Origin of the sequence: Actinokineospora pegani (genome assembly GCF_009745975.1) — a bacterium.
GTDB lineage: Bacteria > Actinomycetota > Actinomycetes > Mycobacteriales > Pseudonocardiaceae > Actinokineospora > Actinokineospora pegani.
This window is the reverse complement of sequence record NZ_WHOL01000098.1, coordinates 230,564-272,566: the sequence shown is the minus strand read 5'-3', so window position 1 is coordinate 272,566 and position 42,003 is coordinate 230,564. Positions and strand designations below refer to the sequence as shown.

Annotated in this window: 41 protein-coding genes (1 of these 41 running past the window's edge); 20 read left to right on the top strand and 21 right to left on the bottom strand. The window is 73.0% G+C overall.

The window, feature by feature from the left end; translation table 11 throughout:
• Positions 1-414: 414 nt before the first annotated feature.
• Positions 415-1,209 carry a histidinol-phosphatase gene (hisN, locus tag GCL84_RS18560; RefSeq protein WP_156756744.1) on the bottom strand — a complete coding sequence of 265 codons (795 nt, stop codon included), beginning with the start codon at positions 1,207-1,209 and terminating at the stop codon, positions 415-417.
• An 18-nt stretch (positions 1,210-1,227) separates the two neighbouring features.
• Between hisN and GCL84_RS18555 the strand changes: the two genes are divergently transcribed.
• Together GCL84_RS18555 and GCL84_RS18550 are read left to right on the top strand one after the other, a co-directional pair.
• Complete coding sequence (locus GCL84_RS18555; protein WP_156756775.1) at positions 1,228-1,896, top strand: response regulator transcription factor; 669 nt, start codon at positions 1,228-1,230, stop codon at positions 1,894-1,896.
• 6 nt (positions 1,897-1,902) lie between these two features.
• Positions 1,903-3,195 (top strand): sensor histidine kinase, encoded by a 1,293-nt coding sequence (locus tag GCL84_RS18550; protein WP_156756743.1) that lies wholly within the window; start codon positions 1,903-1,905, stop codon positions 3,193-3,195.
• Position 3,196: 1 nt separating this feature from the next.
• On the opposite strand, the gene GCL84_RS18545 is transcribed toward GCL84_RS18550, so the two are convergent.
• The 3 genes from GCL84_RS18545 to GCL84_RS18535 are packed head-to-tail and all read right to left on the bottom strand — an operon-like array spanning position 3,197 to position 6,214.
• On the bottom strand, positions 3,197-3,694 hold the full coding sequence (locus GCL84_RS18545; protein ID WP_156756742.1) for a GtrA family protein: 498 nt from the start codon (positions 3,692-3,694) through the stop codon (positions 3,197-3,199).
• A gap of 25 nt (positions 3,695-3,719) precedes the next feature.
• Positions 3,720-4,262 carry a GtrA family protein gene (locus tag GCL84_RS18540; protein WP_156756741.1) on the bottom strand — a complete coding sequence of 181 codons (543 nt, stop codon included), beginning with the start codon at positions 4,260-4,262 and terminating at the stop codon, positions 3,720-3,722.
• Between the two features lie 47 nt (positions 4,263-4,309).
• On the bottom strand, positions 4,310-6,214 hold the full coding sequence (locus GCL84_RS18535; RefSeq protein WP_235926411.1) for a sigma-70 family RNA polymerase sigma factor: 1,905 nt from the start codon (positions 6,212-6,214) through the stop codon (positions 4,310-4,312).
• A 142-nt stretch (positions 6,215-6,356) separates the two neighbouring features.
• Between GCL84_RS18535 and GCL84_RS18530 the strand changes: the two genes are divergently transcribed.
• From GCL84_RS18530 to purE, 4 genes are all read left to right on the top strand, one after another.
• Positions 6,357-7,133 (top strand): GGDEF domain-containing protein, encoded by a 777-nt coding sequence (locus GCL84_RS18530; RefSeq protein ID WP_235926403.1) that lies wholly within the window; start codon positions 6,357-6,359, stop codon positions 7,131-7,133.
• Positions 7,134-7,504: 371 nt separating this feature from the next.
• A complete protein-coding gene (locus tag GCL84_RS18525) occupies positions 7,505-8,707 on the top strand; it encodes a glycosyltransferase 87 family protein (RefSeq protein WP_235926402.1) in 1,203 nt (400 codons plus the stop codon).
• 12 nt (positions 8,708-8,719) lie between these two features.
• Positions 8,720-9,904 (top strand): 5-(carboxyamino)imidazole ribonucleotide synthase, encoded by a 1,185-nt coding sequence (locus GCL84_RS18520; RefSeq protein WP_156756738.1) that lies wholly within the window; start codon positions 8,720-8,722, stop codon positions 9,902-9,904.
• Between the two features lie 9 nt (positions 9,905-9,913).
• Positions 9,914-10,429 (top strand): 5-(carboxyamino)imidazole ribonucleotide mutase, encoded by a 516-nt coding sequence (gene purE, locus GCL84_RS18515; protein ID WP_156756737.1) that lies wholly within the window; start codon positions 9,914-9,916, stop codon positions 10,427-10,429.
• 200 nt (positions 10,430-10,629) lie between these two features.
• On the opposite strand, the gene GCL84_RS18510 is transcribed toward purE, so the two are convergent.
• On the bottom strand, positions 10,630-12,345 hold the full coding sequence (locus GCL84_RS18510) for an acyl-CoA dehydrogenase family protein (RefSeq protein ID WP_156756736.1): 1,716 nt from the start codon (positions 12,343-12,345) through the stop codon (positions 10,630-10,632).
• Positions 12,346-12,505: 160 nt separating this feature from the next.
• Here GCL84_RS18510 and GCL84_RS18505 point away from each other — a divergent pair, with 160 nt between their 5' ends.
• The 3 genes from GCL84_RS18505 (at position 12,506) to GCL84_RS18495 (ending at position 16,483) form a co-directional block, all read left to right on the top strand.
• Positions 12,506-13,669, top strand: a complete 1,164-nt coding sequence (locus GCL84_RS18505) for an acyl-CoA dehydrogenase family protein (RefSeq protein ID WP_156756735.1) — start codon at positions 12,506-12,508, stop codon at positions 13,667-13,669.
• Between the two features lie 168 nt (positions 13,670-13,837).
• Positions 13,838-14,380, top strand: a complete 543-nt coding sequence (locus tag GCL84_RS18500) for a DinB family protein (protein ID WP_156756734.1) — start codon at positions 13,838-13,840, stop codon at positions 14,378-14,380.
• A 54-nt stretch (positions 14,381-14,434) separates the two neighbouring features.
• Positions 14,435-16,483: a molybdopterin-dependent oxidoreductase gene (locus GCL84_RS18495; protein ID WP_156756733.1), complete on the top strand. Its 2,049-nt coding sequence runs from the start codon at positions 14,435-14,437 to the stop codon at positions 16,481-16,483.
• On the opposite strand, the gene GCL84_RS18490 is transcribed toward GCL84_RS18495, so the two are convergent.
• The 4 genes from GCL84_RS18490 to GCL84_RS18475 all read right to left on the bottom strand — a co-directional run bounded on the left by GCL84_RS18490 (position 16,467) and on the right by GCL84_RS18475 (position 21,067).
• On the bottom strand, positions 16,467-17,288 hold the full coding sequence (locus GCL84_RS18490; RefSeq protein WP_156756732.1) for an SDR family NAD(P)-dependent oxidoreductase: 822 nt from the start codon (positions 17,286-17,288) through the stop codon (positions 16,467-16,469). The genes GCL84_RS18495 and GCL84_RS18490 overlap by 17 nt on opposite strands.
• A gap of 85 nt (positions 17,289-17,373) precedes the next feature.
• Entirely contained in the window at positions 17,374-18,045 is a 672-nt protein-coding gene (locus GCL84_RS18485; protein ID WP_156756731.1) for a TIGR03089 family protein, read from the bottom strand.
• Between the two features lie 18 nt (positions 18,046-18,063).
• Positions 18,064-19,353 (bottom strand): LCP family protein, encoded by a 1,290-nt coding sequence (locus tag GCL84_RS18480; RefSeq protein ID WP_235926401.1) that lies wholly within the window; start codon positions 19,351-19,353, stop codon positions 18,064-18,066.
• Between the two features lie 100 nt (positions 19,354-19,453).
• Positions 19,454-21,067 (bottom strand): LCP family protein, encoded by a 1,614-nt coding sequence (locus GCL84_RS18475; protein WP_197523339.1) that lies wholly within the window; start codon positions 21,065-21,067, stop codon positions 19,454-19,456.
• Positions 21,068-21,266: 199 nt separating this feature from the next.
• On the opposite strand from GCL84_RS18475, the gene rfbB reads away from it, so the two are divergent.
• The gene (gene rfbB, locus GCL84_RS18470; protein WP_156756730.1) at positions 21,267-22,256 is read left to right on the top strand and encodes a dTDP-glucose 4,6-dehydratase; all 990 of its coding nucleotides are present in this window, start codon (positions 21,267-21,269) and stop codon (positions 22,254-22,256) included.
• 3 nt (positions 22,257-22,259) lie between these two features.
• Positions 22,260-23,168 (top strand): dTDP-4-dehydrorhamnose reductase, encoded by a 909-nt coding sequence (gene rfbD / locus GCL84_RS18465; protein ID WP_156756729.1) that lies wholly within the window; start codon positions 22,260-22,262, stop codon positions 23,166-23,168.
• Here the strand turns inward: rfbD and GCL84_RS18460 are convergent.
• Complete coding sequence (locus GCL84_RS18460; protein ID WP_235926399.1) at positions 23,153-24,061, bottom strand: glycosyltransferase family 2 protein; 909 nt, start codon at positions 24,059-24,061, stop codon at positions 23,153-23,155. The genes rfbD and GCL84_RS18460 overlap by 16 nt on opposite strands.
• A gap of 60 nt (positions 24,062-24,121) precedes the next feature.
• Here GCL84_RS18460 and GCL84_RS18455 point away from each other — a divergent pair, with 60 nt between their 5' ends.
• From GCL84_RS18455 to GCL84_RS18445, 3 genes are all read left to right on the top strand, one after another.
• Positions 24,122-25,249, top strand: coding sequence for a glycosyltransferase family 4 protein (locus GCL84_RS18455; protein WP_156756728.1), 1,128 nt, complete (start codon positions 24,122-24,124; stop codon positions 25,247-25,249).
• Positions 25,250-25,681: 432 nt separating this feature from the next.
• A complete protein-coding gene (locus tag GCL84_RS18450; RefSeq protein ID WP_156756770.1) occupies positions 25,682-26,824 on the top strand; it encodes a glycosyltransferase family 4 protein in 1,143 nt (380 codons plus the stop codon).
• Positions 26,825-26,898: 74 nt separating this feature from the next.
• Entirely contained in the window at positions 26,899-27,765 is an 867-nt protein-coding gene (locus GCL84_RS18445) for a glycosyltransferase family 2 protein (protein ID WP_156756727.1), read from the top strand.
• A 75-nt stretch (positions 27,766-27,840) separates the two neighbouring features.
• Here the strand turns inward: GCL84_RS18445 and GCL84_RS18440 are convergent, their stop codons facing one another.
• From GCL84_RS18440 to GCL84_RS18425, 4 genes are read right to left on the bottom strand one after another with little or no spacing between them, the layout of a single operon-like run.
• The gene (locus GCL84_RS18440) at positions 27,841-28,704 is read right to left on the bottom strand and encodes a hypothetical protein (RefSeq protein ID WP_156756726.1); all 864 of its coding nucleotides are present in this window, start codon (positions 28,702-28,704) and stop codon (positions 27,841-27,843) included.
• Positions 28,701-29,027: a type VII secretion target gene (locus GCL84_RS18435; RefSeq protein ID WP_156756725.1), complete on the bottom strand. Its 327-nt coding sequence runs from the start codon at positions 29,025-29,027 to the stop codon at positions 28,701-28,703. Before GCL84_RS18435 ends, GCL84_RS18440 begins: the two co-directional genes overlap by 4 nt.
• Before the next feature lie 19 nt (positions 29,028-29,046).
• On the bottom strand, positions 29,047-29,472 hold the full coding sequence (locus GCL84_RS18430) for a YbaB/EbfC family nucleoid-associated protein (protein ID WP_156756724.1): 426 nt from the start codon (positions 29,470-29,472) through the stop codon (positions 29,047-29,049).
• Positions 29,473-29,506: 34 nt separating this feature from the next.
• Complete coding sequence (locus GCL84_RS18425) at positions 29,507-29,974, bottom strand: DUF6346 domain-containing protein (RefSeq protein WP_156756723.1); 468 nt, start codon at positions 29,972-29,974, stop codon at positions 29,507-29,509.
• An 87-nt stretch (positions 29,975-30,061) separates the two neighbouring features.
• Here GCL84_RS18425 and GCL84_RS18420 point away from each other — a divergent pair, with 87 nt between their 5' ends.
• Together GCL84_RS18420 and GCL84_RS18415 are read left to right on the top strand one after the other, a co-directional pair.
• On the top strand, positions 30,062-32,581 hold the full coding sequence (locus GCL84_RS18420) for a glycosyltransferase (protein WP_407924407.1): 2,520 nt from the start codon (positions 30,062-30,064) through the stop codon (positions 32,579-32,581).
• On the top strand, positions 32,574-33,653 hold the full coding sequence (locus GCL84_RS18415) for a glycosyltransferase family 4 protein (RefSeq protein WP_156756722.1): 1,080 nt from the start codon (positions 32,574-32,576) through the stop codon (positions 33,651-33,653). The genes GCL84_RS18420 and GCL84_RS18415 overlap by 8 nt, the downstream gene beginning before the upstream one ends.
• 148 nt (positions 33,654-33,801) lie before the next feature.
• On the opposite strand, the gene GCL84_RS18410 is transcribed toward GCL84_RS18415, so the two are convergent.
• Both GCL84_RS18410 and GCL84_RS18405 read right to left on the bottom strand, forming a co-directional pair.
• The gene (locus tag GCL84_RS18410; protein WP_156756721.1) at positions 33,802-34,188 is read right to left on the bottom strand and encodes a hypothetical protein; all 387 of its coding nucleotides are present in this window, start codon (positions 34,186-34,188) and stop codon (positions 33,802-33,804) included.
• Between the two features lie 100 nt (positions 34,189-34,288).
• Complete coding sequence (locus GCL84_RS18405) at positions 34,289-35,395, bottom strand: mannose-1-phosphate guanylyltransferase (protein ID WP_156756720.1); 1,107 nt, start codon at positions 35,393-35,395, stop codon at positions 34,289-34,291.
• Positions 35,396-35,476: 81 nt separating this feature from the next.
• Between GCL84_RS18405 and GCL84_RS18400 the strand changes: the two genes are divergently transcribed.
• On the top strand, positions 35,477-36,376 hold the full coding sequence (locus tag GCL84_RS18400; protein ID WP_156756719.1) for a DNA-3-methyladenine glycosylase family protein: 900 nt from the start codon (positions 35,477-35,479) through the stop codon (positions 36,374-36,376).
• A 55-nt stretch (positions 36,377-36,431) separates the two neighbouring features.
• Positions 36,432-37,280 (top strand): hypothetical protein, encoded by an 849-nt coding sequence (locus tag GCL84_RS18395; protein WP_156756718.1) that lies wholly within the window; start codon positions 36,432-36,434, stop codon positions 37,278-37,280.
• Positions 37,281-37,285: 5 nt separating this feature from the next.
• On the opposite strand, the gene GCL84_RS18390 is transcribed toward GCL84_RS18395, so the two are convergent.
• The 5 genes from GCL84_RS18390 to GCL84_RS18370 are packed head-to-tail and all read right to left on the bottom strand — an operon-like array spanning position 37,286 to position 41,293.
• The gene (locus GCL84_RS18390) at positions 37,286-37,639 is read right to left on the bottom strand and encodes a GntR family transcriptional regulator (protein ID WP_156756717.1); all 354 of its coding nucleotides are present in this window, start codon (positions 37,637-37,639) and stop codon (positions 37,286-37,288) included.
• Positions 37,636-38,172, bottom strand: a complete 537-nt coding sequence (locus GCL84_RS18385; RefSeq protein WP_156756716.1) for an NUDIX hydrolase — start codon at positions 38,170-38,172, stop codon at positions 37,636-37,638. Before GCL84_RS18385 ends, GCL84_RS18390 begins: the two co-directional genes overlap by 4 nt.
• On the bottom strand, positions 38,169-39,497 hold the full coding sequence (locus GCL84_RS18380) for a coenzyme F420-0:L-glutamate ligase (RefSeq protein WP_156756715.1): 1,329 nt from the start codon (positions 39,495-39,497) through the stop codon (positions 38,169-38,171). The genes GCL84_RS18385 and GCL84_RS18380 overlap by 4 nt, the downstream gene beginning before the upstream one ends.
• Positions 39,494-40,495, bottom strand: coding sequence for a 2-phospho-L-lactate transferase (gene cofD, locus GCL84_RS18375; protein WP_156756714.1), 1,002 nt, complete (start codon positions 40,493-40,495; stop codon positions 39,494-39,496). The genes GCL84_RS18380 and cofD overlap by 4 nt, the downstream gene beginning before the upstream one ends.
• A 48-nt stretch (positions 40,496-40,543) precedes the next feature.
• The gene (locus GCL84_RS18370) at positions 40,544-41,293 is read right to left on the bottom strand and encodes a site-2 protease family protein (protein ID WP_156756713.1); all 750 of its coding nucleotides are present in this window, start codon (positions 41,291-41,293) and stop codon (positions 40,544-40,546) included.
• A 236-nt stretch (positions 41,294-41,529) separates the two neighbouring features.
• Between GCL84_RS18370 and GCL84_RS18365 the strand changes: the two genes are divergently transcribed.
• Together GCL84_RS18365 and GCL84_RS18360 are read left to right on the top strand one after the other, a co-directional pair.
• Positions 41,530-41,853: a WhiB family transcriptional regulator gene (locus GCL84_RS18365; RefSeq protein WP_156756712.1), complete on the top strand. Its 324-nt coding sequence runs from the start codon at positions 41,530-41,532 to the stop codon at positions 41,851-41,853.
• Between the two features lie 139 nt (positions 41,854-41,992).
• A protein-coding gene (locus tag GCL84_RS18360; protein WP_156756711.1) for a glycosyltransferase family 2 protein crosses the window boundary here: on the top strand, positions 41,993-42,003 show its 5' portion. The gene runs 3,361 nt beyond the window's last position; only the first 11 of its 3,372 coding nucleotides appear in the window; its start codon is at positions 41,993-41,995; its stop codon lies beyond the right edge, outside the window.

The window sequence follows — 42,003 nt, the reverse complement described above, 5'->3', positions numbered from 1 at the left end:
GGCCCCCGCCTCCGCTCACCCCGTGGCCGAGCCTGCTCCCGCCGAGCAGGTTGTTCCCGCCCAGGTTGCGGCGGCCCCCGCCTCCGCTCACCCCGTGGCCGAGCCTGCTCCCGCCGAGCAGGTTGTTCCCGCCCAAGCTGCGGCGGCCTCCGCTCCACCCGCGGCCGAGCCCGCTCCCGCCGAACGGGCTGTTTCCGCCCGAGCTGCGGCGGCCCCCGCCTCCGCCCACCCCATGGCCGAGGCAGCCACGACCCCGGCCGACAAGAGCTAGCCCCGCCACCCCACACCCTGTGGACAACCCAACCTCGCCACCCCCGACTTGTCGGTCCCCCCGGGTAGCGTGGAAATCGGGGGTCCCCAGAGCTGGATGATCATGGACTTGGGCGCGCTCGTGCGGATCAGGGTCCGGATCGGCTAGTCCCGGAGGACGCCCAGCGCCGCCTCGTGCAGGTGGCCGTTGGAGGTCAGCACGTTCCCCCCGTCGAACCGCCCGGCCCCGGACAGGTCCGTGAACCGCCCGCCCGCCTCCTCCACCAGCACCTGGAACGGCGCCACGTCCCACGGGTTCACGATGGCCTCGGCCGCCAAGTCGATCGCCCCCTCCGCCACCAGGCAGTGCTGCCAGAAGTCCCCGAACGCCCGGTTCTCCCAGCACGCGTCGACCAGCGCCAGGTAGCGCTCCCGCGACTCGTGCTCCACCCAGCTCCCCAGGTGCGTGGTCGACAGGTACGCGTCGGCCAGGTCCGACACCCCCGACACCGACAGCCGCCGCGGCCGGGAACCGGCCACCCCCAGCCACGCCCCCTCACCCCGGGCGGCCCACCACCGCCGCCCCAGGGCGGGCGCGCTGACCACCCCCACCGCGGGCACGCCGTCGACCACCAGGGCGATCAGCGTCGCCCACACCGGCACGCCCCGCAGGAAGTTCTTGGTGCCGTCGATCGGGTCGAGCACCCACGCCCGTCCCGCCCCGACCTGCCCGCCGCGCTCCTCGCCCGCCACGGTGTCCTCGGGGAACTCCTGGTCGAGCAGGGTGCGGATGGCGTCCTCGACGGCCGTGTCGGCGTCGGTGACCGGGGTGCGGTCGGGTTTGCGGGAGACCGCCAGGTCCGAGGCGCGGAAGCGGGCGCGGGTGATGGCGTCGGCGGTGTCGGCCAGGCGGAGGGCGAAATCAAGGTCAGGTGCCACGACGGGGATCGTGCCAGGCATACGCTGTGGTGTGTGAGTGTGGTGCTGCTGGCCGAGGACGACGCGGCCATCGCTGATCCCCTGTCCCGTGCCCTGCACCGGGAGGGGTACGAGGTGCAGGTCGTCGCCGACGGGCACGCCGCGTTGGAGTCGGCCTCCACGGGGGTGCCCGACCTGCTCGTGCTCGACCTGGGGCTGCCCGGCATCGACGGCCTCGACGTGTGCAGGCGGCTGCGGGCCGCGGGCCGGGGCATCCCGGTGCTGATGCTGACCGCGCGCGCCGACGAGGTCGACTTCGTCGTCGGGCTGGACGCGGGCGCCGACGACTACGTGGCCAAGCCGTTCCGGCTGGCCGAGCTGCTGGCCCGCATCCGGGCCCTGCTGCGCCGCCAGGCCCCTGGGGCCATCGACGTCAACGGGGTCAAGATGGACCTCGCCGCGCGGGTGGTGACCCTCGACGGCGTGGAGGTCACCCTGGCCAACAAGGAGTTCGAGCTGCTGCGCGTGCTCATCCAGCGCGCCGGGCAGGTGGTCACCCGCGAGGAGATCCTCACCGAGGTGTGGAGCGACCCCGAGCTCAAGACCTCCAAGACCCTGGACATGCACGTGTCCTGGCTGCGCCGCAAGCTCGGCGAGGGCGGGCCGAGGTTCTCCGAGCGGCGCATCGCCACCGTGCGCGGCGTCGGCTTCCGGTTCAACGCCGAGTAGCGGGGCATGCGCCGCCGCATCCTGCTCGCGATCCTGCTCGCGGTCACCGTGACCGCGTGCGCCCTGGGCATCCCGCTCGGCTACACCGCGCTGGCCGTGGTGGAGAGCCTGACCACGGAGGACCTGCAGGTCCGCGTGCAGCAGATCGCGGCCACCCTGGACGACGACATCGCGCACAACCGCCCCATCGACCTGCGCAGGCTGGAGCTGGGCGTGCCGGAGGGCCGGGGCAGGCTGACCGTGACCCGGCCAGGCGAGCCGGAGATCGTCTACGGGATCGAGGCGGTCGAGGACATGGTGCGGGCCGAGGCCGACATCGTGAACCGGGGCAAGGTCACGCTCGCCCTCGACGCCGCCCCGGTGCGCACCCGGCAGACCCAGGTCGCGGCGCTGGTGGCGCTGGTGGTGGTGCTGACGATCGGCGCGGGCACGGTGGTGGCGATGGTGACCGCGCGCAGGCTGGCCCGGCCGCTGCGGCACGTCGCCGAGCGGGCCAGCAGGCTCGGCGCGGGTGACTTCCGGCTCGACCGGGCCCGCTACGACCTGCACGAGCTCGACCAGGTGGCCGAGGCGCTCGACGACTCGGCGACCGCGCTGGCCCAGCTCGTGCAGCGCGAGCGCGACCTGGTCGGCGACGTCTCCCACCAGCTCCGCAGCAGGCTCACGGCGCTGCAACTGCGGCTGGAGGCGCTGACGACCGTCCACGACGAGGACGCCAGGGCCGAGGCGACCGCCGCGCTGGAGCAGGCGGAGCGGCTGGCCGACGTGCTCGACGAGCTGCTCGCGGCCGCCCGCGAGGCCAGGGCGGTCGGCGCGGAGCCGGTCGACCTGTCGCTGGAGCTGACCATGCTGGCCGAGGAGTGGCGGGGGGTGTTCCGCGCCGAGGGCCGCGCCCTGCGCGTGCGGCTGGCCCCGGGGCTGCTGGCCAGGGTCACCCCGGCCCGGCTGCGCGAGGCGATCGGGGTGCTGCTGGACAACGCGCTGCGCCACGGGGCGGGGGCGGTCTCGCTCACGGCCAGGGGTGGCGGGCCCGCGCGGGCGGACTCGGTGGTCATCGAGGTCGCCGACACCGGGGCCGGGGTGCCGGACGAGCTGGCCCCGCACATCTTCGACCGGGGCGTGTCCGGGGCGGGCTCGACCGGGCTCGGCCTGGCCCTGGCACGTGCCCTGGTGGACTCCGACGGGGGCCGGTTGGAGCTGTCGACGGCCCGGCCGCCGACGTTCAGCGTGTTCCTGCCGGTGCCGAAGGCGGGCAACGTGCGGGGTGTGCAGTGGCCCGCCGAACGGTCTCCGCGCTGAATTACCGAACTTGTCCCAATTCGTCCGGGAATACCCAGCGGCGGAATCCCCAGAACCGGAAACCGACCGCGAGCAGCATGCCGATGATCGAGCCGCTGATGAAGTCGGCTGATTCCTGGACCAACAGGCTGACGTGCGGGACTTCGAGGTTGAACACGTAGCGGGAGATCAGCGGCGGGACCAGGTTGATGCCGACGGCGACGCCGCTGATGACGAAGAACAACGCGGCCTCGTGGTGGCGCTCACGACCGCCCCTGGTGCGGAACGACCATTCCCGGTTGAGCACGTAGTTGACGATCGTGGCCACGATGATGGCGATTGCCTTGGCCGTGATCGGCTTGTCATTGAGGACGGTCAGCTTGAGCAGGTACCAGATGCCGTTGTCGATGACGAACGTCGTGCCGCCGACCAGCGCGAACTTGACCAGTTCCCGGTGCTTGAGGGCCAGCCTGCGCAGACGGGAGGGCAGCACGCCCAGCACGGAGTCGACAACGGTCACCGGCGCAGTCTAGGCCGAACGCTGTTCAGGCCGCCTGCTTGTCGTCGGTCTCGGCGACGACCGCGCGCAGCGGCCGAACCCTGGCCACCGCGTCCGGGAACACCCACTTCTTGAACGCCCACCAACGGAACACCATCGCCACCAGGGTCCCGAGCAGGTTGCCCGCGACGAAGTCGGCGACCTCCTGGGTCACCAGCGTGACCTCTGGCACCTGCAGGTGCAGGAAGTAGCGGGAAACGAACAGCGGCACGGAGTTGAGCACCACGCCCATCCCGCTGATCAGGAAGAACAGCGCCGCCTCGTGCCTGCGCTCGCGGCCACCACGCTCCCGGAAGGACCACTCGCGGTTGAGCACGTAGGACACGATCGTCGCCACGACCACCGCGATGGCCAACGCGGTGACCGGGTTCTTGTTCAAAATGGTCAATTTGAGCGCGTAGTTCACCGTGATTGTCACAATGAAACAAATGCCGCCGACCACAGCGAACTTCAACATGTCCTGGTGCTTGCGCAGGAAGGCCCGCACCGGTACCGGGACACGGGCGAGCACATTCTCCACAACCGCCATAGCGGCGAAGTCTATCCAGAGCGGACCGACCGCGCGGTAGGGGTCTTTCAGCCTGTCCGGTCCGCCCGGTTCTCCAGGAATAGGAGGCTGTCGAGGCCGGGCAGCCACAGCAGCCACAGCGATGCCGAGTCGGTCGCCGCCCCCAGCGTCGCGGTCACCGTCACCTCCTGGTCCGGCCAGGGCAGCCGGTGCACGTGGGCGGTGAGGGACAGCGCGCGCCCGGGGGCCAGCGGCGCCCGGCTCACGCACCGGCGCTCGCCGCAGTCGAGGCCCGGCGCCTCGGCGCCGCGCAGCGGCCTGTCGAAGTCCAGCGCGACCACCTGCGCGGTGTTCCCGGTGTTGCGCACGACGACGTCCACCGCGGGTCCGTCGTGCCACACCCCGGCCCGCTGCGCGATGGTCACCTCGACCCGGTCGACCCCGACCGGCGGCCGCACCCGCACCGAGATGCGCACCGCGGTACCGCGCGCCCCGCCGGCGCCCGCCGTCCCGGTGATCACGCCGTCCACGCCACCGGGCTCGGCGACCAGGCTCAGGGTGAACCGGCTCATCGCCCCCGGCTCGATGCCGGGGCCCTGGCAGACCAGCTCCCGCACACCCGCGCACCCCGCCGCCCGCGCCCCGCTCGACCGCACGCCGTCGGGCAGGCTCAGCGCGATGGTGACGGGGCCCGAGGTCGTGCCCCCGGTGTTGCGGACGGTGAAGACGAGGTCCGCCGGGGTGCCGGGCTCGAGCACCGGCGGCGTGTTCGGGCCGGTGACCTCCAGCGCGGCCGGGCTCGGGGCGGGCGGCGGCGGTGGTGTGCTCAGCGGGCTGGTCGGGGTCGGCGGCGCGGCCTGGCCGCTCTGCTCGGGGACCTGCGGGACGGGCGGGGTCCGCGCCGAGGTCGGTGGCGGGGCGTCGCTCGGCGGCGGCGCGGTGGCCGGTGGGCTGGCGGGCGGGGTGGGCGGCGGGGCCTGCTGCGAGGTGGCGGGCGGCCCGTCGGCCACCGACAGGGGCGCGTCCAGGTTGACCGGGGTCGCCGCGACCCCGACCGCGACCGCCGCCGCGACCACCGCGCCGGACACCCCGGCCAGCACGCCCTGGCGGGCCCCGGTCGCCACCGCGCCCGCGGCCAACCCGCCGGACCCGCCCGCGACCAGGCCGGTGGTGGCCGCCGAGGACGCCAGGTACGCCGCGGCCAGCGGCCCGAGGACCACCGGGGCCACGACCGCGCTCAGCGACCCGTTGACCTCGGTCAGCTCCGCGGCCAGCGCCCGGCACCGCGCGCACCCGTCCAGGTGCGACTCGACCTGCGCCCGCTCCCGCGTGGACAACCCGCCGCGAACCCAGGCGCCCAGCCGGTCGGCGGTGGCCCGGCACGCCTCGTCGCTGCTGCCCGCCAGGTGCACCTGCAGGTAGGCCTGGCGCAGCCCCTCGCGCGCGCGGTAGGCCAGCGCGGAGACACCATTGGGCGACAACCCCAGCAGCGGACCCACCTGCGCGGGGGACTGCCTCTCGACCTCGGTGTGCCACAGCACGGCCTGCCACCGCTCGGGCAGCGCCGCGAACGCCCGCGCCGCCATCGTCCGCTCCAGCCCGGCCACCGCCGGGTCGGCGAACGGGACGGTGACCGACTCCGGCTTGACCCCGCTGACCTGGGTGACGTCCTCGGTCAGCTCGACCTTGCGCTCGCGCCGCGTCTTGTCGTAGGCCGTGTGCCGCAGCGCGGTCAGCAGGTAGGCCCGGAACGCCGCGTCGGGCCCCTTGCCCTGGCGCAGCGCGTCGAGCACCTTGGCGAACGCCTCGGACACCAGGTCGTCGGCCTCGGCGGGGGACCTGGCGAGCTGGCGGGCCAGGTTGCGCGCCGCGACGACGTGCCGCTCGTACAGCTCGCCGTACGCGGACACCGCGCCCCCGCGCACCGAGCTGATCAGGTCGGCGTCGCTGGGTCCTTGCACGTCCGCGGGCATGTCGGCCACACCAACCCCTTTCCCGGGTCAGTGTGATACTTCCCCGCGCGCCCCGCCGGTCGCAGCCCCGAAGGTGTGACCACGTCATGATGGGCACCTCGGCTCGTCCCACCCCCGGGTGAACTGCGAAAGGGAACAGGCGTTGCAGCACACGAGCAGCAGACTGGGCTCGCTCCGCGACCGGTGGCGGTCCGCGAGCGCGGCCGCTGGCTGGCGCTACCCCGGGGACTGGGCCGTCCCCGAGGTCGACACGGTGTGCGCGGCGGCGCTGGCGGGTCAAGACCTGGCTGAAGCCCTCTCCGCCCTGGGGCGCGCCCGTGCCCGCGCGGGGGCCACCCTTCCGGAGACGCTGGCCGACCTCGCGGCCCTGCACGCGGTGCTGACGGTTCCGCACGAACTCGTCTCCCCTAATCCTGACGCCACTCCTGCTGCCCTGCTCCGGCGCACCGCGGAGTCCTGGGCCGAGGCGGCCACCGCTCCGGCTGAGTGCGGTGCGGACCCGTTGACCGGGTTGTCCACGGCGGCTTATCTGCGGGTGCGCGTGGGGGAGATGTACCGGGAGGCGCGTCGGGCGGGGACGACCGCGGGGGACCGGTTCTCGGCGGTGGTGATCAGCTTGGACCTGTCGGCCACCTCGGGGTGGTCTCGGTTGATGGCGTCCGTGCTCTTGGCGGAGTGTTTGCGTGAGGTCTTCGATGGCGGGGAGACGGTTGCGGCGCTGGGGTCGTCGGTTGTGCTGGTGATCGCGCGGCGGGGGGATGGGGTTGGGCATCGGGCCGCGGCGGCGCGGCACCGGGTGGCTTCGGCGTTGATGGCTGATCCGGCGTTGGTGGGGATTGGGGTGCGGGTGCGGGGGCAGGTTTTGCCTGGGTCGGAGGAGGAGGCGCGGGAGATGCTTCGGGAGTTGGCTCGGGGGTGAGGGTGTGGATGACTGCTGGTGGTGTGGGTGTTGACATCGGGGGTCTCCAAGGGAAGATGATCTTTGGGTGACCTGGGGCCCTGGTGTGGGCTGGGTGGGGCCTGTCCCGTGGGGCCGCGGAGCTACGGGCGGCCAGGACTGGGTCGAGGCCCAGGGATGACAGAGCTTTTGGGTGGGGTGTGGTGGTGGGAAGGGGTGCTGGGTGATGAGGGTGTGGGCGGGGCGCTGGTGGGGTGGGTGATGGAGGGGGCTGTGGGGAGCTGGGGGTGAGACGTGGTTGTGGCTGGGTGGGTGTGGGGTGGGCTTACGGGGGTTTCACGTGAATCCGTGGGCGTGTCGGCTGGCTTTTTGGGGCGTGGTTTGCTGTGCGGGTGACTGAGCGGGTGGGGGCTGAGGTCGTGGGTGGGGTCGCGCGGTGGTGGCCGCTGGCGGTGTTGCCGGGGGTTTGCCTGGTCGCGGGGGTCGTGGGGTGGGTGTTGGGGTGGCACCTGGGGGTGGACAACGCCGTATACCGGTCGGGGGCGGTGGCGTTGTTGCGAGGTGAGCCGCTTTACGACGCCATGTCGTTGCGTGCCGAGCCGGAATGGGCCCGGTTGCCGTTCACCTATCCGCCGACGGCGGCGTTGTTGTTCGTGCCGTTGGCGTTGGTGCCCACGCAGGTGGCTTGGGGGATCTTGGGGGCGGTCACGCTGGGGGCGTTGGCCGTGGCGGTCTCGGTGGCGGTTCGCGCGTTGCCGGATCGTCCACAGTGGATGGATGAGCGGGTGGTGCTCGTGGGGCTGGGGATCGTGCTGGTGGGGTTGGAACCGGTGTGGCGCACGTTGTTCCTCGGGCAGATCAACCTCGTGTTGCTGGTCCTGGTGATGGTGGACGTGCTCGTGCTGGGGACGCGGGGGAGCCGGTTCGGCGGGGTGCTCGTGGGCATCGCGGCTGCGGTGAAGTTGACGCCGTTGGTGTTCGTGGGGCACTTGTTGTTGTTGCGGCGGTGGGCGGACGCGGCCAGGGCGGTGGGGACGTTCCTGGTGTTGCAACTGCTGATGCTGGGGTTGGTGCCGCACGACGTCGCCGCGTTCTGGGGGAGGGCGGTGCAGGACCCGCAGCGCATCGGGCCCATCTACTGGGCGGGCAACCAGTCGCTCAACGGGCTGGTGCTGCGGTTGACCGACAACGCCGACTGGTCGATGCGGGTCGTCGTCCCGATCGCGATCGTGCTGGCCGTGCCGTGCGCGCTGTGGGTGCGCAAGCTGGCCGCGCGGGGAGAGCCACTGCCCGCGCTGCTGGTCACGGCGTTCTTCGGACTGCTGATCAGTCCCGTGTCCTGGTCGCACCACTGGGTGTGGGCGGTGCCGCTGGTGGTCTTCCTGCTCTCCCGCGTCCGCGGCCGTCGGGACGTGTGGCCGGTGGCCGCGGTGGTGGCCGTCTTCGCGAGTTGCGTGCTGCTCGTGATGCGCAACGGGCTGGCCGTCGAGTTCGAGTGGACACCCCCGGAATACGTGATCGGCAGCGCCTACTTGCTGGTGCCGGTTGTGGCCGGGGCGATAGTGCTGGTCAAGCGCTCCAGGTCGCGTCTGTAGAGTCCCGGGCTCGTGGACAAGCGCACCGGATTCCCCACCGTCGGCATGGTGGGCGGCGGCCAGCTCGCGCGGATGGCGCACCAGGCCGCCGTCGCCCTCGGCCAGTCGTTGCACGTGCTCGCCGTCGCCGCCGACGAGCCCGCGTCGCTGGTCTCGCCGGACGTCATGCTCGGCCACCACACCGACCTCGACGCCCTGCGCCGCTTCGCCGCGACGGTCGACGTGGTCACCTTCGACCACGAGCACGTCCCCACCGAACACCTGCGCGCCCTCGTCGCCGACGGCGTCCGGGTCCACCCCGGACCCGATGCCCTCGTGCACGCCCAGGACAAGCTGGTCATGCGCCGCAAGCTCGCCGAGCTCGGCCTGCCCGTCCCCGCCTTCACCGAGGTCGCCTCGGTCGAGGACCTGGTGTCCTTCGGCGACGCGCACGGCTGGCCCGCGGTGCTCAAAGCCGCTCGCGGGGGCTATGACGGTCGCGGCGTGTGGATGGTCTCCTCGGCTGCCGAGGCGGCCGGGTTGGTGCCCGAGCTGCTCGCCGCCGGGACGCCGCTGCTGGCCGAGGCCAAGGTCGAGATGCGGCGGGAGCTGGCGGCGATGGTCGGGCGGTCGCCGTTCGGCCAGGGCGGGTGCTGGCCCCTGGTGGAGACCGTGCAGGTCGACGGGATCTGCGTCGAGGTCATCGCCCCCGCCCCCGGGGTGCCGCGGGAGCGGTCGCAAGCCGCCCAGGAGATGGCGCTGCGCATCGCGACCGAACTGGAGGTCGTGGGGGTGATGGCCGTCGAGCTGTTCGAGACCGACGCCGGGCTCGTCATCAACGAACTGGCGATGCGACCGCACAACTCGGGCCACTGGAGCATCGACGGGTCCCGGACGTCGCAGTTCGAGCAGCACCTGCGGGCCGTCCTGGACTACCCGCTGGGCGCGACGGACACGCTGGCGCCGTGGACGGTGATGGCCAACGTGCTGGGAGCCGCCGAGACGCCTGCGATGGGCGTCGACGAGCGGTTGCACCACTTGTTCGCGCGGTACCGGGACGCCCGGCCGCACTTCTACGGCAAGACCGAACGCGCCGGGCGCAAGGTCGCGCACGTGACGTTCCTGGGCGACGACCTGGAGTCCTTGCGGGAAAAGGCCCGACTCGCCGCCCACTGGCTCTCGCACGCCGTGTGGCTCGACGGCTACAGCATCCACTAGGAGTTTTTGATGACTGAGAACCCGCAGGTTGGTCTGATCATGGGGAGCGACTCGGACTGGCCGGTGATGCAGGCCGCGGCTGACGCGCTGGCTGAGTTCGACGTGCCGTTCGAGGTGGGGGTGGTCTCCGCGCACCGGACGCCCGGCCGGATGCTGACCTACGCGCAGGAGGCGGCGGGCCGGGGGTTGCGGGTGATCATCGCTGGGGCCGGTGGGGCCGCGCACCTGCCGGGGATGGTGGCCTCGGCGACCGTGCTGCCGGTGATCGGGGTGCCGGTGCCGTTGAAGTACCTGGACGGGATGGACTCGCTGTTGTCGATCGTGCAGATGCCCGCTGGGATTCCGGTGGCCACTGTCTCGGTGGGCGGGGCGCGGAACGCGGGGTTGTTGGCTGTGCGGGTGCTGGCTGCTTCGGACGTGGTTCTGCGGGAGAAGTTGACGGCTTTCGCGGCTTCCCTGGAGGAGATGGTGTTGGAGAAGGACGCTCGGCTGCGGGCTTCTGTGGCGGAGGGGGCGGCTCGCTGAGGTCGGCTCGCTGGCGCATTGCCGGGTGTCCGGTCGCCGCGATCGTTCAACTCCGGGAGGCTGGCGTCAAGGGCGCTTCGCGTCGCTGCGCGATGGGCTTCGCCCACCCTCGACACCAGCCTCCCGAAACAAGGGCGGCCAGTGTTGGGTCCAGGCCGGGGTGTGGCAGGTGGGGGTGTGTATGTGGGTGAGCCCCTGGGTCATGGCTTCATCTCGTAGGTTCCGGAGAGGGCTACGACCTGGTTCCAGACGGCGTTGAAGCGGTCGTGGTCCACGTCGGGCTTGCGGATTGCCGACAGGGCCCACTTCTGCTGCGCTGCCGTCGATGAGGGCTTGCCGTGCAGGGCGGTGGCGTAGCGGGAGAAGTCGTCGGTGAAGGTGGCGAAGATCTGGTCCAGGGCCTGGGTGTCGGTGCCGGTCAGTTCGGCTTGTTCGAGGATGAGCTGGCCGTAGACGACCAGGGTGAACAGTTCGCCCAGGGCTATGGCGAAGTCCAGGTCCTTGGCCTGGTCGGGGGTGATGCCCGCGGTCACCAAGGCGGTGAGGGCGTCGGCTTGTTCGGAGAACACGGCGACGTTCGGGATGTGCTGGAAGGTGCGGTAGGCCTCGCGCCAGTCGGCGAAGGTGATCGCGCTCAGGCCGCGTGCCGGGCCCTGGCGGAAGAGGAAGGCGTCGTCCTCGGGGGCCTGGCGGGTGGGGATGTCGGCGTGGGTGCCCTGGGGGAAGAGGTATTGCGGTAGGAACTTGAGGATCAGGGCCATGTTCACCGCCACGGTGCCCTCGAGCTTGGGCAGGCCGCGGATGTCGGCGGCGGCGACGGTCAGGTAGCTGTCGGCCTCGAAGCTCTTGGCGGCGACGATGTCGGTCAGCAGGTTCACCACGCGCTCGGTCTCGGTGGTGGCCTTCATCTTGGTGACCGGGTTGAACAGCAGGTAGCGGCGGTCGTCCGGGTTCGCCGAGCGGAAGTAGTCCACGGCGCGGTCGCAGAACAGCTTGGCGGCCAGCAGGCGGGTGTAGGCCTCCACGAACTGGGCGCGCACGTGCGGGAAGTCGGTGACCCGGTTGCCGTAGAGGACGCGGTTGTGGGCGTGGGTGATCGACTCGTAGAGGGAGTGCTCGGCGATGCCGATGCCGCCGAAGCTGAGGTTGAACTTGCCGATGTTGACCGTGTTCAGCGCGGCGTCGAACGCGGCCGGGCCGCTGTGCAGGATGTCGTCGGCGGTGACCGGGTAGTCCTCCAGGCGGAACTCGGACACGTAGATCTGCTGCGGCACCACGTTGCGGACCAGGTGGTAGTTCGGGTGCGCGCTGTCGGCGGTGAAGAAGACGTACGCGTCCGGCCCCTCGACGCCCTCGACGCGGCCGAAGACGGAGACGACCCGGGCGACGTTGCCGTTGCCGATGTAGTACTTGCCGCCGGTGGCGCGGTAGCCGCCCTGGCCGTCGGGGGTGAGCACCATGTCGGTGGCGTAGATGTCGGCGCCGTGGTCGCGCTCGGACAGGCCGAAGGCGCACACCCCGCCCTCGTCGAGGACGGCGGCCGTGCGGGCGCGGGCGGTCTGGTTGCCGCTCTGCCACACCGGGCCCAGGCCCAGGATGGTGACCTGCCACGGGTACCAGTAGCTCAGGCCGTAGAAGCCCAGGATCTCCGACAGTGCGGCGATGCGGGCGGTGTCCCAGCGCTTGTCCGCCGCCCGGCCCGCCTCGGCGCGCGGGGTCAGCAGGGTCGCGAAGAGCTGCTCCTGGGCGGCGAAGCGCAGGAAGTCGGCGTGGAAGCGCTTGGCGTGGAAGTCGGCGACCAAGGCGCGCTTGCCCCTTGCCTCGAACCAGTCGATGGTGGCGCGCAGCAGTCGGCGCGTCTCCGGGTCGAACCGCGCGGGGTCGTAGTCCGCGGGGGAGAACAGAGGTCCGGGCATGGCGGCGACTCCGGGGCGATGACGGCGGGTACCTGCCGGTAAGTTACCTCTTGGTAACCGATGGGCCAAGGGTCTTGCGGCGGGTGCCCCAGAACACAGGGCAACGATGTGAACGCGCGCTAACATTGACGCGGACCTGGTGACATGTGGAGGTGGCAAGGTGGACGCGGGCTTCGGGTTGTACCAGCTCGGCGACGAGCACAACGCGCTGCGCGAGGCGGTGCGCGACCTCGCCGAGAAGGAGATCGCCCCCTACGCGGCCGAGGTCGACGAGCAGGAGCGCTACCCCGACGAGGCGCTGGCCGCGCTGAACAAGGCGGGTTTCAACGCCCCGCACATCCCCGAGGCCTACGACGGCCAGGGCGCCGACTCCATCGCGGGCAACATCGTCATCGAGGAGCTGGCCCGCGTCTGCGTGTCGTCCTCGCTCATCCCCGCGGTCAACAAGCTCGGCACGATGAACCTCGTCCTGGGCGGCTCGGAGGAGCTCAAGAAGGAGGTCCTGCCGACCATCGCCACGGGCGGTGAGATGGCCTCTTACGCGCTGTCCGAGCGCGAGGCCGGGTCCGACACCGCCGCCATGCGCACCCGGGCGCGGCTGGACGGCGACCACTGGGTCCTCAACGGCACCAAGTGCTGGATCACCAACGCGGGCATCTCGAGCTGGTACACGGTCATGGCCGTGAGCGACCCCGAGGCCGCCAAGCCCGCCGACGGCATCACCGCCTTCATCGTCCACAAGGACGACCCCGGCTTCTCGGTCGGCCCCAAGGAGCGCAAGCTCGGCATCAAGGGCTCCCCGACCCGCGAGATCTACTTCGAGAACTGCACCATCCCGGACAACCGCGTCATCGGCGAGCCCGGCCAGGGCCTGCGCCTGGCGTTCCGCACCCTGGACCACACCCGGCACTCGATCGGCGCCCAGGCCCTCGGCATCGCCCAGGGCGCGCTCGACCAGACCATCGCCTACGTCAAGGACCGCAAGCAGTTCGGCAAGGCCATCGGCACCTTCCAGGGCGTGCAGTTCATGCTCGCCGACATGGCCGTGAAGATCGAGGCGGCCCGCCACCTCGTCTACGCCGCCGCCGCCAAGGTCGAGCGCGGCGAGCCGGACGCCTCCTTCGCCTCCTCGGCCGCCAAGACCTTCGCCTCGGACACCGCGATGTCGGTGACCACCGACGCCGTCCAGCTCTTCGGCGGCGCGGGCTACACCCGCGACTTCCCGGTCGAGCGCATGATGCGCGACGCCAAGATCACCCAGATCTACGAGGGCACCAACCAGATCCAGCGCATGGTGATGGCCCGCCAGCTCCTCAAGGGCTGAGCCCCGCTCCTCCGACTGCCCCCGGCGACCACGTCGCCGGGGGCAGTTCGGCGTTCGCGAGGGTGCGGTCGAAGATCTTGACACCCGGCGGTCATTGCGGACCGAAGTTGTCCGGAAGACGGCCTAGAGTTCTGCTTGTACTCAAGAAGACGAGATCAGGAGAACCTCATGAGCAGCCTCATCCAGGACCGCACGCAGACCGCCTCCGTCGAGGCCATCGGCGGCGAGCGCGGCGACCTGCTCCAGACGCTGCGGCAGCACCGGGGGTTCCTGCGGTTCACGGCGAAGGGCCTGACCGACGAGCAGGCGCGGGCTCGGACCACGGTGAGCGAGTTGACCGTGGGTGGGCTGATCAAGCACGTGTCGAACTGCGAGGCGGGCTGGGCGCTGTTCATGGTGGGCGGGGCGGAGCTGATGGCGACCGGGCTGCCGTCCGAGCAGGAGTGGGCCGAGGACTTCAGGATGACCGAGGACGAGACGCTCGAGGGGCTGCTGGCGGGGTACGAGGCGGTGGCGGCGAAGACCGACGAGCTGATCGCGACGCTGGACCTGGACGCGGCGTTCCCGCTGCCGGAGGCGCCCTGGTTCGAGTCGGGGGTGTCCTGGTCGGTGCGGCGGGTGGTGCTGCACATCCTCGCCGAGACGACCCAGCACGCGGGGCACGCCGACGTCGTGCGCGAGGCGATCGACGGGCAGAAGACGATGGGCTGACCAGGGTGGGCTGACCATGGTGGGCTGACGCCCCCGCGGGGCACAATCCCACCCATGACGGAGACCCGGTTCGCCACCTGCAACCTGTGCGAGGCCTGCTGCGGCTTGGCGCTGACCGTGGAGGGCGGCCGGGTCACCGGCGTGCAGGGCGACCCCGACCACCCGCTCTCCCGTGGGCACCTGTGCCCGAAGGCGGTGGCGCTGCCGGACATGCACGAGGACGGCAAGCGCTTGCGCACGCCAGTGCGCCGCACCGCGGACGGGTGGGAGCCGATGGGCTGGGACGAGGCGCTGGACCTCGTCGCGACCAGGCTGGCCGACGTGCGGGAGCGGCACGGCAAGGACGCCGTCGGCGTCTACCTGGGCAACCCGACCGTGCACAGCCTCGGGGCGATGACCCACGGGACGGCGTTCTTCGGGATGCTGCGCACCCGCAACCGGTTCTCGGCGACCTCGGTCGACCAGTTGCCGCACCAGTTCGTCGCGCAGCGCCTCTACGGGCACCAGTTGATGCTGCCCATCCCGGACATCGACCGGACCGACCACTTCCTCGTCATCGGCGGCAACCCGATGGTCTCCAACGGCAGCCTGATGACCGTCCCCGACTTCGCCCGCCGCCGCAAGGCGCTCGCCGACCGGGGCGGGCGGCTCGTCGTCCTGGACCCGCGGCGCACCGAGACCGCCAAGACCGCCGACGAGCACCACTTCATCCGGCCCGGCACCGACGCCGCCCTGCTGCTGGCGATGGTCCACCTCATCCTCCCGACGGCCACCCCACCGCCCTACGTGGACGGTCTCGACGAGCTCGCGGCCCTCGTCGCGCCCTGCACCCCAGAGTGGGCCGCCCCGATCACCGGCGTCGACGCGCGGGTCATCACGCGGCTCGCCGAGGACTTCGCCTCGGCCAAGACCGCCGTGGCCTACGGCAGGACGGGGGTGTCGATGCAGCGGCACGGCGCGGTGTGCCAGTGGGCGGTGCAGTTGCTCAACATCATCACCGGCAACCTGGACCGGCCCGGCGGCGCCCTCGTCCCCCGGCCTGCCGTGGACGTGCTCAAGCTGGTCTCGCCCGGTCACTTCGACGCCTGGCGCAGCCGGGTGCGCGGCCTGCCGGAGTTCGCGGGGGAGCTGCCCGTCGCCGTGCTGGCCGAGGAGATCGAGACGCCGGGGGAGGGGCGGATCCGGGCGCTGGTGGTCAACGCGGGCAACCCGGTCCTGTCCACACCGGATGGTCGGCGGATGGCGAAGGCGTTGGCGTCACTGGACTTCATGGTCGCCATCGACGTCAAGCTTAACGAGACCAACGAGCACGCCGACGTCGTCTTGCCGCCGACCACGGCGCTCGAGCGCGACCACTACGACCTGGTCTTCTCGGCGTTCGCGGTGCGCGACGCCGCGTGGTTCAACGGTCCGGTCCTGCCCAAGCACCCCGACGCCCGGCACGACTGGGAGATCTTCCGCGACCTCGGGCTGCGCTACGCCAAGCGCTTCAAGCCCAAGCCGTTCACCACCCTGCGGCTGCGCCTGAACCCCAGGACCCTGCTCGACGTCCTGCTGCGCACCGGCCCGCACCGGCTCTCGCTGCGCAAGCTGCGCCGCAACCCGCACGGGATCGACCTCGGCGCGCTCAAGCCCTCGTTCCCGGGCCGCCTGCGCACCACGGGCAAGCGCGTCGACCTCGTCCCCGACGTCCTCGCCGCCGGGGTCGAGGCGGTCGCGGCGATGGCGCCGCCGGAGGGCCTGCTGCTCATCGGCCGCCGCCACCTGCGGGCCAACAACTCCTGGATGAACGACGTCCGGCGCCTGACTAAGGGCCGCGCCCGCCACCACCTGCTCATGCACCCCGACGACCTGGCCCGCCACGGCCTGCGCGACGGCGACGACGTGGTGGTGGCGTCCGCGGTCGGGGAGGTCACGGTGCCGGTGACCGCGTCGGACGAGGTCATGGCCGGGGTGGTCAGCCTCCCGCACGGCTACCCGGCGGCCAGCGCCAACGACCTGACCGACCCCGCCGTGGTCGACGCGGTGTCCGGCAACGCGGTGCTCAACGGGGTGCCGGTCCGGGTGGGACCGGCACCCCGGGCGGTCACTTCTTCCGGGTGAGCGTGCGGCTGGTGCCGCGGACCACGAGCGGCTGGTAGAACGAGCCCAGCAGCCTCGGCAGCAGGTCGAGCACGTAGGCGTCCGGTCCGATGAGGATTCGCGCCTTGTTCCGCTTGACCCCGTTGAGGATCGTCCGCGCGGCCTTCCTCGGCGTGGTCATCGCGACCGCGTCGAGCGACTTGGTGAACGACTTGATCTCGTCCGGGTCGGAGGTGCGGGCGTTGCGGGCGATGTTGGTCTTGATGCCGCCCGGGTGCACGCAGGAGACCCCGACGCCGGTCCGGCCGACGGTCATCTCCTGGCGCAGCGCCTCGGTGAAGCCGCGCACGGCGAACTTCGCCGCGTTGTAGGCGCTCTGCGTCGGCACCCCGATGAACCCGAACACGCTGGACACGTTGACGATGTGCCCCCGCCGGGCCGTCACGTGCGGCAGGAACGCCCGGGTGCCGTGCACAACGCCCCAGAAGTCGATGTCCATGACCCACTCGAGGTCGGCGTCGGTCATCTCCGCCACGCTGCCCTTGAGCGCGACGCCCGCGTTGTTGAACACCGCGTCGACGCCGCCGAAGTCGGCGACGACCTGCTCGGCGTGGGCGTAGATGGCGTCCCGGTCGGCGACGTCGAGCTTGTAGGTCCGCAGCCGGTCGCCCGCGCCCGCCTTGGCGGCGGTCTCCTTGAGGCCCACCTCGTCGATGTCCGAGGCGGCCACCCGGGCGCCCTCGGCGAGCAGGCCCAGCACCAGTTCCCGGCCGATGCCGGAGCCCGCGCCGGTCACCACCGCGACCTTGTCGGCGAATGACTTCACTGCCCACACCTCCCGTTGTTTACTGATGCGTAACTTACTGGAAGTAAGGAAGGGGGGCAAGGGGCGGCGTGGTCGCTGGGGCGGTCTAGAAGAGGTCGGTCGTCGTGCGCTCCGAGGTGCGCTTGGCGTCCAGCTTGGTCTCGTCGACCCCGGTCACCTGGACCACCGAACCGCCCGCGGCCAGTGGGGCGACGAGGGCTCGCAGCACTCCGTCGGGGACCGACCAGTCGATCGTCGACAGGACCCTGGCGCCCGGCTCGACCACGTCCTTGGCCCTCGCCAGGACCTCGTCCACCGTCAGGCCCGCCAACGCGGGGGTGTCGCCGCTGACGGGGGAGCCGAAGAAGTCGTCGCCGAAGAGGCGGGACTCGCCGACGAAGTCGACGACGCCGTCCTTGGTGCCGCCCAGGTCGCGGCCCATCGGGTCCAGGGAGACGGCGGCCACCAGGCCCGGAGCGGTGTTCCCTGGCGCGACGAAGGTCAGCGCGGCGTCCTCCGGCTCGGCGACGACGTGGGCGCCCGCCCACCACGCGCCCAGCAGGATGCCCGCGGTCTGCCAGTGCGGGGGGAGCTGGACCGCCAGGCGGGTGCCCGGCTCGACGTCGTGCTCCTCGACCAGCCAGTTGGCGGTCTTGGCCGCCCAGTTGGCCGCGGTCGCCACCGACAGTTCCTGGCGGGTGCCCGCGGCGTCGTCGTAGTGCGTGATCAGGGGCTTGACCTGGGCGAGGGGGCGCAGGAGGGCTTCAGTGAGGCTCACCCGGCCAACGTACCGGGGTCAGTCGACGCAGGGGACCTGGGCGACAGGGGCGGCGGGGGCCCCCAGGTCGAGGAGCTTGCGGCCCCCGAGCTTGTCGGAGACGGTGGTCGGGGCGGGGGGTGCGGGCGGCGGGGTCGCCGAGACCAGGGCGGACACGTACCGCTGGACGGTGGGGATGTCGACCGCGACGATGCTCTGGTCCTTGTCGTTGCGGACGCCGACCGCGGCGACGGGGATGGTGACGAACTGGAGTTGGCCCGTCGCCAGGGCCTGGGCCTGCTCGACCAGGTCGAGGAAGTGCAGGGACGGGTCCATGACGACGGTCTTGGACACGGCCTGCTCCAGCGCGCCGAGGCGGGCCGGGTCGGTGAGGCTGCCGCTGGAGAGGACCTTGCTCATCGCCGAGGACAGGAACGTCTGCTGGCGCACGATCCGGTCGAGGTCGCCGCGGGGCAGGTTCTTGCGCTGGCGGACGAACGACACCGCGTCGCCGCCGCGCACGGTCTGCGGGCCGCGGCGGAAGTCCGCGCCGGAGTCGGGGTCGCTGGTGGACCGGTTGAGGCACACGTCGACGCCGTCGATGGCCTCGGTGAGCAGGTAGAAGCCGTAGAGGGTGATCTCGGCGTAGTGGTCGACGCGGACCCCGGTGAGCCCCTGCACGGTCTGCACCAGCGCGCTGCGCGCGGCGTTGTCGGACTCGACCTCGATCTTGGTGTTGTCGGTCTCGCCCCGCGCGCGCAGCTCCCTGGCGACCCGGGACTTGGTCACGCCGAACGCGCCGTTGATCTTCTCCTCGCCGTGGCCGGGCACCGGGACGTAGGCGTCGCGCGGGATGGAGATGGCGTAGCCCGGTCCGCCCGCCTTGGACAGCCGCAACAGGATCAGCGTGTCGGTGTTGATCGTCTCGGTGGCCTCGGTCCGCAGCTCGCGCAGCACCCTGGCCGACAGCGGGCGGCCCTGCAGGTCGGTGCGGGTGTCGGACCCGACGAGCAGGATGTCGGTCCCCCCGTCGTCGACCGGCGGCGCGTTCGGCGCCTCCTGGGCCGCGGCCACCGCGTCGGTTTTGGTCACGTTGTCCTGGAACTCGTCGAGCCGCGCCGTGACCAGCCCCGTCGCCGCCAGCACGGCGGCGGAGACCAGCGCGACCGCGGCGCGACCCGCGATGAGCCAGCCGGAGGCGCGGCGGCGCGGGGTCGCCGCGGGCTCGTCGGGCGCCGGGGCCTCGCCGGCCTCGGCGGACTCAGTGGACTCGGCTCCGGTCGGGTCCGGGGCGTCCTCGGCCCTCGTGGGCTCCGGCCGGTCCGTCACTGGCTCCTCCTCGCGCGTCACTGTCACTCCCAGGGTTGCAGCGCGCGCGGTGGGACCGGGCGGGTTTGCCGGAGTCGACCACGGATCGTGATGTTGGTGGTCAGTTCACGCAGGGCACGCTGCCCGCATCGATGGTGACCGGCGGGGCGACGCTGGTGCCTGGGGCCGCGCTCGATGTCCTTCGATCGGGTGAACGTTGCGAGCTGAACAGCCCACCGGAGTCATCGGTGGCGGTGCTGGTGCGGTAGTTCGTGCCCAGCACGACCCGGACGCGGTCGACGGCCAGGGCCGCGTTCTCCTCGTAACCGAACGTGCTGCCCAGCGCCGCGCCGACGGCCTGCGCCTTGGCCAGGTCGCCGGGGGCGTGCTGGATCACCGAGCTGGTGCGGACGGTGGAGTCGCCCACCTCGCCCGCGGCGAACCCGGCCGCCACGAGGGTGTTGAGGGCCGTGAGGGCGATGCCGCTGGTGTTCGAGCCGTTGCGCACGTCCACCCGCACGTCCGGGTCGGCGGCGGGGGGCGGCTGGGTCGTGCTCGGCGGGGTCGGCGTGGCGGCGGGGCCGCCGGTCGTGGCCTCGGCCTCGTCATCGGCGGACTCGGTGCGGTCGCGGACGAAGGCGGCGACCTCCGCCGGCACCACCTTGATCACGTCGGCGCCGCCGATCTTGGCGTCGCCGTGGTTGGGGACCGTCACGAAATCGATGTTGCCGCCGGACAGGCCCTGCATCTGGCTGGCGAAGGTGCTCAGGTTCCAGTTCGAGGAGAGCACGACCGACTTCTGCACGGCCTCGACGAGCTGCCTGGCCTTGGACGGGTCGGTGAGCATCTCCGCGGACAGCACCTTGTTCGCCAGCGCGGCCAGGAACGCCTGCTGGCGCACGATCCGGTCCAGGTCGCCGTTGGGCAGGCCGTAGCGCTGCCGCACGAACGCCAGCGCCTGCTTGCCCGACACCGACTGCCTGCCCGCCGGGAAGTCCGCTCCGGACCGGATCTCGCGCACGGCGTTGTTCAGGCACACGTCGACGCCGCCGATGGCCTTGGTGACCTCGTAGAAGCTGGCCAGGTTGACCTCGGCGTAGCGGTCGATGGTCACCGCGCCGCCGACGAGCCGCTCGACGGACGACAGCAGGTTCTTGCGGCCCGCGACCGTGGCCTGCTTCTCCGCCTCCGCCTCGGCCACGCCCTGCTCGACCAGGGTCTTGCGGGTGTCGTTGTAGGCGTAGACGAACGCCGAGTTGAGCTTGCGCTTGCCGAAGCCCTCGCCGATGTCGACCCAGGAGTCGCGCGGGAAGGAGAACGCCACCGCGCGGCGGCCGTCGACCGGGATGTGCACCAGGATCATCGTGTCGGTGTTGCGCTCGCCGTCGGCCTTGCCTCCGTTGAGCATCGACAGGACCTCCTCGGGCAGCGGGTTGCCGAACGAGTCGGTGCGGCTGTCGATGCCCACCAGCAGGATGTCGACCGCGCCGTCGAGCGGCACCGGCCCGGTGTCCCCGGGCCGGGCGTCGATCACGTCCGTGGTCGCCGTCCCGTCGTCGATGTCGCCGAAGGTCCACCAGCCGTACCCGGTGCCCGCCACGACGGCGGCCGACACCACGGCGGCCAGCGACTTGACCAGGGTGCTGCCCGCGCGCAGCCACCACGGCCCGGTGGCGGGCTCCCCCGGCCCGTCCGGGCCGCCGGAGTCGTTCACCGCTTGCGCACGCTCGTCCACGCACGCTCCTCCCCGTCCCCATGCTGTCCCCTGAACAGGTTACCCAGGCTGAGCTGAGAGCACGCCGGACATCACTCTTGGAGACACACCGTGATCGAACGGGGGTAAGGCCAAGCACGGAGCGAGGCCGGAACGGGGCATGGAAGACTCGGCGCCGACCGGGGGCCCAGGTGGCGCGATCAAGGACGGTGGACGCTAGATGCGCGTGTTGGTGACAGGCGGGGCCGGGTTCATCGGCTCGCACTACGTGCGGCAGGCGGTGGGCGGGGCGTACCCGACGCTGGCCGACGCCGAGGTCGTGGTGCTCGACAAGCTCACCTACGCGGGGAACCGGGCGAACCTCGACCCGGTCGCGGACAGTGACCGGCTGCGGTTCGTCGAGGGCGACATCTGCGACGCCGCGCTGGTGCGGGCGGCGATGGCGGGCGTCGACCTGGTCGTGCACTTCGCCGCCGAGTCGCACGTGGACCGCTCGATCGCGGGGGCGTCGGACTTCGTGGTGACCAACGTGCTCGGCACCCAGACCCTGCTGCAGGCCGCGCTCGACGCGGGGGTGGCCAAGTTCGTGCACGTCTCGACCGACGAGGTGTACGGCTCGATCGACGAGGGCTCCTGGCCCGAGACGCACCCGCTGGAGCCGAACTCGCCGTACTCGGCGTCGAAGGCGTCCTCCGACCTGATCGCCCGCTCCTACGAGCGCACCCACGGCCTGCCGGTCTGCGTCACCCGGTGCTCGAACAACTATGGGCCGTACCAGTTCCCGGAGAAGGTCATCCCGCTGTTCACCACGAACCTGATCGACGGGAAGAAGATCCCGCTCTACGGCGACGGCCTCAACGTGCGCGACTGGCTGCACGTCGACGACCACTGCCACGGCATCCAGCTCGTCGCCGACGGCGGGCGCGCGGGCGAGGTCTACAACATCGGCGGCGGCACCGAGCTGACCAACCGCGAGCTGACCACCCTGCTGCTGCGGGCCACCGACCGCGACGAGTCGTTCATCCAGCCGGTCGTCGACCGCTTGGCGCACGACCGCCGCTACTCGGTCGACATCACCAAGATCTCCACCGAGCTGGGCTACGCGCCGCGGGTGCCGTTCCAGCAGGGCCTGGCCGACACGGTCAAGTGGTACGTGGACAACCGGGCCTGGTGGGAGCCGCTCATGCGCCGCGCCGCCATCGGGGGCTGAGCGGTGGCCCTCGCCCTTCTCGTCCCCGGCGGCTCCGGCCAGCTCGGCCGCGAGCTGGCCGCGCTGGCAGGCCCCGACCTGCTCGTGCGGGCCGAGGACTCCGCCGCGCTGGACCTGACCCAGACCAGGGCGGTGATCGCGGCCGTGTCCGCGTTCGCCAAGGCCGCCGCGGCGCGCGGCGACACCGCCGCGGTGGTCAACGCCGCCGCCTACACCGCGGTCGACAAGGCGGAGTCCGACCGGGCGCGGGCCTACGCGGTCAACGTCGACGGGCCCAGGGTGCTGGCCGCCGCGTGCTCCTCGCGCGGCCTGCCGCTGATCCACGTCTCCACCGACTACGTCTTCCCCGGCGACGCCGACCGGCCCTACGAGGTCGACGACGAGACCGGCCCGAAGTCGGTCTACGGGGCGACGAAGCTGGCCGGGGAGCAGGCCGTCCTGCGCTCCGGCGCCCGCTCCTGGATCGTGCGCACCGCCTGGGTCTACGGCGCCCACGGCGCCAACTTCGTCAAGACCATGGCCCGCCTCGAGTCCACCCGCGACCGGTTGTCCGTGGTGGACGACCAGCGCGGCGCGCCCACCTGGACCAGGGACCTGGCCGCCGGTCTCGTCGAACTCGCCGCCCGCGCCACCGCGGGCCGGGGCCCGGCCGCGCGCGTCCTGCACGCCACCGGCGCGGGGGAGACGACCTGGTGCGGTTTCGCCAGGGCCGTCTTCGAGGAGCTCGGCGCGGACCCCGCCCGGGTCTCCCCGTGCACGACGGCGGACTACCCGACGCCTGCCGCCCGGCCCGCGTACTCGGTGCTGTCGGGGCGGGCGTGGGCGGAGGCCGGCCTGCCCCCGCTGCGCCCCTGGCGCGAGGCCCTGTCGGCCGCCTTCGCCGAGGACGCCGCCGCCTACCGGCCCGCCTGAGCCTGCCCCTGCGGGCGCGTGCCCGCCCAGGTGCGCCAGAGGTCGGCGCGGCGGTCGCCGCGCCGGCGGGCGGCCAGGGCGCGGGGGAGGCGGAGCACGACCTCGGCGAGGACCCGCAGCCGCAGACCCGGGCGGAAGTTGGCCCCCTCGGGGCGTCTGACCAGGGCTGTCACCGTGGTGACGAGGAAGCGGGCCAGCTCGGCGAACGCCACCCGCAGCGGTGCGCAGCGCAGCAGCATGACCAGCCGGTTGCGCTCGTTCCAGCGGTGGAACCGCCGCGAGCCCAGCCGCGAGGTCGCGCCGTGGGCGTGCAGGACCTCGGCCTCCGGCACGGACACGATGTCCCAGCCCGCGAGGCGCAGCCGCCAGGAGACGTCGGTGTCCTCGTAGTAGCAGAAGAAGTCGGCGGGGGTCCCGCCTGCCTGCGACAGAGCCGACGTGCGGACCAGGGCCGCGCCGCCGCAGAAGCCGAAGACCGGGGCCGTGGTCAGGTCGAAGCCGTAGCCGCGGGAGGTCAGGCCGACGCCCGTCGACTGGACCGTGCCGTCCGGGCGGCGCAGGAGGGCGCTGGCGGCGCCGACGGCTGGGGCCATGGCGTCCTCCAGGGCGGCGAGCCAGCCGGTGGCCGGGACCGCGTCGTCGTTGAGCCAGGCGGTGAACTCCGTGGTCACGGTGGGCTCGACGGCCGCGAGGGCGCCCGCGTACCCCTGGTTGCGCTGGAGGCGGACCACCTCGACGTCGGCGAACGAGGCGGCGATGGCGGCGCTGCCGTCGGTGGAGGCGTTGTCCACCACGACCGTCCTGTGTGGACGGGTTTGCGCCGCCAGGGCCGTCAGGCAGTCGGCCAGGTGCCCGCGGCCCCGCCAGGTCACCACCACCACCGTCGTGCGCACGGACGAACCGTAGCGCGCGCCCTCGTTCCCAGGTCGAGCCCGTCGTGAAAGGGTGAGGCCGTGCCTGAGCTCGTCGTGCTCACCGAGCAGTTGCTCGCGCCCGTCCCCGGGGGGACCGGCCGCTACACGCGGGAGCTGGCCTCGGCGTTGGCCGGGACCGCGCCGCAGGGGTGGTCGGTCACCGGTGTGGCCGCCCGCCACCGGGACCCGGAGCCCGCCCGGGTGTCCGGGCTCGGCGCCGCGCGGGCCCTGTCGCTGCCGCGCCGCGCGCTGACGCTGGCCTGGGAGTACGGGCTGCCGCTGTGGCCGGGGGGCGACACCGTGCACGCCCCGACGCCGCTGGCGCCCGCCACCCCGCGCCGGGGGAAGGTGCTGGTGGTGACGGTGCACGACACCGTGCCCTTCACCCACCCCGAGACGCTGACGCCGCGCGGCGCGGCCTGGCACCGGGCGGTGATCCGGCGAGCGGCCCAACGGGCCGACGCGCTCGTGGTCCCCACCGACTCCGTCGCCGCCGAGCTGGCCGAGCACGCCCCCGGCCCGGCCCAGGTGCACGTCGTCGGGCACGGGGTGCCGGACGTGCTGCGCACCGCGCCGCCGGAGGACGTGGTGGAGCGGGTGGTGCGCGAGCTGAAGCTGCCCTCGGCCTACGTGCTGGCGGTCGGGACCGTCGAGCCGCGCAAGGGCCTCGACGTGCTGATCGCGGCGATGGCGGGCCCGGAGGCGCCCGACCTGCCCCTGGTGACCGTCGGCCCGATGGGCTGGGGCGGGGTGGACCTGCGCGCGCTGGCCGCCCAGCACGGCCTGCCGCCCGGTCGGCTGCGGGCCTTGGGCCAGCTCACCGACGCCGAGCTGTCGGTCGTCCTGCACCGGGCGACGGTGCTGGCCGCCCCGAGCCGGGCCGAGGGGTTCGGCCTGCCGGTCCTCGAGGCGATGGCGGCGGGCGTGCCGGTCGTGCACTCCGACGCCCCGGCGCTGGTCGAGGTGGCGGGTGGGGCGGGCGAGTCGGCGGTGCGGGGGGACTCGGCGGACCTGGCCAGGGTGCTCGTCTCGGTGATCGGGTCGCCTGAGCGGGCGGCGGCGATGGTGGACCGGGGACGGGCCCGTGCCGCGACGTTCACGTGGGCGCATGCTGCTGAGTCGGTGTGGCGGTTGCACCTGGGGCTGCACGCGGCGAAGGCTGGTTGAGCCTGGTCGTGGCGCGTGGTGACTTTGTGGGTGTGTCGCGCGGGGCCTGAGTGGCTGTGCCGTTGCCTTCGCGTGGAGTCGGTGGGTGGTCGCACCTGGAGTGTGCGCTGCCAAGGCAGGTTGAGCCTGGTTGCGGTGCGCGGGCCCTGCTGGTCTGGACGAGGTGACTGCGCGACTGGTGTTGTCGTCTTCGTCTGGGTGCGGGTCGTCGAGTCGGGTGGGTGCTGCGTCTGGGTGAACCTCGTCGTGGGTGTGGTGGCCCGGTGGGCCCGGTTGGTTTTGATCTTGGTGATGAGATCGTCTGGGGTGCCGCGGTCTCGGGGCGGGGGAGGGGCGCGTGAAGGGGGTGGACCCGGTCGTGGTGGAAGTTCACGCGTTCGTGGGCATCAGCAAAAGGCAGCGTCGTACTCTTGGTCGGTGGCCGACCCCCGCGTGCTGATCGACGCGACCGCCGTTCCCGCCGACCGGGGCGGGGTCGGCCGGTACGTCGACTCGCTCGTCGCGGCGCTCGCCGCGGACGGGGCCGCCGACGGAGGGGCGCTGAGCGTCGTCTGCCAGCCGCGGGACGCCGGGCTGTACGCCGCGCTGGCGCCGCGGGCTCGGGTCGTGCCCACCTCGGAGTCGGTGTCCACCCGCACCGCGCGCCTGACCTGGGAGCAGACCACCCTGCCCCGGCTGGTCCGCAGGCTCGGCGTCGACGTCCTGCACTCCCCGCACTACACGCTGCCGCTGGCCGCGCAGGCCGCCTCGGTGGTGACCCTGCACGACGCCACGTTCTTCACCGACCCGGTCCTGCACCACTCGATCAAGGCCCGCTTCTTCCGCGCCTGGACCCGCACCTCGCTGGTCCGGGCCAGCCTGTGCGTGGTCCCCAGCGTCGCCACCGCCACCGAGCTGTCCCGGGTCGCGGGCGCCAACCCCGGGCAGCTCGCGGTGATCCAGCACGGCGTGGACGTCGACCGCTTCCACCCGCCCACGCAGGCCGAGGTCGCCGCCGCCCGCGCCGAGATCGGCCTCGACGACGGCGACTACGTGGCCTTCCTCGGCGCCCTGGAGCCGCGCAAGAACGTGCCCGCCCTGATCCGCGGGTTCGCCGCCGCCTGCCAGGGCAGGCCGGAGCCGCCGACGCTGGTGCTGGCCGGGCAGCCCGGGTGGGACCGGCAGGTGGAGCGGGCGCTGGACTCGGTGCCGCACCGGGTGCGGGTGATCCGTGCCGGGTACCTGCCGTTCGAGCACCTGGCGGGCTTCCTCGGCGGGGCGGCGCTGGTGGCCTACCCGTCGCTCGGCGAGGGCTTCGGGCTGCCGGTGTTGGAGGCGATGGCGTGCGGGGCCAGCGTGCTGACCACCCGGCGGCTGTCGCTGCCCGAGGTCGGCGGCGACGCGGTGGCCTACTGCGGGGTGGACGCGGGCGACATCGGGGCGGCGGTGGGGGAGCTGCTCGACGACGGGGCGCGGCGCGCGGACCTGGCCGCGGCGGCGCAGCGGCGGGCGAAGGAGTTCAGCTGGGGGCAGTGCGCGGAGGGGCACCGGGTCGCCTACGGGCACGCCGTCGTCCGGCATCGTCGTCGGCGCTGAGAGACGGGGATCGTCGCGCCGGGCTGCGAGGGCAAGGACAGGGCGGGTGTGCGACGCCGGCAGAATGGTCTGCCGTGACTGCCTCTGGTGAGACCCGCTATGGCGACGAGCTGGCCGTGGTGACCGTGACCTATTCGCCCGGTGAGACGCTGGAGAACTTCATCGGCACCCTGGCCGGGGCGACCACCCGTTCGCCGCGCGTCATCCTCGCCGACAACGGGTCCACCGACGGGGCTCCCGAGGCCGCGGCCGAGGCGCACGAGCACGTGGACCTGGTGCGGACCGGGGGCAACCTGGGCTACGGCGGCGGGGCCAACCGGGGGATCGCCGAGTTGGGGGCGGAGTTCGGCTGGGTGGTCGTGGCCAATCCCGACCTCGAGTGGGGGCCCGGGTCGCTCGACGAGCTCCTCGCGGCCGCGGGGCGGTGGCCGCGCGGGGGGGCGTTCGGGCCGCTGATCACCGAGCGGGACGGGGTGGTGTACCCGTCGGCGCGGGAGGTCCCCTCGTTGGGCAAGGGGATCGGGCACGGGGTGTTGGGCAAGGTGTGGCCGTCGAACCCGTGGACCACGGCGTACAAGCAGTCCGCGACCGATGTGTCCGAGCGGGTCGCGGGGTGGCTGTCGGGGTCCTGCCAGTTGTTCCGGCGGGAGGCGTTCGACTCGGTGGACGGGTTCGACCCGCGCTACTTCATGTACTTCGAGGACGTCGACCTAGGGGAGCGGCTGGGCAACGCGGGCTGGCAGAACGTCTACGTCCCCACCGCCGTGGTGATGCACATCCAGGGGGTCTCGACGGCCAAGGCGTCGACGGCGATGCTCGCCGCGCACCACGACTCGGCCTACCGCTACATCGCCGACCGCCACCAGGGCGCGCGGTGGGCGCCGGTCAGGGCCGCGGTGAAGGCGGGGCTGACGGCCCGGTTGAAGATCCAGTCCCGCTGAGCCGGACACGCGTGGCCCGCTCGACGACCCGAGCCGCCCCCGGGTCCGGGGACGGCTCGGGGACGGGACCGGCGACTACTGGGTCGCGTAGGCCTGGTCGTCGTAGGTGCCGCCGGTGACGGCGGTGTTGCGGGTGACCTTCTGGCCCAGGCTCAGCGAGCGGGCGGCGGCCGCCTTCTGGATCGGCTCCATGGTGTCCTTGACCTTCTCCAGGACCGGCTTGACCTTCTTGACCAGGTCGGAGAGCTTCTTCATGGTGTCGACGATCTTCTTGAGCCAGTCGGCGACCCTGTTCGACCACTTGGCCACGATCCGGATCACGTCGGCGACCAGGGCCGGGGTGGCCAGGCCGACGGTCACCACGGTGGCCAGGACGGCCTTGCCCAGCCACACGACGATGTCGGCCATGGCGTCGGCGATCAGGTCGCGGACGGTGGTGCGCACGACCGACACCGCGATGCCCGCGCCGGACACGGCCGCGCCCACCGCGTCGGCGGCCACGGCGGCGGCCTCGATCAGCTTGGCCTCGCCGAGGGCCACCGGCTGGTAGGTCCAGACCGCCGGGCCGGTCCACTCGGCGCAGTCCTCGGTGACGATCGTGGTCATCTCCGACCCGGCGGTGCGCAGCGCGTTGGCCACGTTGCCCCAGGTCGTGGCGTTGGCCTGGACGACGTCGGGGTTGCCCGCGAGCTTGTTGAGCATCTCCGGCAGCGGGTCGACGTGCTCCATGGCCCAGGCGAACGCCGAGGACAGCAGGGTGCCGAACGGGTCGGCGACGAAGGCCAGCGCGTCCAGGCCCGCCGCCCCCATGTCGATCCCGGCCTCGAGCCAGTCGCCGTTGCTGATGGCCCGGCCCGCGTCCACGGCGAAGTCGTAGACGGCGATGCCGTCCTCGGGGCTGGTGAGCGGCTTGACCTCGGCGACGAGCGGGTTGGTCATCGCCCCAGTCCTTCCGCGATCCCGTTGAACATGTCGGTGGCGACTTCCTCGGCCTTGTCGTAGGCGGCGGCCATGCCGCGCACCCCCTCCGCCGTCGCGCCGACCGTCACCTGCGAGGCGCCGATCGCGCCCATCCCCAGCACCTCGATGGCGCCCATCAGCGGTGTCAGCACCGGGCTGCACAGGATGCCGTAGGCGTCGGTGCCGTTGAGCGAGGCCTGCCCAGCCGCGTCCAGCGCCGTGCCGACCTGGGTCTTGATCCCGTCGAGCCTGCCAGCGTGCGCGCGCATGGCGTCGGTGTGGACGCCGTACCCGTCCGGCATGTCGTGCTCCTCCCCGCGCTCAGCGGCGCCAGTCGTCGTCGTCGAAGGCCGCGTCGTAGTCCCGCGCGGGCGGCGGCGGGGGCGTGCCGAAGCGGCCCTCGTAGCCGGACATGAGCATCCCCATCGTCTCCGACTCCGCCCCGAGCAACGGGGTCAGCGCCTCCCGCATCCGCTCCGAGAGCCGGGCCTGCGCCGCGCGCAGGGTGGCCAGCACCATGGCGGCGTTCTCCTCCGGGCGCTTGGCCTGCGCGGCGTCGGTGAGCACCAGGTCGACGACGTTGCCGGTGGAGTCCACCGTGACCGTCACCGAGCCGTCGCGGCTGCTCTCGGCCACCCGCAGCTGCTCGCTGACGGCCTGCAACTGGTCGGCCTGGACCAGCTTGGCGTCGATCTGCGCGTGCAGTGCGGCGAGCTGGCTGTCGGGGTCGGGGTGCGGCGAAGTCATGGGTCCCTCTCGATCGCTTCCGTCACGTCGGACGTTAACCCCTCTGCCCCGGTTCCCTCGATTTCGCCGGAGCCCGGAAGGCGACAAGCAGGACGATCGCCGCGAGCAGGCACAGGCCGACCAGTGAGGCGTACGCGCCCACCGCGGACGGCTCGTCGTCGGCGGGGTAGACGCTCGGCTCGGTGTTGCCCTTCGACACGACGACCTGCCGTTCGACGGCGGGCACGTCCACCTCGCCCTGGACGAACCTCGAGTGCTCGCTCGTCGCCGTCCCGGTCCGCCCGTCGTCCCACTCGACGGCCAGTTCGCACACCTCGTTCGAGCCGACGACGAACCCGTCGATGAACCCGTCGGACGTGCAGGACACGACCGTCGCCGTGCCGCGGGCGCTGATCTCGGTGCCCACGGCCGACTGGCCGAACGCCCGCTCGGAGATGGTGAACCCGGCCAGGACCAGTGGCACGGCGATGAGTAGGCCGATGACGGCTCGGAGGATGCGCACGGGGGCAGAGAACCACACCGGCCCGGCGATGGGGCAGGCTGTGGGCAACACGCCGGGGCCGAGGGGCCGGGCGAGGAGGAGGCGGGTGTGGCTGAGGGGGCGGCTGTGGCCAGGGGTTCGGATGGCGCTGCGGATGGCGCGGCGCTGCCGGTCGTCTCGGTGGTCGTGGTCAACTTCCGCGGGGCGGCCGACACGGCGGCCTGCGTGCGGTCGCTGCGCGCGGACCTGGACTACCCGCCCGACCGGCTGCAGGTGGTCGTGGTCGACAACGGCGCGCACGACGCCGCCGAGCTGGCCGGGCTCGAGGGCGTCGAGCTGGTCGTGTCGCCGGAGAACCTGGGCTTCGCGGGCGGCTGCAACCTCGGCGTCGAGCACGCCACCGGGACCGTGCTGGCCTTCCTCAACAACGACGCCCGCCCGCACCCCGACTGGCTGCGCGCCGCGGTCCGGGTGCTCGCCGCCCAGCCCGACGTCGCCGCGGTGGCCAGCAAGGTCCTGGACTGGGACGGCGCGGCGATCGACTTCGTCGACGGCGGCCTGACCTGGTTCGGCATGGGCTACAAGCGCCACGCGGGCCTGCCCGACGACGGCAGCCACGACGCCGCCCGCGACGTGCTGTTCGCGACCGGCTCGGCGATGGTCGTGCGCGCCGGGGCCTTCCGCGCCCTCGACGGCTTCGACGAGCGCTTCTTCATGTTCTACGAGGACGTCGACCTGGGCTGGCGGCTGAACCTGCGCGGCTGGCGGGTGCGGTTCGAGCCGACCTCGCTGACCTACCACCGCCACCACGCGTCGATGGCCAGGGTGGACACCGAGGACAACGCCCGCGAGCTGTTCCTGTTGGAGCGCAACGCGTTGCTCGCGCTCTACAAGAACCTCTCCGACGCCACCCTGGCCAAGGCGCTGCCCGCGGCGCTGGCGCTGACGGTGCGCCGCGCCACCGCCCGCGGCGGCCTGGACGCGACCGCGCTCGAGATCACCAGGGGCGGGCCGACCGAGCAGGCCGTCAGCGGCCCCGCGCTGGCGGGCATCCTCGCCGTCGACCAGTTCGTCGAGCTGCTGCCGCAGCTCGCCGAGGCGCGCGCGGTCGAGCAGGCCGCGCGCACCCGCTCCGACGCCGACCTCGTGCCGCTGATGCGCCGTGCCCTCGAACCCGCCTACAACCTGCCCCGCTACCTGGCCGCGCACGAGATCCTGGTGGACGCGTTCGACATCGAGGCCGCCTTCGGCGCCCGGCGCAAGGTCCTGGTGATCACCGGCGACGCGCTGTCCGCGCGGATGGCCGGACCCGCGATCCGCGCGTGGAACATGGCCGACGTGCTCGCCGCCGAGCACGAGGTCCGCCTGGTCACGGTCAACCCGCTGTGCGACCCGCCGACCGCGCCGTTCCCCATCGGCCAGGCCAAGCCGCGCGAGCTGGCCCCGCACGTCGACTGGGCCGACATCGTCGTCCTGCAGGGCCACGCCCTGGAGCTGGTCCCGGCGCTCAAGGCGGCCGACTCGACCAAGATCGTGGTCTGCGACATCTACGACCCGATGCACCTGGAGCTGCTGGAACAGGGCAAGGACACCCCCGACGAGCAGCGCGCCCTCGACCTCGTCGGCGTCACCCGCGTGCTCAACGAGCAGTTGGAGCGCGGCGACTTCTTCATCTGCGCCTCCGAGCGCCAGCGCCACTTCTGGCTCGGCCACCTGATGTCGCTGGGCAGGCTCACCCCCGCCGTTTACGACACCGACCCGACGGTCCGCTCGTTGCTCGGCGTGGTCCCGTTCGGCCTGCCCGGCAAGCCGCCGCAGCAGTCCGCCTCGCCGATCAAGGGCAAGCTCGTCGGCGAGGACGACAAGGTCGTGCTCTGGGCGGGCGGGGTCTACAGCTGGTTCGACCCGCTGACCCTGGTCTCGGCGATGGGCGAGCTGGCCCAGCGCCGCTCCGACGCCCGGCTGGTGTTCCTGGGCATGAAGCACCCCAACCCCGAGGTCCCGGAGATGGACATCGGCGCGCGCGTCCGGCGGCTGTCGGCCGACCTCGGGCTCACCGGCTCCCACGTCTTCTTCAACGAGACGTGGGTGGACTACGACCGCCGCCAGGACTGGCTGCTCGACGCCGACGCCGGGGTCACCACGCACTTCGAGCACGTGGAGACCACCTTCGCCTTCCGCACCAGGGTGCTGGACTACCTGTGGGCGGGGCTGCCGATCATCACCACCGACGGCGACTCCTTCGCCGAGCTGGTCCGCGCGGAGGGCCTGGGCCTGGTCGTCCCGGCCGAGGACCCGACCGCGCTGGCCGCCGCGCTCGAGCGCGTCCTCTACGACGGGGCGTTCGCCGCCGCGTGCGCCGACCGGATCGCCGCCGTCCGCGACCGGTACACCTGGGAGAACGTCCTGGCCCCGCTCACCGCCTTCTGCCGCGACCCGCGGCCCGCACCCGACCGGCTCCCCGGCCTGGAGAACCTGGTCCCGCGCGCGTTCGGCAGGGTGGAGACGGTCCGCCGCGACATCGCCCTGGTCCGCGAGTACCTGGACCTGGGCGGCCCCGGCGAGCTGGCCCGCCGGGCCGCCGGCCGGGTCCGCAGACTCGCCAAGGAGCGCCTCGGCCGTGGCTGACCCGATCCGCACGCTCATCGACGGCACCCCACTGCTGGGCCAGCGCACCGGCATCGGCCGCTACACCTCGGCGCTGATCGAGGAACTGGCGGCCATGGCCGCTGTGGACGTCCGCGTCGTGGCGTTCACCCTGCGCGGCTGGCGCAGGCTGCGCTCGACCCTGCCGCACGGCTCGCGCGCCCTGGGCCTGCCGGTCCCGGCCCGGCTGCTGCGCAAGGCGTGGCTGCGCGGGACGTGGCCGCCGATCGAGCTCATCGCGGGCCTGTCGGACGTCGTCCACGGGACGAACTTCGTCCTGCCCCCGCCCGCGCGCGCCGCCGGTGTGGTGACCGTGCACGACCTGGCGTTCCTGGACCGGCCGGACGAGCTGCCGCCCGCCGATGCGGCGCTGCCGGAGTTGGTGGCGCTGTCGGTTGCCCGGGCTCGCCGGGTGCTGACGCCGACCGCCGCGGTGGCGGAGTTGGTTCGCGAGCGGTTCGGCGTGTCGGAGGAGAAGGTTGTCGTGACGCCGCTCGGGGTGGACCCGGCGTGGTTCACCGCTCGGCCGCCTGCCGCGGAGCTGAGCGCCCGGCTGGGGCTGCCTTCGTCTTACCTGTTGTTCGTGGGGGGTGCCGGGCCGCGCAAGGCGCTGGACTGGCTGTTGGCGGCGCACGCGGCGGATCCGTCGTTGCCGCCGTTGGTGTTGGCGGGGCCCGGGCATGTGGCGACTGGGCCGCGGGTGCAGGTCGCCGGGTACTTGGCTGAGGGGGATCTTCGGTCGTTGGTGGCGGGGGCGGGAGCGCTTGTGCTGCCGTCGCGGGATGAGGGGTTTGGGTTGCCGGTGTTGGAGGCCATGGCTTGCGATGTGCCGGTGGTGTGCACTGATGTGCCCGCGTTGCGGGAGGTCTCGGGCGGGTTCGCCTCGTTGGTGCCGTTTCGGGATGTGGAGGCGTTGGGGGTCGCGCTGGCGGGGGCGCTGGAGGAGGGGGGGACGGCGGGGAGTGCGGCGGCTCGGCGGAGGCATGCGGCGGAGTTCACCTGGCGGCGGTGCGCTGAGGTGACTGTGGGGGCTTACCGGGCTGCTGCTGCTTGATGCTGGGGCCCTGCGTGGGCTGGGTGGGGCCTGTCCCGTTGTGTAACTCCACGAGCGGCCAGGACTGGGTCGAGGCCCAGGGATGACAGCGCTTGTTCTGTGGGGTGTGGTGGAGCGCGTGGGTGCGCGTGGCGTGGCTGAACGCGAGCTAGCGGTGGTCGCCGTCTAGGCGTTGGGTCAGGCTTTGGCGCTGGATCTGTGGCTGCTTGACCGTGGGGATCAGGCCGTCCAACTGCTCGGGCTCGGGGGGTGGTGGCTGGTGCGGGAGCCGGGCGGGTGGGCGGGGCGGGGAGGCCAGCGACTGGGTCGTGGCCTCCTGCGCGATCGCGGGCAGGTCGTTCTCCGGGCGGGTGGACACCGGGAAGACCATGGTCACGTCCGGGTCCTGCTCATCGATGGCGGTCATCACCGCGCGCGGTATCTGCAGCGTCGCGGCGGCGTCCATCGGGGAGATCGCGCTGTCCGGGGTCACGACGTACGCGCCGCGCGCGCGAGCCTTCGCCAAGATGGCGTCGGCCCGGTCGCGGGGGTCCATGTGTCGGCCTCTCCCTGGGAACTTCGTGTGCCCGGCTAGCGTATCTCGCCCGCTCCCCGGAGTCATGGCGATGGGGTGGGAAGATCGGGCCGCTGCCCGGTCACAGCCGGTCCAGTTCCCCGCGCTCGCGCAGGATCTCGGTCAGCCGCTTGATGTCCTGGGCCCGTTCCCGGCCGCAGACCAGCACCGCGTCCTCGGTGTCGACGATGATCAGGTCCTGCACGCCCAGGGTCGCGACCAGGCGGTTGCCCGCCGGGACGACCACGACGCCCTTGCCGTCGACGACGACGGCGGTGCCGCCCGCGCCGGTGGTGAACGCGCGTGCCCCGTCGCCCACGTCCACGCCGAGCAGGTCGCCCACGGTCTGGAAGTCGCCGATGTCCGACCAGCCGAAGTCGCCGGGCACCGTGCCGACCTTGCCGTCCTCGGCGGCGGGCTCCATCACGGCGTACTCCACGGCCACCTTGGGCACCGTCGGCCAGAGCTTGGCCAGCGTCTCCTCCTGGTCCTCGGTGTCCCAGGCGGCGGCGATGGCGTTGATCGGCTCGAACACGTCCGGGCGGCGCGCTGCCAGCTCGGCCAGGAAGACGTCGGTCTTCCAGACGAACATCGACGCGTTCCACAGGTACTTGCCCGAGGCCACGTACCTGGTCGCCACGTCCAGGACCGGCTTCTCCTTGAACTCCAGCACCCGCTGGATCTTCGAGCGCACCGCGGGCTCGCTGCACTGCAGGTAGCCGTAGCCGGTCTCCGGCCGGGTGGGGGTGATGCCGATCGTCATCAGGTACCCGTCGCGCGCACCGTCCACGGCCCTGGCCACGGTGTGGGCGAACTCGGCGGTGTCGGTGATGAGGTGGTCGGCGGCGAACGAGGCCATGACCGCCCCCGGCGCGCGCCGCTGCACCACGGCCGCGGCCAGCGCGATCGCCGCGCACGAGTCGCGGGCGAACGGCTCCACCAGGATGTTGCGCTCCGGCAGCGACGGCAGTTGCCGCGCCACCCCGGCCGCGTGCGCGGTGCCGGTGACGACCAGCAGGTTCTCCGGGCTCGACAGCGGCGCGAGCCGGTCGAAGGTGGCTTGCAGCAGCGACCTGTCGGTGCCGGTCAGCGGGTGCAGGAACTTCGGGTTCGCGGCCCGCGACAGCGGCCACAGCCGGGTCCCGCTGCCGCCGGCTGGCACGACAACGTGCAGGTCAGTAGACGTCACTGATCTCGATCCCTCGTCCGGCGGCAAGGACACTGGCTTGGTCGCGGCCACTGTAGCCAACCGGCGGGTACGGTCGCCGTGATGACGCCCCCAGCCGTGACCCGCACGTGGACGCCGACCTGCCCGGTCGACCTCCGCGCGGTGCTGAGCCCGCTGCGCCGGGGGCCGGGCGACCCGTGCCTGCGGGTGGACGCCACCGGGGCGTGGCTGGCCGCCAACACCCCGGCGGGCCCCGGGTCGCTGCACCTGGTCGTGCGCTCCGGCGCGGTCGAGGCGCGGGCGTGGGGCGCGGGCGCGGACTGGCTGGCGGCCTCGGTCCCCGGCCTGCTCGGCGGCGCGGACGACGACACCGGTTTCGTGGCGCACCACCCGGTCGTCGCCGAGGTCCGCAGGCGCCCGCCCGGCCTGCGGCTGGGCGCCACCGGCCGGGTGTGGGACGTGCTGCTGGCCGCGATCGTCGAGCAGAAGGTCACCGGCACCGAGGCGCACCGGACCTGGCGCGCGCTGGCCACCCGGTTCGGCACGCCCGCGCCGGGCGGGCTGCACACGCCGCCCGCCCCGGCGGCGGTGCTGGCGATCCAGGACTGGGAGTGGCACAAGGCCGGGCTGGACGGCGCCCGCCGCCGCGCGGTCGTGGCCGCCGCCCAGGTCGCCGGGCGGTTGGAGCGGGCGGTCGAGCTCAAGGGCGTCGAGGGGCGGACGCTGTTGCGGCGGGTGCCCGGCGTCGGCGTCTGGACGGCCGCCGAGACCGCCCAGCGCGCGTGGGGCGACGCGGACGCGGTGAGCGTCGGCGACTTCCACATCCCGCACATCGTCGGCCACGCGCTGGTGGGCAGGCGCCTGGACGACCGGGGCATGTTGGAGGTCCTGGCGCCCTACGCGGGCCACCGGCAGCGGGCCGTGCGCCACATCGTGGCGGCCGGTCTGGGCAAACCGCGCTTCGGCCCCCGCCTCGCGCCACGCGACTTCCGCGCTATCTGACCGCTACCGGTCAGCTCCGCTGCGTGTCGATCCCGACACGGCTTAGCTTCTCACCATGAGAGCGAAAGCGACCTGGCTGGCGGCGTGCACCCTGCTCCTGGCCGCGGGCTGCGCCGACACCCTCGACGGCAGGCCCGGACCCGCCCCGCTGCCCCCGCCGACCCGGGAAGCGATCGCCTGGGCCGACGCGATGTGCCCCACCCTGCACCGCCTGGACCGGGCGAAGAGCGCCTACGACGAGGTGGACCGCGGCATCGACTCCCGCCTCGTGCAGTACGACCTCGAACGCGTGCTCAGGAACGCGCCCTCGATCGACCGACTGGCGCCCCCGCTCAAGGCCCTCGCACCCGCTGGCCTGGCTGCCGCCGACCGGCTGACCGAGGAGGTCCTGACCTCGATCGATCAGGCCCTGCCGGAACTCAACCGCCTGGTGGGCGCGCCCGGCTCCCTGGCCGGGCTCACCTTCGAGGAGGTCGAGCGACGGGCCGCGGCGGCGGACAAGGTGCTCGACGGCATCCAGGCGGGCTCCGACGACCTGACCACGCTCACCGCCGAGGACCCCGCCGTCAAGGCGGCCCACGCCCGCGCCGAGGGCTGCGCCCCGCCGGACAGGACCCCGCCGCGGCAGCCCCGGGACGGCACCGACACCGCCGCCTGCGCGGCTGGCGCCTGCGAGGTCCTGATCCCCTCGGGCAAGTCCCAACTCCAGGTGGGCACGCACCAGTTCACCGCCACCGTCACCCCTGACGACGTCCGCTTCGTCGAGGAGTCCGACGGCGGGTCCAGCTCGCTGAGCACCGGCGCCGGGGGGACCCTCAAGTGGGCTGCCCCCGGCCAGTCGCTGACGGCGAAGGTCTCGTGGATCGGCGAGCAGGGCGCGGTCGTCGACTTCGCCACGGGCTGAGCGGGTCAGCGGGTCAGCGCGGCCCTGGCCAGGTCGAGCGCCAGCTCCGCGCTCAGGCCGAGCGCCCTGGCCTCCTCGGCGAAGCGGGCGGCGGCGTCGCGGCCCCTGGCCAAGACGTCGTCGCTGCCCGCGCCGACGAACGTGCCCGCGCGGCCCCTCGTCTCCAGCAGGCCCGCCGCCTCCAGCTCGCGGTAGGCCCTGGCGACGGTGTTGGCGGCCAGGCCCAGCTCGGCGGCCAGCGCCCGCACGGTCGGCAGCTTGGTCCCCACCGCCAGCTCTCCCGCGTTGACCCGGGCGGCCAGCCCGGCCCGGAGCTGCTCGTAGGGCGGGACCGGCGAACCCGGGTCGAGCGCGATCACGGCAGCGCCGCCACCATCGCGCCGATGCCCGCCGAGTGGTCGGGGTCCGGCGGCAGCGCGTCCAGCGGCCACCAGCGCAGGTCGAGCGACTCGTCGCTGCGCACGGCCAGGGCGTTCTCCGGGGCGCGCACGGCGAAGCGGACGTCGAAGTGGCGGGTCGGCACGCCCAGCGAGCAGGTGATGGGGTGCACGTCCACGTGCAGCGGGGTGGGGGCGATGGTCAGGCCGGGGATGCCGGACTCCTCGGTGGCCTCGCGCAGGGCGGCCCCGGCGAGCGTGGCGTCCTCCGGCTCGCAGTGCCCGCCCAGTTGCAGCCAGCGGCCCACGCGCGGGTGCAGGGTCAGCAGGACCGAGGACCCGGTGTTGTCCAGGACCAGCGCGGACGCGGTGATGTGCCCGGCCGCGCAGGCCCGCTCGCAGGCGTCCCCGCGGGCGGCGAGGAAGCCGAGGTAGGCCTGGCGCAGCGACTCCTGGCCCCGGTCGGCGGGCTTCCACGCGGTCAGGGTGTCGGCGGCGTCCTGGTGCAGGCTCACAGTTCGAGCAACCCCTCGTCGGTGCGCGGTTCGCGCGGGGCCAGCGGCTCGACCGGGTGGCCGACCGCCACCGCGCCGAGCGGTTCCCAGTCCTCGGGGAGGTCCAGCACCCGGCGCACGACGTCCGCGCAGAAGATCGTCGAGGATACCCAACACGAGCCGAGGTCCGCCGCGGCGAGGGCCACCAGCAGGCCCTGCACGGCCGCCCCGCCCGCCACGGTGAACATCACCCGCTCGGCCTCGGCCCGGCGCGCGTCGGGGTAGTCGTGGGCGCCCGCGCGGACCAGGAAGGGCAGCACGAGCTCGGTGGCGTGGTGCAGCAGGTCGCCGCGCGCCACCCGGCGGGCGACGCGCTCGTCATCCCAGCCGTCGGCGCGCAGGTCGGCCTCCCAGCGCTCGCGCATGGCGGCCAGCAGTTCGGCCCGCCTGGCGCGCACGTGGACGAACCGGACCGGCCGGGTGTGGTGCGGGGCGGGCGCGGTGAGCGCGGCGCCGACGGCCTGGCGCAGCGCCTCGGGGTCGACCGGCGCGCCGGTGAACCGGCGCAGCGACCGGCGCAGCAGCACCGCCTCGCGCCTGCCCTGGGCGATGGCCTCGGCGGTGCCCAGCCGGAACAGGTCGTTGTCCGCCCGGACCAGGTCCCGGGCCCGGCTGCCGTCGTCGCGCGGGTCCATGCCGCGCACGACCGCGACCGGCGTGCCGCCCAGCTTGCCCTTGACCAGGTCCGCCGCCGCGGCGACCTCGTCGGCCACGGCGATGGCGGTGACCACCAGCTCGTTGCCGTGCGCGTCGGTGCTGCCCGCGTACCGGTGCAGCACCGCCAGCCCGGCCGAGCCGATCGCCGCGTCGGTCTGCCCCACCCGCCACGCCCGGCCCATCGTGTCGGTGACGACCACGGCCACGGCCACGCCGAGCCGCTCGCGCAGCCCGGCCCGCAGGCCCTCGGCGGAGGCGTCCGGGTCCAGCGGCAGCAGCGCCACCTCGTCGCCCGCGACGTTGGAGGCGTCCACCCCGGAGGCGGCCTGCACGACCCCCAGCCGGTTCACCGTGATCAGCGTCGGCCCGGTGCGGGCGATGACCGACTCGGCCTCGCTCAGCACCAGCCGCCGCTTGGCCGCCTCGCGCCCGGCCGGGTCGGCGGGCACCCGCACCAGCCGGTCCTCCACTTTGGAGAACACCTTGCTGGTGACGACCACGACGTCGCCGTCGGCCAGCCACGGCGCCGCCTTGGCCAGCTCGCCCGCCAGGTCGTCGCCCGGCCGGAACTCCGGCAGCCCGTCGACCGGGAGGATCTCCAGGCCCGCCGGGGCGGCGTGCCCGCTCACCCGGGGAGCTCCACGCCCGCCAGGTCCAGCCCGGCGCGCACCATCTCGGCGGTGGCGTCCACATCGGACATCAGCAGCGGGATGGCGCGCACCGCCACGCCCTCGGCGTCGGCGGTGTCGCCGGTGTGCACGAGGAAGGCGTCCAGGATGCCCTTGTCCGTCAGCGCCCGGGACCCGTAGTGCCGGGCCACGGCCTGCGCGGAGGTCTCCAGCCCGATCGCGGCCAGGCAGGCGTCGGCCATGCCGCGCACCGGCTTGCCGCCGATGATCGGCGAGAAGCCGACGACCTGGGCCGCGGTCGACCGCAGCGCCTTGCGCAGTCCGGGCACCGACAGGATCGAGCCGATGCTGACCACCGGGTTCGACGGCGCGACGAGCACCACGTCCGCCGCGGCGATCGCGTCGAGCACACCGGGGCCCGCGCTCGCCTCGTCCGCGCCGACGGGCACGATCGACTGCGCCCTCGGCTCCGCGCGGTGCTTGATCCACCACTCCTGGAAGTGCACGGCCTTGCGCTCGCCGTCGGCCGGGTCGTCGATCACCACGTGCGTCTCGACCCGGTCGTCGGTCATCGGCAGCAGCCGCACCCCCGGCTGCCACCGGTCGCACAGCGCGGCGGTGATGTCGGACAGGTCGTAGCCCGCGCGCATCATCCGGCTGCGCACCAGGTGGGTGGCGATGTCGCGGTCGCCGAGGCCGAACCAGGAGCCGTCGGAGCCGTAGGCGGCCAGTTCGTCCCTGACCGCCCACGTCTCGCCCGTGCGGCCCCAGCCGCGCTCGTCGTCGATGCCGCCGCCGAGGGTGTACATGCAGGTGTCCAGGTCCGGGCAGATGCGCAGCCCGTGCAGCCAGATGTCGTCGGCGGTGTTCACCACCGCGGTGATCTCGTGCGGGTGGTCCTGGGGGGCCGGGCCGAGGGCGGGCAGGCCCAGCAGGTGCTTGACGCCGAGCAGGAAACGGGCGCCGCCGACGCCTCCGACGAGAACGACAACCTTCACGGTCGGCGATCCTTCCACGTCGGGGTGAGCCCCCTCCGGGTGAGGGGGTCAGCGCCAGAAGAAGAACAGGCCCTGGCCGATCGCCGCGGCGAAGTCGTCGCCGCCGACCGCGCCGTACAGCGAGATCACCACGTCCCAGAACACCGCGCCGACGCCGGGCAGGAACAGCACCGCCAGCAGCACCAGCGGCGCCCACATCCGCGCCTGCGCGCCGAACACCCTGGCCTCGTGCGACAGGTACGGCTCGATCGCGCCCCAGCCGTCGAGGCCGGGGACGGGCAGGATGTTGAGGACGAACGCGGCGAACTGCAGCAGCGCCAGGAACGACAGGCCCGCCAGCAGCGTGAGGTCCATGTCCGGGATGAGCGTCACGGCGGTCAGCAGCAGGATGCCGATCACCAGGTTCGACAGCGGCCCGGCCAGCGACACCCGCGAGGCCACCGCCCGCGACCGCAGCGCCGACTGGTTGATCCACACCGCGCCGCCGGGCAGCGGCAGCCCGCCGATGAGCAGGAACAGGATCGGCAGCAGCAGGCTCAGCACCGGGTCGGTGTAGCGGCGCGGGTCCAGGCTCAGGTAGCCCTTGTCCGGGATGGTCCAGTCACCGCCCTTGTACGCCACGATGGCGTGGCCGAACTCGTGCACGCACAGGGAGACCGCCCACCCGCCCAGGACGAGGAGGACCACCCCCGCCCGGGACACCGCGTCGCTGTCGATCGTCGTGAGGTAGCCCGCCACGACGGTCAGCGCGAGGAGGCCGAGGAACACGGGCGAGGGTCGAACCGCGGATCTGTGCACCCCTCCAGTGTGGCAAGGCTCGCGGTTTGCCAGCCCGCGGGAGTGGGAAAGTGGGACATGTCTCCGCTGTGCCCGAACGTGTACACCGCGCTCATATCCCATCACCCGGCCGTGGCCCGCGCTTGACCCGCCGCCGGGACACGGGTGTAATCACATCGATGTCATTCGCCATGGGGGCCGGGCGCGTGGCATCCGCCAGCCCGGGGAGTGCCAAGGCGAGGAGACGGGCGAATCGCATGACGGGAACGCAGGGACTGACTGACGGGGGTCGTGTCATGGAGTGGGGGGAGCGTCCCGCCGACGAGCTGGAGGCTCTCGCGGGACTCCTTGACGAATCCGAGGAGCAGGAGTGGCAGGAGCGCGCCCTCTGCGCGCAGACTGACCCGGAGGCGTTCTTCCCGGAGAAGGGCGGGTCCACCCGGGAGGCCAAGCGCATCTGCCTCGGCTGTGAGGTGCGCTCCGAGTGCCTGGAGTACGCCCTCGCCCACGACGAGCGCTTCGGCATCTGGGGCGGGCTGTCCGAGCGCGAGCGCCGCAAGCTCAAGAAGCGCGTCGTCTGAGCAGTTCCCCCGAGCACCGCTGGGAACGCGTTTCCACCCTTCGGGATCGAGACCAAACAGTGCCGTGCGCTGACACGCGCTCACGCGCCGCCGCGTCGTACGGTGTGCCGGTCAGATCCGAGGTGAGGGAGGACGCGCGATGACGGCGCG

Bases quoted from the DNA above. Each gene is read 5' to 3' on its own strand.
- hisN (WP_156756744.1), bottom strand. From the start codon at position 1,209: ATGCCTGGCACGATCCCCGTCGTGGCACCTGACCTTGATTTCGCCCTC.
- GCL84_RS18550 (WP_156756743.1), top strand. From the start codon at position 1,903: ATGCGCCGCCGCATCCTGCTCGCGATCCTGCTCGCGGTCACCGTGACC.
- GCL84_RS18540 (WP_156756741.1), bottom strand. From the start codon at position 4,262: ATGGCGGTTGTGGAGAATGTGCTCGCCCGTGTCCCGGTACCGGTGCGG.
- GCL84_RS18535 (WP_235926411.1), bottom strand. From the start codon at position 6,214: ATGCCCGCGGACGTGCAAGGACCCAGCGACGCCGACCTGATCAGCTCG.
- purE (WP_156756737.1), top strand. From the start codon at position 9,914: ATGACTGAGAACCCGCAGGTTGGTCTGATCATGGGGAGCGACTCGGAC.
- GCL84_RS18510 (WP_156756736.1), bottom strand. From the start codon at position 12,345: ATGCCCGGACCTCTGTTCTCCCCCGCGGACTACGACCCCGCGCGGTTC.
- GCL84_RS18500 (WP_156756734.1), top strand. From the start codon at position 13,838: ATGAGCAGCCTCATCCAGGACCGCACGCAGACCGCCTCCGTCGAGGCC.
- GCL84_RS18495 (WP_156756733.1), top strand. From the start codon at position 14,435: ATGACGGAGACCCGGTTCGCCACCTGCAACCTGTGCGAGGCCTGCTGC.
- rfbB (WP_156756730.1), top strand. From the start codon at position 21,267: ATGCGCGTGTTGGTGACAGGCGGGGCCGGGTTCATCGGCTCGCACTAC.
- GCL84_RS18440 (WP_156756726.1), bottom strand. From the start codon at position 28,704: ATGACCAACCCGCTCGTCGCCGAGGTCAAGCCGCTCACCAGCCCCGAG.
- GCL84_RS18435 (WP_156756725.1), bottom strand. From the start codon at position 29,027: ATGCCGGACGGGTACGGCGTCCACACCGACGCCATGCGCGCGCACGCT.
- GCL84_RS18430 (WP_156756724.1), bottom strand. From the start codon at position 29,472: ATGACTTCGCCGCACCCCGACCCCGACAGCCAGCTCGCCGCACTGCAC.
- GCL84_RS18410 (WP_156756721.1), bottom strand. From the start codon at position 34,188: ATGGACCCCCGCGACCGGGCCGACGCCATCTTGGCGAAGGCTCGCGCG.
- GCL84_RS18400 (WP_156756719.1), top strand. From the start codon at position 35,477: ATGACGCCCCCAGCCGTGACCCGCACGTGGACGCCGACCTGCCCGGTC.
- GCL84_RS18395 (WP_156756718.1), top strand. From the start codon at position 36,432: ATGAGAGCGAAAGCGACCTGGCTGGCGGCGTGCACCCTGCTCCTGGCC.
- GCL84_RS18365 (WP_156756712.1), top strand. From the start codon at position 41,530: ATGACGGGAACGCAGGGACTGACTGACGGGGGTCGTGTCATGGAGTGG.